This is a genomic window from Curvibacter fontanus, from assembly GCF_054780335.1.
Genome location: NZ_BAAGWN010000004.1, coordinates 1 through 55,221 on the forward strand (window position 1 = coordinate 1; position 55,221 = coordinate 55,221).

General features: G+C 66.7%; 51 protein-coding genes, 1 tRNA gene and 3 pseudogenes (1 of these 55 only partly in view). 32 read left to right on the forward strand and 23 right to left on the reverse strand.

Annotated features, from left to right (window positions below; all coding sequences use genetic code 11):
- Positions 1-197: 197 nt before the first annotated feature.
- Complete coding sequence (locus ACYVH8_RS01635; protein ID WP_460487137.1) at positions 198-1,619, reverse strand: FAD-binding oxidoreductase; 1,422 nt, start codon at positions 1,617-1,619, stop codon at positions 198-200.
- Complete coding sequence (locus ACYVH8_RS01640; RefSeq protein ID WP_460487138.1) at positions 1,616-2,014, reverse strand: DUF2069 domain-containing protein; 399 nt, start codon at positions 2,012-2,014, stop codon at positions 1,616-1,618. Before ACYVH8_RS01640 ends, ACYVH8_RS01635 begins: the two co-directional genes overlap by 4 nt.
- A 20-nt stretch (positions 2,015-2,034) precedes the next feature.
- Here ACYVH8_RS01640 and ACYVH8_RS01645 point away from each other — a divergent pair, with 20 nt between their 5' ends.
- From ACYVH8_RS01645 to pagP, 6 genes are all read left to right on the forward strand, one after another.
- Positions 2,035-3,246: a YhjD/YihY/BrkB family envelope integrity protein gene (locus tag ACYVH8_RS01645; RefSeq protein WP_460487139.1), complete on the forward strand. Its 1,212-nt coding sequence runs from the start codon at positions 2,035-2,037 to the stop codon at positions 3,244-3,246.
- Between the two features lie 240 nt (positions 3,247-3,486).
- Positions 3,487-3,711: a hypothetical protein gene (locus tag ACYVH8_RS01650; protein ID WP_460487140.1), complete on the forward strand. Its 225-nt coding sequence runs from the start codon at positions 3,487-3,489 to the stop codon at positions 3,709-3,711.
- A 64-nt stretch (positions 3,712-3,775) separates the two neighbouring features.
- Positions 3,776-5,806 carry a CHASE2 domain-containing protein gene (locus tag ACYVH8_RS01655; protein WP_460487141.1) on the forward strand — a complete coding sequence of 677 codons (2,031 nt, stop codon included), beginning with the start codon at positions 3,776-3,778 and terminating at the stop codon, positions 5,804-5,806.
- Positions 5,807-5,871: 65 nt separating this feature from the next.
- Positions 5,872-9,669: a tetratricopeptide repeat protein gene (locus ACYVH8_RS01660; protein WP_460487142.1), complete on the forward strand. Its 3,798-nt coding sequence runs from the start codon at positions 5,872-5,874 to the stop codon at positions 9,667-9,669.
- A gap of 134 nt (positions 9,670-9,803) precedes the next feature.
- Positions 9,804-10,205, forward strand: coding sequence for a tetratricopeptide repeat protein (locus ACYVH8_RS01665; RefSeq protein ID WP_460487386.1), 402 nt, complete (start codon positions 9,804-9,806; stop codon positions 10,203-10,205).
- Between the two features lie 126 nt (positions 10,206-10,331).
- Positions 10,332-10,904: a lipid IV(A) palmitoyltransferase PagP gene (pagP, locus tag ACYVH8_RS01670; protein ID WP_460487143.1), complete on the forward strand. Its 573-nt coding sequence runs from the start codon at positions 10,332-10,334 to the stop codon at positions 10,902-10,904.
- Between the two features lie 6 nt (positions 10,905-10,910).
- On the opposite strand, the gene ACYVH8_RS01675 is transcribed toward pagP, so the two are convergent.
- Entirely contained in the window at positions 10,911-11,729 is an 819-nt protein-coding gene (locus tag ACYVH8_RS01675; protein WP_460487144.1) for an alpha/beta fold hydrolase, read from the reverse strand.
- Between the two features lie 138 nt (positions 11,730-11,867).
- A complete protein-coding gene (locus tag ACYVH8_RS01680; RefSeq protein ID WP_460487145.1) occupies positions 11,868-13,163 on the reverse strand; it encodes an O-acetylhomoserine aminocarboxypropyltransferase in 1,296 nt (431 codons plus the stop codon).
- A gap of 122 nt (positions 13,164-13,285) precedes the next feature.
- On the opposite strand from ACYVH8_RS01680, the gene ACYVH8_RS01685 reads away from it, so the two are divergent.
- A complete protein-coding gene (locus ACYVH8_RS01685; protein WP_460487146.1) occupies positions 13,286-13,744 on the forward strand; it encodes a CBS domain-containing protein in 459 nt (152 codons plus the stop codon).
- Between the two features lie 158 nt (positions 13,745-13,902).
- On the opposite strand, the pseudogene ACYVH8_RS01690 reads toward ACYVH8_RS01685, so the two are convergent.
- Positions 13,903-14,118 (reverse strand): annotated as a pseudogene (locus tag ACYVH8_RS01690) (polyhydroxyalkanoate depolymerase); the annotation flags it as partial.
- On the opposite strand from ACYVH8_RS01690, the pseudogene ACYVH8_RS01695 reads away from it, so the two are divergent.
- A pseudogene (locus ACYVH8_RS01695) lies at positions 14,106-14,693 on the forward strand (glutathione S-transferase); the annotation flags it as partial. The pseudogenes ACYVH8_RS01690 and ACYVH8_RS01695 overlap by 13 nt on opposite strands.
- Positions 14,694-14,793: 100 nt before the next feature.
- Here ACYVH8_RS01695 and ACYVH8_RS01700 read toward each other — a convergent pair.
- Positions 14,794-15,216, reverse strand: coding sequence for a cupin domain-containing protein (locus ACYVH8_RS01700; protein ID WP_460487147.1), 423 nt, complete (start codon positions 15,214-15,216; stop codon positions 14,794-14,796).
- A 109-nt stretch (positions 15,217-15,325) separates the two neighbouring features.
- Here ACYVH8_RS01700 and aroC point away from each other — a divergent pair, with 109 nt between their 5' ends.
- From aroC to ACYVH8_RS01720, 4 genes are all read left to right on the forward strand, one after another.
- Positions 15,326-16,420, forward strand: a complete 1,095-nt coding sequence (gene aroC, locus ACYVH8_RS01705) for a chorismate synthase (RefSeq protein ID WP_460487148.1) — start codon at positions 15,326-15,328, stop codon at positions 16,418-16,420.
- Positions 16,421-16,437: 17 nt separating this feature from the next.
- The gene (locus ACYVH8_RS01710) at positions 16,438-17,172 is read left to right on the forward strand and encodes a class II aldolase/adducin family protein (protein WP_460487149.1); all 735 of its coding nucleotides are present in this window, start codon (positions 16,438-16,440) and stop codon (positions 17,170-17,172) included.
- Between the two features lie 23 nt (positions 17,173-17,195).
- Entirely contained in the window at positions 17,196-17,387 is a 192-nt protein-coding gene (locus ACYVH8_RS01715; RefSeq protein WP_460487150.1) for a 4-oxalocrotonate tautomerase, read from the forward strand.
- Between the two features lie 69 nt (positions 17,388-17,456).
- Entirely contained in the window at positions 17,457-18,632 is a 1,176-nt protein-coding gene (locus ACYVH8_RS01720; protein WP_460487151.1) for an MFS transporter, read from the forward strand.
- Here the strand turns inward: ACYVH8_RS01720 and ACYVH8_RS01725 are convergent.
- Complete coding sequence (locus ACYVH8_RS01725; protein WP_460487152.1) at positions 18,615-19,199, reverse strand: nitroreductase family protein; 585 nt, start codon at positions 19,197-19,199, stop codon at positions 18,615-18,617. The two genes, ACYVH8_RS01720 and ACYVH8_RS01725, sit on opposite strands and share 18 nt — an antisense overlap.
- Before the next feature lie 6 nt (positions 19,200-19,205).
- The gene (locus ACYVH8_RS01730; protein WP_460487153.1) at positions 19,206-20,537 is read right to left on the reverse strand and encodes an amidase; all 1,332 of its coding nucleotides are present in this window, start codon (positions 20,535-20,537) and stop codon (positions 19,206-19,208) included.
- 53 nt (positions 20,538-20,590) lie between these two features.
- Here ACYVH8_RS01730 and aroQ point away from each other — a divergent pair, with 53 nt between their 5' ends.
- Together aroQ and arfB are read left to right on the forward strand one after the other, a co-directional pair.
- The gene (aroQ, locus tag ACYVH8_RS01735; RefSeq protein ID WP_460487154.1) at positions 20,591-21,046 is read left to right on the forward strand and encodes a type II 3-dehydroquinate dehydratase; all 456 of its coding nucleotides are present in this window, start codon (positions 20,591-20,593) and stop codon (positions 21,044-21,046) included.
- Between the two features lie 38 nt (positions 21,047-21,084).
- Positions 21,085-21,495 carry an alternative ribosome rescue aminoacyl-tRNA hydrolase ArfB gene (arfB, locus tag ACYVH8_RS01740; RefSeq protein ID WP_460487155.1) on the forward strand — a complete coding sequence of 137 codons (411 nt, stop codon included), beginning with the start codon at positions 21,085-21,087 and terminating at the stop codon, positions 21,493-21,495.
- Between the two features lie 9 nt (positions 21,496-21,504).
- On the opposite strand, the gene ACYVH8_RS01745 is transcribed toward arfB, so the two are convergent.
- Genes ACYVH8_RS01745 through ACYVH8_RS01755 form a run of 3 tightly spaced genes read right to left on the reverse strand, consistent with a single transcriptional unit; the run spans position 21,505 to position 24,304 of the window.
- Positions 21,505-22,488 (reverse strand): Bug family tripartite tricarboxylate transporter substrate binding protein, encoded by a 984-nt coding sequence (locus tag ACYVH8_RS01745; protein WP_460487156.1) that lies wholly within the window; start codon positions 22,486-22,488, stop codon positions 21,505-21,507.
- A complete protein-coding gene (locus tag ACYVH8_RS01750) occupies positions 22,485-23,240 on the reverse strand; it encodes a hypothetical protein (protein ID WP_460487157.1) in 756 nt (251 codons plus the stop codon). Before ACYVH8_RS01750 ends, ACYVH8_RS01745 begins: the two co-directional genes overlap by 4 nt.
- Entirely contained in the window at positions 23,237-24,304 is a 1,068-nt protein-coding gene (locus tag ACYVH8_RS01755) for a zinc-dependent alcohol dehydrogenase (protein WP_460487158.1), read from the reverse strand. The genes ACYVH8_RS01750 and ACYVH8_RS01755 overlap by 4 nt, the downstream gene beginning before the upstream one ends.
- A 115-nt stretch (positions 24,305-24,419) precedes the next feature.
- Here ACYVH8_RS01755 and ACYVH8_RS01760 point away from each other — a divergent pair, with 115 nt between their 5' ends.
- The 4 genes from ACYVH8_RS01760 to ACYVH8_RS01775 all read left to right on the forward strand — a co-directional run bounded on the left by ACYVH8_RS01760 (position 24,420) and on the right by ACYVH8_RS01775 (position 27,808).
- A complete protein-coding gene (locus ACYVH8_RS01760; protein WP_460487159.1) occupies positions 24,420-25,340 on the forward strand; it encodes a LysR substrate-binding domain-containing protein in 921 nt (306 codons plus the stop codon).
- 137 nt (positions 25,341-25,477) lie between these two features.
- On the forward strand, positions 25,478-26,143 hold the full coding sequence (locus tag ACYVH8_RS01765) for a DsbA family oxidoreductase (protein ID WP_460487160.1): 666 nt from the start codon (positions 25,478-25,480) through the stop codon (positions 26,141-26,143).
- A gap of 100 nt (positions 26,144-26,243) precedes the next feature.
- Complete coding sequence (locus ACYVH8_RS01770; RefSeq protein ID WP_460487161.1) at positions 26,244-26,777, forward strand: DUF2937 family protein; 534 nt, start codon at positions 26,244-26,246, stop codon at positions 26,775-26,777.
- Between the two features lie 65 nt (positions 26,778-26,842).
- Positions 26,843-27,808 carry a hypothetical protein gene (locus tag ACYVH8_RS01775; protein WP_460487162.1) on the forward strand — a complete coding sequence of 322 codons (966 nt, stop codon included), beginning with the start codon at positions 26,843-26,845 and terminating at the stop codon, positions 27,806-27,808.
- On the opposite strand, the gene ACYVH8_RS01780 is transcribed toward ACYVH8_RS01775, so the two are convergent.
- Genes ACYVH8_RS01780 through ACYVH8_RS01790 form a run of 3 tightly spaced genes read right to left on the reverse strand, consistent with a single transcriptional unit; the run spans position 27,802 to position 34,763 of the window.
- Positions 27,802-28,713, reverse strand: a complete 912-nt coding sequence (locus ACYVH8_RS01780) for a transglutaminase family protein (RefSeq protein WP_460487163.1) — start codon at positions 28,711-28,713, stop codon at positions 27,802-27,804. The two genes, ACYVH8_RS01775 and ACYVH8_RS01780, sit on opposite strands and share 7 nt — an antisense overlap.
- A gap of 4 nt (positions 28,714-28,717) precedes the next feature.
- Positions 28,718-31,282, reverse strand: a complete 2,565-nt coding sequence (locus ACYVH8_RS01785) for a circularly permuted type 2 ATP-grasp protein (protein WP_460487164.1) — start codon at positions 31,280-31,282, stop codon at positions 28,718-28,720.
- A 46-nt stretch (positions 31,283-31,328) separates the two neighbouring features.
- The gene (locus tag ACYVH8_RS01790; protein WP_460487165.1) at positions 31,329-34,763 is read right to left on the reverse strand and encodes a transglutaminase family protein; all 3,435 of its coding nucleotides are present in this window, start codon (positions 34,761-34,763) and stop codon (positions 31,329-31,331) included.
- A gap of 136 nt (positions 34,764-34,899) precedes the next feature.
- On the opposite strand from ACYVH8_RS01790, the gene ACYVH8_RS01795 reads away from it, so the two are divergent.
- The 3 genes from ACYVH8_RS01795 to ACYVH8_RS01805 all read left to right on the forward strand — a co-directional run bounded on the left by ACYVH8_RS01795 (position 34,900) and on the right by ACYVH8_RS01805 (position 38,185).
- Positions 34,900-36,411 (forward strand): circularly permuted type 2 ATP-grasp protein, encoded by a 1,512-nt coding sequence (locus ACYVH8_RS01795; RefSeq protein WP_460487166.1) that lies wholly within the window; start codon positions 34,900-34,902, stop codon positions 36,409-36,411.
- A gap of 13 nt (positions 36,412-36,424) precedes the next feature.
- The gene (locus tag ACYVH8_RS01800) at positions 36,425-37,384 is read left to right on the forward strand and encodes an alpha-E domain-containing protein (RefSeq protein ID WP_460487167.1); all 960 of its coding nucleotides are present in this window, start codon (positions 36,425-36,427) and stop codon (positions 37,382-37,384) included.
- A 69-nt stretch (positions 37,385-37,453) separates the two neighbouring features.
- The gene (locus tag ACYVH8_RS01805) at positions 37,454-38,185 is read left to right on the forward strand and encodes a peptidase (protein ID WP_460487168.1); all 732 of its coding nucleotides are present in this window, start codon (positions 37,454-37,456) and stop codon (positions 38,183-38,185) included.
- A gap of 383 nt (positions 38,186-38,568) precedes the next feature.
- On the opposite strand, the gene gcvH is transcribed toward ACYVH8_RS01805, so the two are convergent.
- The 4 genes and pseudogenes from gcvH to ACYVH8_RS01825 form a co-directional block, all read right to left on the reverse strand.
- Positions 38,569-38,931, reverse strand: a complete 363-nt coding sequence (gcvH, locus tag ACYVH8_RS01810; protein ID WP_460487169.1) for a glycine cleavage system protein GcvH — start codon at positions 38,929-38,931, stop codon at positions 38,569-38,571.
- Positions 38,932-39,053: 122 nt separating this feature from the next.
- Positions 39,054-39,395: pseudogene (locus ACYVH8_RS01815) on the reverse strand (RNA recognition motif domain-containing protein); the annotation flags it as partial.
- Between the two features lie 78 nt (positions 39,396-39,473).
- Complete coding sequence (infA, locus tag ACYVH8_RS01820) at positions 39,474-39,740, reverse strand: translation initiation factor IF-1 (RefSeq protein WP_057676588.1); 267 nt, start codon at positions 39,738-39,740, stop codon at positions 39,474-39,476.
- A 37-nt stretch (positions 39,741-39,777) separates the two neighbouring features.
- Entirely contained in the window at positions 39,778-40,017 is a 240-nt protein-coding gene (locus tag ACYVH8_RS01825) for a hypothetical protein (protein ID WP_460487170.1), read from the reverse strand.
- Between the two features lie 407 nt (positions 40,018-40,424).
- On the opposite strand from ACYVH8_RS01825, the gene ACYVH8_RS01830 reads away from it, so the two are divergent.
- A complete protein-coding gene (locus ACYVH8_RS01830) occupies positions 40,425-41,636 on the forward strand; it encodes a GGDEF domain-containing protein (protein WP_460487171.1) in 1,212 nt (403 codons plus the stop codon).
- Between the two features lie 7 nt (positions 41,637-41,643).
- On the opposite strand, the gene hppD is transcribed toward ACYVH8_RS01830, so the two are convergent.
- Positions 41,644-42,801 carry a 4-hydroxyphenylpyruvate dioxygenase gene (hppD, locus tag ACYVH8_RS01835; RefSeq protein WP_460487172.1) on the reverse strand — a complete coding sequence of 386 codons (1,158 nt, stop codon included), beginning with the start codon at positions 42,799-42,801 and terminating at the stop codon, positions 41,644-41,646.
- Between hppD and ACYVH8_RS01840 the strand changes: the two genes are divergently transcribed.
- From ACYVH8_RS01840 to ACYVH8_RS01850, 3 genes are all read left to right on the forward strand, one after another.
- Positions 42,800-43,084, forward strand: coding sequence for a hypothetical protein (locus tag ACYVH8_RS01840; RefSeq protein WP_460487173.1), 285 nt, complete (start codon positions 42,800-42,802; stop codon positions 43,082-43,084). The genes hppD and ACYVH8_RS01840 overlap by 2 nt on opposite strands.
- Positions 43,085-43,094: 10 nt before the next feature.
- Positions 43,095-43,532 (forward strand): hypothetical protein, encoded by a 438-nt coding sequence (locus tag ACYVH8_RS01845; RefSeq protein ID WP_460487174.1) that lies wholly within the window; start codon positions 43,095-43,097, stop codon positions 43,530-43,532.
- Positions 43,510-43,586 (forward strand) — tRNA-Arg (locus ACYVH8_RS01850). The genes ACYVH8_RS01845 and ACYVH8_RS01850 overlap by 23 nt, the downstream gene beginning before the upstream one ends.
- A 42-nt stretch (positions 43,587-43,628) precedes the next feature.
- Here ACYVH8_RS01850 and ACYVH8_RS01855 read toward each other — a convergent pair.
- The 3 genes from ACYVH8_RS01855 to ACYVH8_RS01865 all read right to left on the reverse strand — a co-directional run bounded on the left by ACYVH8_RS01855 (position 43,629) and on the right by ACYVH8_RS01865 (position 44,813).
- Positions 43,629-43,868, reverse strand: coding sequence for a hypothetical protein (locus ACYVH8_RS01855; protein ID WP_460487175.1), 240 nt, complete (start codon positions 43,866-43,868; stop codon positions 43,629-43,631).
- A 69-nt stretch (positions 43,869-43,937) separates the two neighbouring features.
- Positions 43,938-44,141, reverse strand: coding sequence for a hypothetical protein (locus ACYVH8_RS01860; RefSeq protein ID WP_460487176.1), 204 nt, complete (start codon positions 44,139-44,141; stop codon positions 43,938-43,940).
- Between the two features lie 126 nt (positions 44,142-44,267).
- Entirely contained in the window at positions 44,268-44,813 is a 546-nt protein-coding gene (locus ACYVH8_RS01865) for an NUDIX hydrolase (protein ID WP_460487177.1), read from the reverse strand.
- A 64-nt stretch (positions 44,814-44,877) separates the two neighbouring features.
- Between ACYVH8_RS01865 and ACYVH8_RS01870 the strand changes: the two genes are divergently transcribed.
- The 7 genes from ACYVH8_RS01870 (at position 44,878) to ACYVH8_RS01900 (ending at position 55,031) form a co-directional block, all read left to right on the forward strand.
- Positions 44,878-45,300, forward strand: coding sequence for a DUF2784 domain-containing protein (locus tag ACYVH8_RS01870; protein ID WP_460487178.1), 423 nt, complete (start codon positions 44,878-44,880; stop codon positions 45,298-45,300).
- Between the two features lie 53 nt (positions 45,301-45,353).
- Complete coding sequence (locus ACYVH8_RS01875; RefSeq protein WP_460487179.1) at positions 45,354-47,318, forward strand: propionate--CoA ligase; 1,965 nt, start codon at positions 45,354-45,356, stop codon at positions 47,316-47,318.
- 177 nt (positions 47,319-47,495) lie between these two features.
- On the forward strand, positions 47,496-50,390 hold the full coding sequence (locus ACYVH8_RS01880; protein ID WP_460487180.1) for a 2-oxoglutarate dehydrogenase E1 component: 2,895 nt from the start codon (positions 47,496-47,498) through the stop codon (positions 50,388-50,390).
- A gap of 111 nt (positions 50,391-50,501) precedes the next feature.
- Positions 50,502-51,734, forward strand: coding sequence for a 2-oxoglutarate dehydrogenase complex dihydrolipoyllysine-residue succinyltransferase (gene odhB / locus ACYVH8_RS01885; protein ID WP_460487181.1), 1,233 nt, complete (start codon positions 50,502-50,504; stop codon positions 51,732-51,734).
- 123 nt (positions 51,735-51,857) lie between these two features.
- Positions 51,858-53,285: a dihydrolipoyl dehydrogenase gene (lpdA, locus tag ACYVH8_RS01890; RefSeq protein WP_460487182.1), complete on the forward strand. Its 1,428-nt coding sequence runs from the start codon at positions 51,858-51,860 to the stop codon at positions 53,283-53,285.
- Between the two features lie 19 nt (positions 53,286-53,304).
- A complete protein-coding gene (gene zapE / locus ACYVH8_RS01895; protein ID WP_460487183.1) occupies positions 53,305-54,405 on the forward strand; it encodes a cell division protein ZapE in 1,101 nt (366 codons plus the stop codon).
- Positions 54,402-55,031, forward strand: a complete 630-nt coding sequence (locus tag ACYVH8_RS01900; RefSeq protein ID WP_460487184.1) for a hypothetical protein — start codon at positions 54,402-54,404, stop codon at positions 55,029-55,031. The genes zapE and ACYVH8_RS01900 overlap by 4 nt, the downstream gene beginning before the upstream one ends.
- An 8-nt stretch (positions 55,032-55,039) precedes the next feature.
- Here the strand turns inward: ACYVH8_RS01900 and ACYVH8_RS01905 are convergent, their stop codons facing one another.
- Positions 55,040-55,221, reverse strand: the 3' end of a protein-coding gene (locus tag ACYVH8_RS01905) for a PP2C family protein-serine/threonine phosphatase (RefSeq protein WP_460487185.1). The gene runs 589 nt beyond the window's last position; only the last 182 of its 771 coding nucleotides appear in the window; its start codon lies beyond the right edge, outside the window — the gene reads right to left on this strand; its stop codon occupies positions 55,040-55,042.

A 55,221-nucleotide genomic window follows, 5' to 3' on the forward strand; every position in this document is an offset into this window, starting at 1 on the left:
GAATTCTTGACGCAGGGACACGGTGCTCTTCTCCATCCAGACCATGGGCTTCCTCCAAGGGCTTGCAACCCTTGAAAGCGTTACCCATGTCCTGGCACACCCGTTACCCATGTCCCCGGTCTATACAGCGAAGCAAAGAAAAGTACCTCGCCCGCCGGGGCGAGACCCGGCCTGCCGCGCCAGCCAGGCACTTAAAGTCAACCGCGGATCATGCGCCCAGGGTTCATCAGGTTCAGCGGATCCAGCGCATGCTTGATGCCCCGCATCAGCCCCAGGGCCACGGGTGATTTGTGATCCGGCAGCTTGTCGACCTTGAGGCTGCCGATGCCGTGCTCGGCCGAAATCGATCCCTGGTAGCGGTCCACCACCTCGTAGACCACGGCGTTCATGGGCGCTTCCTCCTCGGTGAGGAAACGTGCCTGGTCGTCGCCTTCGGGGGCCTGCACGTTGTAGTGCAGATTGCCGTCGCCCAGGTGGCCGTAGGTCACCAGACGCGCGCCCGGGAACTTCTGCAGCAGCAGGGCATTGGTCTCGCGCACGAACTCGGGGATGCGCGAGACGCGGATCGAGATGTCGTGTTTGATGTTCAGGCCTTCCTGGGCCTGGGCCAGCGGAATGCTTTCGCGGATATGCCACAGCGCGTGGGCCTGGGCCATGCTCTCGGCCACCACGGCGTCGGTCACGCAGCCGGCCTCCATGGCGGCTTCGAGCAGGCGCTCGAACTGCTCGCGCGCATGGGTTTCCGATTCGTTGTCGGAGTTCTCCAGCACCACGCACCAGGGCGACTCCTGCCAGAAGGGCACACGTTGCTGCGGGAAATGCTTGACCACCAGGCTCAGCGCGAACTGGCCCATGACCTCGAAGCCGGTCAGGCCCGCGCTGAGATGCTCGTGCGCCAGGCCGAGCAGCTGTACCGCGGCTTCCATCGAAGGCACGGCAGCAAAGGCCGTGAGTTGTGACTTGGGCAGGGGATAGAGTTTCATGGTGGCGCCGGTGATCACGCCCAGCGTGCCTTCGGAACCGATGAAGAGGTGGCGCAGGTCGTAGCCCGTGTTGTCCTTGCGCAGGCCCAACAGCCCGTCCCAGACCTCGCCCTGGGCGGTCACCACTTCCAGGCCCAGGCAGAGTTCACGCGTGTTGCCGTAGCGCACCACCTGCGTGCCGCCGGCGTTGGTGCCCAGGTTGCCGCCGATGGTGCAACTGCCTTCGGACGCCAGGCTCAGCGGGAACAGGAAACCGGCTTTCTCGCATTCTTCCTGCAGGCTTTGCAGCACGCAGCCGGCGTCCACCGTGATGGTCAGGTTGCCGGCGTCGAGCTGGCGTACTTTGTTCATGCGCGTGAGGCTCAGCACCACCTGGGTACCGCTGGCGTCGGGTGTGGAGCCCACCACCATGCCGGTGTTGCCACCCTGCGGCACCATGGACACCCGCGCGACGGCGCAGGCCTTGACCACGGCGGCCACTTCGGCCGTGGAGCCCGGGCGCACCACGGCCAGGGCACGGCCGCGCTCACGCTTGCGCCAGTCGAGCTCCCAGGCGCTGAGGTCGCCTTCGGTCAGGACATTGGAGGCGCCGACGATCTGGCGCAGCTGGGCTAGCAATTCGGTGGGGGTGCTCATGGTGTTGCGGTATCCGTTTGGGTGGGGGCCGCCTTGAGGCGCAGGCGGATGTGCATCACGCAGGCGGCGAACAGGGCCAGGCTCAGCAGCACTTCCAGCGCGGCCAGCCAGGCGCCCGGGGCGCTCTCGCTGGTGGCGCGCACCACGCCTTCGGTGAAGTAGAGCCAGAGCAGCAGGCTGAGCCAGCGGTAGGTGTACATGCGGTTCTTCAGCAAGCCGGCCAGCGGCAGGCACAGGGGCAGGACCTTGAGCGCCAGCCAGGAGCCGCCCGGGCGCAGCGGCGCCAGCCAGAGCTCCCAGGCCAGGCCCAGCAGGATCAGCCCCAGCAGGCTGGCCACGGCCAGGCTGCGGCTGAGCCGGACGGGGGAGGGTGCGGGCGTGTGGGTGGCTTGCATGGAGGTGGCATCATAGCGGGATGAGCTTGTCCCTTCGCCTGCAAGTCTTGCTTGCCGATCTCTCGCGCTTCCCCTGGAAAAACACGGCCCTGACCCTGCGTGAACGTTTTCGCGAGGACCGGCTGGGCCTGTCCGCCAGCAGCCTGACCTTTACCACCACCATCGCCCTGGTGCCGCTGGTCACGGTGGCGCTGGCCCTGTTCACGGCCTTCCCCATGTTCGCCAAGTTCCAGGAGGTGCTGCAGAAGTGGCTGGTGGAAAGCCTGATCCCCGACAACATCGCGCGCCAGGTGCTGGGTTACCTGACGCAGTTCGCCGGCAAGGCCAGCCGCCTGGGCTGGGCCGGCCTGACGGCCCTGTTCTTCACGGCACTGAGCCTGGTCTTCACCATCGACCGCACGCTCAACGCCATCTGGCGCGTGCGCCGGCCGCGGCCGCTGGGCCAGCGTGTGCTGGTCTACTGGGCCGCCATCACCCTGGGGCCGCTGCTGCTGGCGGTCAGCCTGACCATCACCTCCTACATCGTCACGGCCTCGCGTGATGTGGTGGGCGGCATGCCGGGCGGGCTGCGTTTCCTGCTCGACACGCTGGAGTTCTTCATGATTGCCGGCGGCCTGGCCGCCACCTACCATTACGTGCCCAACACCAGCGTCAAATGGGGCCACGCCTGGACCGGCGGCCTGTTTGCCGCGGCCGGCATCGAGATCGCCAAGAAGTTGCTGGCCGTCTACCTCAAGGCCGTACCCACCTATTCGGCGGTCTACGGCGCTTTTGCCACCTTGCCCATTCTGCTGGTCTGGATCTATGTGGCCTGGGCCATCGTGCTGCTGGGCGCGGTGATCGCGGCTTACCTGCCCAGCCTGCTGGCCGGCGTGGCCCGGCGCTCGCCGGGACCGGGCTGGCGTTTCCAGCTCGCGCTGGAACTGCTGCAGGAACTCGAGCACACGCGTCGCGGCCTCACGCTCATGCAACTGGCCGGGCAGTTGCGTGTGGACCCGCTGCAGCTCGAACCCCTGGCCGAAACCCTGGTGAGACTGGACTGGGTGGGCCGGCTGGCCGACGACGAGCCCGGCGCACCGCCGCGCCTGGTGTTGCTGGCCGATCCGGCGCGCACGCCGCTGGCGCCGCTGCTGCAGGCCCTGCTGCTGCCGCGCGAGGGCAGCACCGCGGCCCTGTGGCGCAGCGGCCGGCTGGACGAACTCAGCCTCTGCGATGTGCTATCAAAAAAGTAGCGACCAACGTTCTCGGAAAGAGATTTTGCCGGTCCAGATGTCCTTGTACATGACCCGGTCGCCCATGAAGCTGCAGAGCGGGCCGGGCGGGGCAAGCGCTGCCGGTTATAGTGCCGCGATCATCCCGCCTTGCCAGAGGTCAGCCCGCGATGTCCTGCGCCGTCCTGCGCCAGCTCCACATGCTCACGCGCTACAACGCCCGGGCCAATGCGCGCCTGTTTGAGGCCCCGGGGCGGCTCCGTGCGCGGCTTGCGCCTGTGGTCTTCTCTGATCCTCACGCTGGCGCTGGACGGCGCCGGGCGCTGGGGCCTGGTGCTCTTCCTCTTCACAGTCCATGCCGGCGATGTGCCGGGCAGCCCGCCGCCCGGCGTCGAGGCCATCGCCTGGATCGGTCAGCTGCAGTGGCTGCTGGTGCTCTGGGCCTACCGGGTGGACCGGCGCCGTCGCGCCGTGACACCGAACTGATACACGGCGGGCCGGCAAGCTGCTACGCTAGGCCTGTACCAGCACACAGGGCATAGGAGACGGCATGGATCTGGGTCAGGCATTGCAGGGGCGCGGCTCGCGCGCGGCATCCATCCTGCTGGCCATCGTGTCGGTGCTGCTGGTGACCCTGCTGTACTACAGGCAGAACGCTTTTCTGGAGGGTTTCGAGGCGCGCACCTACGATCTGCGTTTCAAGAGCCTGCGCGGCCCCATCCCGCCGCACCCTGACATCGCCATCATCACCATCGACGACAGGAGCATCGCCGAGCTCGGGCGTTTTCCCTGGAGCCGCCAGCAGTACGTGCGCCTGCTGGAGCGCCTGGAGACCGCCAAGCCCAAGGCCATCCTGTTCGATGTCTTTTTCCCCGAGGTCGAGAACGCCGAGACCGACCAGGACCTGGCCGAGGCCATCCGGCGCGCCGGCAACGTGGTGCTGGCCACCACCTTCGAGTTCGACCGCCAGTTCCGCGTCAGCGGCAGCACCGGCAGCCTGCCCCAGCTGGAACAGGCGGCGGCCGGCATCGGCCACATCAACCTGATCCCCGAGGAGGACGGCGTCAACCGGCGCAACCTGCTGCAGATCGAACGCGACGGCAAGGCCGTGCCCTCGCTGGGCCTGATGGCGGCCATGCTGAGCCTGGGCGAGAAGCAGTTCAGTGCCGAACCCTTCCGGGTGCAGCTGGGCGAGCGCAGCATCCCCGTGGGGCCGGATGGCGCGATGTGGATCAACTACACCGGCGCGCCCGGCAACTACCCGCGTTACGCCTTTGCCGACGTGGTGAGCGGCCGCATCGACCTGACCCCTCTGCGTGGCAAGACCGTCTTCCTGGGTGCCACCGCGCTGGGCATCTACGACATGCGGGTCACACCCTTCCATGCCAATGCGCCCGGGGTCGAGGTGCACGCGGCCGTGGCCGACGACATCCTCAGCGGACGCTACATCCACCGCACCGGCCTGCAGTCCCTGTTCGACCTGATCATGATCCTGCTGATGGGCGCGCTCAGCTTCTGGCTGACGGCGCGCATGCGCCTGCAGCGCGCCATCCCCACCGTGCTGCTGGTGGGGGCGGCCTACGTGGGCCTGAGCTACTGGCTTTTCCTGCAGGGGCAGTGGGTCAGCATGGTCTACCCGCCGCTGGCCGCCGCCGTGGCCCTGCTGGTGGGCGGGGGGTTCCGTTACATGGTGCTGGAGCGCAATGCGCGCGAGATGCGCGCCATGTTCTCCAGCTACCTCTCCAGCAAGCTGGTCACCCAGCTTGAGAAAAACCCGGACGCGGCCCGCATCGGTGGCGACAACCGCGAGGTGACCGTGATGTTCACCGACATCAAGGGTTTTACCGCTTTCAGCGAGCGGCACAAACCCCAGGTCGTGGTGTCCCGCCTCAACGAGTACCTGGCCGCCATGGTGCAGCTGATCTATGCGCACGATGGCACGGTCGACAAGTTCATGGGTGACGGCATCCTGGCCTACTGGGGGGCGCCGCTGGCCCAGCCCGACCATGCCAAGCGCGCCGTGGCCTGCGCCCTGGCCATGAAGCAGGTGATGGCCGAACTGGACGCGCGCTGGCATCAGCAGGGGTTGGAGCCCTTCGTGATCCGCGGCGGCATCCAGAGCGGAGACGTGGTGGCCGGCAACATCGGTTCGCGCGGGCAGAAAATGGAATACACCGTGATCGGCGACACCGTCAACCAGGCCGCGCGCCTGGAGGGCATGGCCAAGTACTTTGGCGTGGATTTCGTGGTGGGGGACGCCACCTACCTCAAGACCTGCGACAGCTTCCGTTTCCGCCGCCTGGACCGCGTGCGTGTGGCAGGCAAGGACATACCCGTGGCCATCCACGAGCTGCGCGGTGCGGTGCAGGCCCAGGAGGATCCGCTGGAAACCCGGTTCGCCACCGCTCTGGTCCAGTTCCGCCAGCGGCATTGGGACGCGGCCGAACAGGCCTTCCTGGCCATCCTCGCCGAGTACCCCAACGACATCCCGAGCCGGCTATATTTGGAGCGTTGCCTGCAGTTCAAGGCGGCGCCCGTCTCCACCGACTGGGATGGCGTGTTCAACCGGCAGGACAAGTAAGGCTGTAGCGAAAAAGAGGACCTGGCCCATGGCGGCCAGGCGCGACATACCAGAGGACAGACACCATGCGTCTCATCACCATCGCCGCCCTGGCCCTGCTGCTGCAGGGCGTCGTGCTGGCGCAGAGCCCGGCGCCCGGCCGGGTCGAGTACGTGCGTTTCCTGCAGGCCACCGAGACCCGCAAGCTGTTGGGCATGGGGGGCAATCGCCTGTTTGTAGCGCGCAAGAACGGCCAGGTCGACGTGCTCGACGCCGGCCAGAACGGCCAGCTGCTGTTCAGCCTGCAGGCCAAGGACGCCGAAGGCCGCGCCCTGCTGGGTCAGCCCGAGGCGGTGGCGGTGTCCGAGGACACCGCCTATGTACTCGACAGCGATGAGAACCGCGTCGTGATGTACGGCCTGGATGGCAAGTACAAGGGCCGTTTCGGCGGCCGCAGCAGTGAGGGCGGCCTGTCCTCGCCGCAGGGTATCGCTTTTGCCGGCGGCATCGTCTACGTGGCCGACACCGGCAACCGTCGCATCCAGATGTACGGCGACAACGGGGTTTTTCTCTCCACCCTGCCCATCGACAGCGCCCCGGCCAACAAGGGGCTGGACGAGCAGAAGGTGCCCTACAGGCTGGACAAGCCGGCGGCGGTGGCGGTGGACCCGCGGGGCCAGATCTACGTGCTCGACGCGTCGGGCGGCTTGTTCAGTGACAAGTCGCAGGTCAAGGTTTATGCGCAGGACGGCAGCCATCTGCGCCTGCTGCCCAAGAACGGCAAGCCGGTGGCCCTGCAGATGGCGCACGACGGGGTCTACGTGGCCGATGCCGAAGGGTATGCCGTGCAGAAATACGACGCCAGCGGGCGTATGGTCAGCTATTTCGGTTCGCGTGGCGACGGGCGCGCCCAGTTCATGAGCCTGGCCGGCCTGGCGCTGGCCGGCGCCGATGTCTATGTGGGGGACCGCGAGCGCGGCCTGGTGCACCACTTCCGCACCGGTGTGGCGCCCGCCATTGCGCTCACGCCCCGGCAGACGGCCGTGCCCTATGTGCGCTGGCAGCAAAGCCTCAACGTGGCGGCAGGGCGCATGGCCTGGGACGGCAAGGACACGCTGTACGCCGTGGCGCGCGACAAGCCGGCCCTGCTGCGCATCAAGGACGGGGTGGCCCAGGACATGCCGCTCAAGGACCTGAGCCCCACGGCCCTGGCCATCGACAAGGCCGGCGCGCTCTGGGTGCTGGAGCGCAACCGCGCGCGCCTGCACAAGCTCGATGCAGCCGGCAACCCGGTGCTCACGGTGGGCAGCGGCGGCAGCCGCAACGGCCAGCTCGACAGCCCGAACGACTTTGTCATCGCCAGCGATGGCAGCCTCTATGTCGCCGACAGCGGCAATGGCCGCATCCAGGGCTTCAGCGCCGACGGTGTGTTCTTCAAGGTGATCGACAAGGGTGTGCGCGAGAAGCTCGGCCGTCCCTCGGCCCTGGCCATCGACGCCCAGGACCAGCTCTACGTGCTCGACAACAATCGCAACGCGATCACGGTGTATTCGGCCGCGGGTGAACCCTTGCGCGAGTTCGGCAACGACCCGGCGAGTCTCGCCGAGAAGCTGGAACGGCCCCAGGCCCTGCTGGTCACGCAGGAGGAGCTGTTCGTGCTGGACAGCGACCGTGTGCGCGTCTACAGCTTCGAGGGCCGCCTGCTGCGCAGCTTCGCGGCGCCCGGCAAGGAGAACGGCGAACTCTCCGAGGCCGACGCCATGGCTCTGCGTGACGCCAGCAGCCTCTACATTGCCGAGCGCGGTGGCCCGCGTCTGCAACTGTTCAGCACCCAGTACAAACCACGCGCACCGCAGCAGTTGGCCGCGCAGCCGGCGGTCCACGCCGTGGCGTTGCGTTGGGCTGCTTCGCCGCTGGCCTATGTGAGCCAGTACCACGTCTACCGCGCGGCCAGCGAGGCCGGGCCCTTTGTGCGCATCGGCAGCAGCCCGAGCGCGCAGTACATCGACGCCCAGCTCAAGCCTGATGAGACGTTCCATTACCGTGTGGCCGCCGCCACGACCAGCGGCCAGGAAGGCCTGCCCGGCCCGGTCGTGACCGGTGCGGCGCTGAAGTACACGCCGCCGCCCCTGCAGGAGATCAAGGCCGAGGCCGCCACGGCGCGGATTCGCATCAGCTGGAAGGCGCTGGACAACAAGCTGGTCACGGCTTATGTGGTCTACCAGAAGGATGGCGAGAAGTTCAGCAAGCTGGCCGAGACCGCCGCGCCCGAGTTCCAGCGCGACAACCTCAATCCCGGCACGGCCTACACTTTCTGGCTGGCTGCGCGCAGCGCGGACGGTGTGGAGTCCGAGAAACAGGCCGTGTCGGCCAGCACACTGGTCGACAACCGCGTGCCGCTGGAGATTGACGCCGGCCAGCTGCACAACGTCTTCTCCAACAGCTACAAGCTCTACGAGAGGGATGGCGTGGGCGCCATCAGGCTGAGCAACAACACGCGTTCGACCATGAACGACATCAAGGTCAGCTTCGTGCTGAACAACTTCATGGACTTCCCGACCGAGCAGCGCATCCCCGTGCTGGAGCCCGGCGCCAGCCGCGAGGTGGTGCTCAAGGCCGTGTTCAACAACAACATCCTCACGCTGACCGAGGACACGCCGGTGCAGGCCAAGCTGGAGGCCAGCTATTTCGAGAACGGCCAGCCCCGGGTCTACAGCCAGATCAAGACCATCAACATCTACGACAAGCACCGCATGGGTTGGGAGGAGCGCAGCCGCTATGCCGCTTTCGTGACGCCCAAGGATCCGCTGCTGATCAATTTCTCGCGCTCGGTGGCCTCCGAGTTCGGCGCCAACAAGGAACCGACCCAGCTGGCCGCGGCCCTGTTCAACACCCTGGGCGCGCTGGGCGTGACCTATGTGCAGGACCCGATCAATCCCTATCAGGTCACCTCCAACAAGGTCGACTACGTGGACTACATCCAGTACCCGCGCGAGACTATCCAGCGCCGCTCGGGTGACTGCGACGACCTGGTGGCCCTGTACGCGGCCGCGCTGGAGAGCCTGGGCATCCCCACCCGCGTGCTGCTGGTGCCGGGCCACATGCTCATGATGTTTGCCACCGGGGTGGAGGCCACTTCCGACGGCTACACCATGAACGAGATGTACGTGGTGCACGAGGGCATGTTGTGGATTCCGGTGGAGGCCACGCTGGTGGGCAAGTCCTTCATCAAGGCCTGGGAAATCGGCGCCGCCACCTACTACCGTGACAAGGGCAAGGAAGGGTTTGCCGTGTTCGACGTGCACGAGGCCTGGGAAAAATTCAAGCCCGCCGGCCTGCCCGAGGACCCCTGGCGCGCGCCGGCGGTGAGCCGCGAAGTCATCGAACGCAACTTCCCCGGTGATCTGCTCTCCGTACTCAAGATCAGCTCGCAGACCCTGACGAGGCGCTACCTGCAGGCCATCCAGAGGAACCCGTCCGATCTGGAGGCGCACCTGCAGGCGGGCATCATCCTGGCGCGCCAGGGCGACCGCGCCGAGGCGCGCAAGTACTTCCGCAAGGTGGTGGACAGCCAGCCGCGCAATGCCGCAGCCCTGAACAATCTGGGCAATCTGCACATGCTGGACAGCCAGTACGCCGACGCGCAGAAGTGGTACACGGACGCGAGCAGGGCCGACCCGAAGGACCCGGAGATCCTGGTCAATCTCGCGCAGGCCTACAAGGCCACGAAGAACGTGGACAAGGCCAAGGAGGCCTTCACGCAGGCCCAGAAGGTGGACCCGGCCATGGCCAACAAGTACAAGGCCCTGAGCCTGGAACTCATGAACGCCCTGTCCTCCCCCACCCGGGCCCGCCCGGCGACAGCCCAGCGTGAGAAAAAGTAGACACTCAGGCGCAGATCGATGGGCGCCCGGTTTGAATTCAGCACACATGCGCTCATACTCTGATCAAAGATGGGCGGGGCGCCAGTTCGGAGCCGGGTTCCGTCGGCCCGCGAGAGCAACCTAGGAGTTATGCCATGAAGAAACTGATCACTGCCCTGCTGGCCCTGAGCCTGTTCGGCGCCCATGCCCAGAGCGCCGACAAGGGCAAGGCCGATTCCTGGAGCGGCTTCTGGGAACGCCTGCGCATGAAGGTCGAGCAGATGACGCCGCAGAAGAAGCTGGCCAGCACCACGGCCGTGGGCGGGGTGCGCGGCGCGGCCGTCGAGGCCGGTGATGTCTACTGGAAAGGTGAAGCCAAGCCCCAGTCGATCGACTCCGACGAGCTGACGGCTTTCCAGAAGGCCATGGCCCTGGTCGAGTCCGACCAGAAGGATCAGGCGCAGGCGGCTTTCACCGAGTTTGCCAAGACCTACCCCAACAGCCCGCTCAAGGCCGATGCCGACCAGGCCATGGCCCGCCTGATGGCCGGCAAGTGAGATCCTGCGCCCGGGTCAACGCTGGCGGCGACCCTTTTTCTTTCTGGAGCGGTGACGGCCCCAGCGATCTGCACGCTTGCCGGTACAGACCCACAGACCCGTTTCGCCCGGTGAGCCGGGTATCCCATGGAGGCTTCCAGCTTGTCTACTCTTCGCACCGGTTTTTTCGCGCTTTTCCTGTCACTGTGCACCCTGGTCCCGGCGCACGCCGCATGCGACGACACGGCTTCCATTTCGGGCCAGATCTGCAAACGCCTGACCGACACCTGGAACGAGGGGGAGCATGATCTTTACCTGCCCTTTCATACCTTCCATCTGCCCTACGCCTATTCGGACGAAGCGATTAACACCTATCGCGAGAACACCTGGGGCCTGGGGTATGGGCGCAGCCGCCACGACGAATCCGGCAGCTGGAACGGCCTTTACGGCATGCTTTTTCTCGACTCGCACAGCAAGCTGCAACCCATCGTGGGCTACGGTCACCAATGGCTTTGGGGCCCGCGCGAGGGGCTGCATGCCGGGCTGGGCTACACCGTTTTCGTGACGGCACGCGCGGACATCAGAAGCTACACCCCGATCCCGGCTGTGTTGCCGATTGCCTCGATCAACTACGGGAAAGTTGCCGTCAACGCGGCCTTCATGCCCGGAGGCATGGGCTTTGGCAACATCCTGTTTCTGTGGGGCCGGGTCGGGTTCTGAAGCCTGTCAGGCGCCGAGAAAACCCTTGATCGCGGCCAGCGTCTCGTCCGGGGTTTCGGTCATCTGGTGGTGACCCACAGCCAGCTCGACCACCTCTACCTTCTTCCCGGTTTCACGCGCCTTGGCGATCAGTCCCTGCGCTGACTTTGCCAGGGTCATCTGGTCCTGGGTGCCCAGCAGGAAGAGCACAGGGCAGCTGATCTGCGCCACGGCCTGTTCGCCATTCGCATAGCGGTCGCAAGCCTGGAAGCCGCGATGGAACACGTTGACGGCCTTGTTGCTGGCCAGCACGCGCCGGCCCAGGGCCAGGCTGCTGCCGTAGACCCAGGTGCCCGGGCCGAGCGAGGAGGGCGGGGCGGCCAGGGTGCTGCGTGAAAATACATTGATCATCTTCAGCGCCTTCTCGGGCTCGTTCAGCGCGGCGTCGAGCAGGGACTGCGAGACCTTCATGGGCCAGGCCGTGCCCACCAGCACCAGATGGCTGATGCGCTCCTTCAGGCGTGAGGCTGTTTCGAGCGCGATCAAGGAGCCCCAACTGTGGCCCACCAGGGCCGCGCGCTGCACACCGGCTGTGTCGAGCAGAGCAGTGATGAAGTCGGCCGCTTCTTCCACCGAAGACGGGGCCTCCCCGGCGCTGCGGCAGTGGCCCGGCAGGTCCACGGCCAGCACGTTCCAGCCGTGGTGGGCCAGGTAGCGGCTCTGCAGGCCCCAGACGCTGTGGTCGTTGAGCACGCCGTGGATCATCACGACGGTGGGTTTGGCCGGGTCGGAGGCCTTGCCGCCGGTGTAGCAGTAGGTCTGGGCGCCGTTGACTGTGATTTCCATGAGTGGGTTTCCAGTTGGAGGTCGGAAAATCCGCAGGTCCGCCGGGTCTTATTCCAGCGGCCACCGCGGAACCGGCTGCGCCGGGCCGCTGGTGGCGTCCCCCTTAGGGGGAAGACGGCCGCAGGCCGGCACAGGGGGTCATACTTTTTCGGCGGCCTTCAAGGCGCGTTTGAGGTCCTCGATCAGATCGTCCGGGTCTTCCAGGCCGATGGACAGGCGTATCGTGCCCTGCGAGATGCCGGCGCCGGCCAGGGCCTCGTCGCTCATGCGGAAGTGGGTGGTGGAGGCGGGGTGGATCACCAGGCTGCGGCAGTCGCCCACATTGGCCAGGTGGCTGAAGAGCTTGAGCGTCTCGATGAACTTCTTGCCCTGCTCGCGGTTGCCCTTGAGGTCGAAGCTGAAGACCGAACCGGCGCCGCGTGGCAGCAGCTTTTTCGCCAGGGCGTGGCTGGGGTGGCTTTCCAGCAGCGGGTGCCCCACGCGCGACACAAAAGGCTGGCTGGCCAGGAAGGCCACCACCTTCTCGGTGTTGCTCATGTGGCGCGCCATGCGCAGCGGCAGCGTTTCGATGCCCTGCAGGATCAGCCAGGCCGTGTGCGGGCTCATGCAGGCGCCGAAGTCGCGCAGGCCCTCGCGCCGCGCGCGCAGCAGGAAGGCGCCGATGGTCGATTCTTCGGTGAAGACCATGTTGTGGAAGCCCTCGTAGGCCTGGCTCAACTCGGGGAAACGACCGGAGGCTTCCCAGTCGAAACTGCCGCCGTCCACCACCACGCCGCCGATCACCGTGCCGTGGCCGCTGAGGAATTTGGTGGCCGAGTGGTAGACCAGGTCGGCGCCGTGCTCGAAGGGTTTGATCAGCCAGGGGGAGGTCAGGGTGGAGTCCACCAGCAGGGGGACCCCGGCCTCGTGGGCTAGGGTCGAGACGGTCGGGATGTCCAGCACGTCCAGGCCCGGGTTGCCCACGGTCTCGCCGAAGAAGAGTCTGGTGTTGGGCCGCACGGCCTTGCGCCAGCCGTCGATGTCCCCCGGCTTGACGAAGGTGGTCGCTATGCCGAAGCGGCGCAGTGTGTAGTGCAGCAGGTTCTGGCTGCCGCCGTAGAGCGCCGTGCTGGCCACGATGTGCGAGCCCGCGCCCATGAGGGTGGCGATGCTCAGGTGCAGGGCGGCCTGGCCGCTGGCCACGGCAATCGCGCCGATGCCGCCCTCCAGCGCCGCCATGCGCTGTTCAAAAACGGCGTTGGTGGGGTTGCTGATGCGGCTGTAGACGTGGCCGGCGCGCTCCAGGTTGAACAACGCCGCGGCGTGGTCGCTCGATTCGAAGACAAAAGAGGTCGTCAGGTGGATAGGCACGGCGCGCGCGCCGGTGGTCGGGTCGGGCGCGGCCCCGGCGTGCAATGCCAGGGTGTCGAAGCCGGGATCGGAATAGCCGGGCATGGGTGTCTCCTGTCTTCTTGTGTCGGGGCGCCACAGCTGTCGCAACCCCTCTTGACCCCTTGCGGGTTTACGTCTTATTGTGGGCTATATTCGACTCCAGACAGAGTCACGAGGAGCACACCATGAAAGTCAGCGACATCCTGCGCGTCAAGGGCAGCACCCTGTACACCGTGACGCCCGAAGAGCCCCTGGCCAAGGCGCTCAATACCATGGCCGAGAAGGACATCGGCTCCTTGGTGGTCATGGAACACGGCGACCTGGTGGGCATGTTGACCTTCCGCGAGGTCATCCAGCAGGTCGTGAGGAACAAGGGCAGCATGGGCACGACCCTGGTCCGCACGGCCATGGACGACGCGCCCCTGACCTGCACCATGGAAACCGAGCTTGACGAGGTGCGCCGCATGATGCTGGATCGCCACGCGCGTTACATGCCCGTGATGGACAAGAAAATGCTCATGGGCGTGATCAGCTTCTACGACGTGGCCAAGGCCGTGGTGGACAGCCAGAACTTCGAGAACAAGATGCTCAAGGCCTACATCCGCGACTGGCCGGAGGACGACGTCCCCGATTCGAAGTTCTGAGAACTTACGAATAAATCTACTGCGCGACCCGATCGCCGCGTTGGGCGGTGCTGGGAATCCTCACGTACCTGAAGTACGTTCCGGTGGCTGCGCTCCGTCCGCCTTGCGCTCGGGCCGCTCGCTACGATTTCTTCGCAAGTTCTACGCTTGAAATCGCACTAACCCAGGCTCGCGTGGATCATCTCGCGCACGCGCGGATAGATCTGCTGGTTCCACTTGCGGCCGCTGAAGACGCCGTAGTGTCCCACCCCGGTCTGGATGTGGTGGGTTTTCATATAGGGGCGGATGCCGCTGCACAGATCGTGCGCCGCCACGGTCTGCCCGATCGAACAGATGTCGTCCCGCTCGCCTTCCACCGTCGGCCAGGCTGGCCGGGCTGGAGTTCAAGGAAAAAGTGATCCCGCCCGACGACCCGGCCATGAAAGCCGAGATGCTGTTGCTGGCACCCAGCATGCTGGTGCCCACGCTGGAACACGAGGGCGTCAAGGTCTGGGACACCCTGGCGATTGCCGAATACCTCCACGAAATCAAGCCCAAGGCCAGGTTGCTGCCCACCGATATCAAGGCCCGGGCCCATTGCCGCGCGGTGTGCGGCGAGATGCATTCGGGCTTCGCTTCCATGCGGGCCGCGCTGCCCATGAACATCAAGGCGCATTTCCCGGGCTTCAAGATCTGGTCACGGGCGCAGGCCGACGTCGAGCGCGTGCTCGCGATCTGGCGCGAGTGCCTGCGGGTCTACAAGGGCCCCTATCTCTTTGGCAAGCAGCCCGGCATGGCCGACGCCATGTACGCGCCGGTGGTGACACGCTTTCTGAGCTATGACGTGCCCCTGGATGCCGCCTGCAGGGCCTATTGCAAACGCATCATGGAACTGCCCGCCATGCAGGAATGGGTGGCCGCAGCCAAGCTCGAAGAGGACGACATCGACGAACTCGATGCGGAGTTTTAAACCCACGCCCAAACCATCCCGTTCGCGTTGAGCTTGTCGAAACGCTTGCTGATGCCTTCGACAGGCTCAGGCCAAACGGAGAGAGATGTTCTGCGAGTGCCTATTTCCAGGGTGTCGGGTCCGGAATCGGGCAGACCGGATCCACATCGATGGACTTGAAGTCTGCGGGGGAGACGATCTCCAGATACTCCATATCGGGCGAGTAGTCGAAGAGGAAGTGGCGGATGCCCGGGCGCTGGTGGACCACGTCGCCGGCTTCGACCAAGGTTTCCTTGTCTTCGTACATGAAGCGGGCCCAGCCCTTGATCATGATGACGATCTGGAAATCCGCCTCATGGCGGTGCCATCCGGTGCCTTTTTCTGGTGCCATGTTCGCCTTGACCAGGTGCGCAATGACCTTGCCGTGAGTGGCGTCGGCGATGCCCAGATTCCGGTACAGGAAGAAATCCCGCAAGCCGCCAGAGACGAAATCGGTGTCGCCCGGTTTCACATGCGAGAACTTGGTCGCGGTACGGTCCAACATGCTGTCCTCCTATGTAGAAGCAGATGGCGCAGTGCAGCAAGCACAATCCGTTCCAGCGCTGTGCCTGGGCGAACCAAGGTGGTCAGCGGCGTCGGGGATAATCGAAGCCATGAGCGGCAATACCTTCGGACATCTTTTCGCTGTCACCAACTTCGGTGAATCCCATGGCCCGGCCATAGGCTGCGTGATCGACGGCTGCCCGCCCGGCATGAGCCTCAGCGAGGCCGACATCCAGCCCGAGCTGGACCGCCGCCGCCCCGGCACCTCCAAGTTCGTGACCCAGCGCAACGAGGCCGACGCGGTGGAGATCATTTCCGGCGTCTACGAGGGCAAGACCACGGGCACACCGATCTGCCTGCTGATCCGCAATACCGACCAGCGCAGCAAGGACTACGGCCAGATCCTGCAGACCTTCCGTCCCGGTCACGCCGACTACACGTACTGGCGCAAGTACGGCATACGTGATCCGCGTGGCGGCGGCCGCTCCTCGGCCCGTCTGACCGCGCCCACGGTGGCGGCCGGTGCCGTGGCCAAGAAGTGGTTGAAGGAGAAATTCGGCACCGAGTTCCGCGGCTGCATGACGCAGATCGGCGAGCTGGCAATTCCCTTCGAGTCCTGGGAGCACGTGCCGAACAACCCCTTCTTCGCCCCGGCGGCCGACGTGTCCGCGCTGGAGAGCTACATGGAAGTGCTGCGCAAGTCCGGCGACTCCTGCGGCGCGCGCCTGCGTGTGACGGCCACGAAAGTGCCTGTGGGCCTGGGCGAGCCGCTTTACGACAAGCTCGATGCCGACATCGCCTACGCCATGATGGGCCTCAACGCCGTCAAGGGCGTGGAGATCGGCGCCGGCTTCGCGGCCGTGGCCGACAAGGGCAGTACCCATGGCGACACGCTCACGCCCCAGGGTTTCGTCGGCAACAAGGCCGGCGGCGTGCTCGGCGGCATCAGCACGGGGCAGGACCTGGAAGTGTCCATCGCGATCAAGCCCACGAGTTCCATCCTGATCCCGCGCGAGTCCATCACCACCGAAGGCCAGGCGACCGAGCTCATCACCAAGGGCCGCCACGACCCCTGCGTGGGCATCCGCGCCACGCCGATAGCCGAGGCCCTGCTGGCCCTGGTCGTCATGGACCACGCGCTGCGTCACCGCGCCCAGTGCGGTGACGTGCAGTTGCCTGTGCCGCCGATCCCCGGCTCTGTGTAAGCATGTCGGCCCGGAAGATGACTGAGGCCGAACGCGCCACGCGCGTCGATCTGGCCGCAGCCTACCGCCTGGCCGCGCTGAGCGGCTGGGACGACACCATCTACACCCACATCTCGGCGGCCGTGCCGGGCGAAGAGGGCGTGTACCTGATCAATCCCTACGGCCTGCTGTTCGACGAGGTCACCGCGTCCAAGCTGGTCAAGGTCAACACGCGCGGCGAGAAGCTGGACGATTCGCCCTACCAGGTCAATCCCACGGGTTTCGCCATCCACGGCGCCATCCATGCGGCGCGCGCCAGCGCGCGCTGCGTGCTGCATCTGCACACCGAATGGGGCCTGGCCCTGGCCATGCTGCCCGGGGGCCTGCAGCCCACGACGCAGCACGCCATGCGCCTGCACGGCCGCCTGGGCCGGCATGCCTATGAAGGCCTGGCCCTCAGTGCGGCCGAGGGGCGGCGCCTGGTGCGCAGCCTGGGCGAGCGTGATGGCCTGATCCTGGAAAACCACGGCACGCTGACCGTGGGCCGCAGCGTGGCCGAGGCCTATATGCTCATGCACCACCTGGAACGCGCCGCGCGCGCCCAGCTGCGCGCCATGGCCGCCACGGGTGGCCGGGTGTGCGTGGCCGACGACGAGGTGGCGGCCAAGACCTATGCCCAGTGGGTCGGCGATGGCAGCGAGCGCGATGGCGATGCCGAATGGCCGGCCCTGCTGCGTCGCCTCGACAGGCTCGATCCCTCATACAAGAACTGAACCACCCACCCAGGAGCAAGACCATGCCCACCATCCGCGTCGAGATGTTCGAAGGCCGCACGCCCGAGCAGAAGAAGGAATTCGTCAAGGCCATCACCGAGGCCACCGTCAAGACCCTGGGCACCTCGCCCGAGGCGGTGGACGTGATCCTGACCGACATCAAGAAGTCCGACTGGGCCACAGGCGGCGTGCTCTGGAGCGAGAAGAAGAAATAGGCTGGGCATGAACGCCGCCCGGCCGCCTGAAGGCGCTCGCGCCGCAGCGCATGGCGTGGAGGCTGTGCGGTGAGTACCTCCCTTCGCCGGCAGATGTTGCCCTTCTCGGCCCTGTCGGCCAGCTACTTCGCGCACATCGGTTTTTTCAACCCCTATCTGCCGCTCTGGCTCAAGGATCTCGGCTACAGCCTGATGACGCTGAGCCTGCTGATGATCGTGCCGCCTGCCACGCGCCTGGTCGGGCCCCTGGCCTGGGGCTGGATCAGCGACCACACGGGCGAACGCGTCAAGCTGCTGCGTTACGCGGCCACGGTGGCGCTGCTGGTCTCGCTGGGCCTGTGGGTGGAGGGCGGCACGGCCTGGCTGGCCGGGGTGCTCTTCATCGTCTTCCTGCACACCAGCGCCATGATGCCCATGAGCGAGGCCGCGCTGGCCCACCTCGTGAGCACGGGCGGCGCCTTTGATGCCAAGCGCTACGGCCGTGTGCGCCTGTGGGGGTCGCTGGGTTTCCTGGTCACGGTCTTTGCGGCCGGAGCCTGGTTCGAGGTCTGGGGCCTGGGGCATTTCCCGGCCTGGACCGTGGGCTCCCTGGCCCTGGTCACGATCAGCGCCTGGTGTCTGCCGGATCTCAAGGAAGAACACACGGAGCACCAACCCAGGCCCTCGCTGCGGCCCGTGCTGCGCCAGCGCGCGGTGCAATGGTTCTTCGCTTCGGCTTTTTTCCATGTGCTGGCGCACATGGGGCTCTACATCTATTTCTCACTGCACCTGGACGCGCTGGGCTACGGCAAGGCCGTGATCGGCCTCATGTGGGGCCTCTCGGTGATCGTGGAGATCGTCTGGTTCTACACCCAGGGCCGCTGGTTGCCGCGCCTGAGCCTCACCGCCTGGCTGCTGCTGTGCGCGCTGCTCACGGCCGTGCGCATGGGGCTCACGGCCGGATGGGCGTCCGTCTGGCCGGTGCTGCTGTTCGCCCAGTGCCTGCACGCCTTCACCTTTGCCGCGCACCACACGACGTGTACCGCGCTGCTTTCGCACCACTTCCCGGGGCGGCTGCGCGGGCGCGGCCAGGCGCTGTATGTCACGCTGGGTTATGGCGTGCCCGGGGTGCTGGGCGGTCTCACGGGCGGCGTGATCAGCAGCCGCCTGGGCCTGCCTGCCGTGTTCTGGGCCTGCACGGTGTGCGCGCTGCTGGCGGCTTTCTGTGCCTGGCGGGTCTGGCGCTTGTTAGCCCGCCCAGCCTGAAAGCCGTGTGGCGGCCTCGTCCTTTTCACGCGGCTCCAGTTCCCGCGTAGGCGTACCGATGCAGGTGAAGCCCACCAACTGCTCGCCCTCCTTGCAGAAGGCGTTGACGAGTGCCGGGTGCTGGCATTTGCGGCCGCTGAGGATCTTGGCGCCGTAGCCCATGATGTGCAGTGCGTTCATGAAGTTGCCCATGGCCGCGCCCACGCAGATCCACTGCTCGTGCGGCGGCACCTTGGCCACGCTGGTGTCGATGCGCACCACCCAGGCCAGCAGCACCGGGCCGTTCCAGGCGCGCTCGCGCTCGGCCGCCACGTCTTCCTCGCTCTTGCCCGCGTCGCGCGCGAACTGCTCAAACAGTGTGGCCAGGGCCGGGCGTTGCGCTGCGCTGATCGTCACTACGCGCCAGGGCTGCAGGCGGCCGTGGTTGGGCGCGCGCAGCGCGGCCTGCACGGCCAGCGCCAGTTCCTCGGGGCCGGGGCCGGGAGTCACCATCCAGCGCGGCCCGAGGGAGTGACGGCCCAGCAGGGCCTCCAGGGCGGCGCGTGGTGTCATATCCGTCTGGCTCATGGGGGCTCAGTACATCAGGCGTTCATGGATGCGCAGCGCGGCGGCCAGCAGCTTGTGGTCTTCGCCCATGCGGCCCACCAGCTGCAGGCCCACGGGCAGGCCTTTGGCGCCGGTGGCAAAGGGCAGGTGCACGGCCGGCAGGCCCAGCAGGGACCAGCTGCGGCAGAACAGCGGGTCGCCGGTGGCTTGCAGACCTTCGGGCGCCGCGCCCGTGGTGCTGGGGGTGAGCAGCACATCGTGCCGCTCGAACAGGGCGTCGATGCGCAGGCGCCATTCGGCCGTGCGCTGCAGGCGGGCCGCGTGCGCGGCGCCGTCCATGGCGCTGCCGGCGTCCAGCAGGGCCAGCAGCGCGGGGCTCAGGGCTTCGCGGTGGCGCAGGCGCTCGAAGCTCAGCGAGCGTGCCATCTCGAAGGTCATCACGTCCTTCTGCAGCTGGATCAGTTCGCCGAAGTCCTGCGGCAAGGCCACGTCCCGGCAGTCATCGCAGTTTTTGGCCAGGGCCTGCGTGGCCCGTTCCCAGGCTTTCTGGGTGTCGGCGTCGGCCTGCGGCCAGGACGGCGAGGGGACCAGGCCGATGCGCAGCGTGCCGTGCTCGTGCGTGCCGAGCAGGCGCAGGTCGCCGGTGAGCACGGCGCCCAGAAGGGCCACGTCGCGCACGCCCTGGCCGAAACCGCCGATCACGTCCATGGTGGGCGAGAGGCTCTTCACCCCGGCGCCCACCACGCGGCCCAGGCTGGGTTTGTAGCCCACCACGCCGCAGTAGGCGGCCGGGCGGATGATGGAGCCGGCCGTCTGCGTGCCCAGGGCCAGCGGCACCATGTGGTCGGCCACGGCGGCGGCCGAGCCGCTGGACGAGCCGCCCGGCGTGTGCAGGGCGTTGCGCGGGTTGACGGTGGGGCCGGGCGTGAAATAGGCGAACTCGGTGGTGACGGTCTTGCCCAGCACCACGGCGCCGGCCTCACGGCACAGGGCCACACTGGCCGCGTCGGCCACCGGGCGGTGGTGGGCATAGACGGCCGAGCCGTAGCCCGTGGGCAGGTCGCTGGTGTCGAAGATGTCCTTCACGCCGATGGGCAGGCCGTGCAGCGGGCCGCGCACGGGGCCGTTGTCCAGCGCGCGGGCCTGGGCCAGGGCCGAGACGGCGTCGAGGTGCACGAAGGCGTGGATGTCGTCGTTGCGTGCGGCCACGCGTTCCAGGCAGGCGCGCACCAGGTCTTCGGCCTTGAGTTCGCGCCGCGCCAGCAGGGCGGCGGCCTGGGTGGCGCCGAGTTCATGCAGCTTGGGGGTGGTCATGCGGTCTTCCTCGTGATTCTTGTCGTCGAATGGTAGCCGAGCCATGAACACCCTCCCCGGTGGCACAATTCAACGATCCAAGACCGGGAAAAATTTCCATGAAAACCGCACTCGTCCTCAACGGCCCCAACCTCAACCTGCTCGGCACACGCGAGCCCGCCGTTTATGGCTCGCAGACCCTGGCCGACGTGCAGGAACTCTGCGAACGCGCCTGCGCCGCCAATGCGCTCCAGCTGGATTTCCGCCAGAGCAACCACGAGGGCGAGCTGATCGACTGGATCCATGAGGCCGGCCGCCAGCAGGCCGCCGGCAAGCTGCTGGGTGTCATCCTCAACGCCGGCGCCTACACCCACACCAGCATTGCCCTGCACGATGCCATCAAGGGTGCGGGCGTGACGCTGATCGAACTGCACATCAGCAATGTGCACGCGCGCGAGGAGTTCCGCCACAAGTCCTGGATCTCGCCGGTGGCCAAGGCGGTGATGGCTGGTTTCGGCATCAATGGTTACGCCCTGGCCATCGCCGGCCTGGTGCAGCTGACCGAGAAGAAGTGAGCCGCCAGGCGCCGGGCTGAGACCGGGCCGTTCCTGCCATGACCATGCCCGCACCGCTGCAGGTGGCCGAAGACGAAGTGCAGATCAGCGCCATCCGCGCCCAGGGGGCCGGCGGCCAGAACGTCAACAAGGTCTCCAGCGCGGTGCACCTGCGCTTCGACATCCCGGCCTCCTCCCTGCCCGAAGACGTGAAGGAACGCCTGCTGGCCCTGCGCGACAGCCGCATCACCCAGGAGGGCGTGCTGGTCCTCAAGGCGCAGCAGCACCGCAGCCAGGACCTGAACCGGCTCGATGCCTTTTCCCGCCTGCACGAGCTGGTCAACAGCGTGGCCCGGCCGCCCAAGACGCGCCGTGCCACCAAGCCGACTTATGGTTCCAAACAACGCCGGCTCGAAGGCAAGAGCCAGCGCTCCGAGACCAAGGCCCTGCGCGGACGTGTGCGGGACTGAGCGCGGGGCTCAGTCGATCTTGATGTTCTTCCTGGCGATCAGCTTGCCATAAAGCGTCGTATCGCTCTTGATGCGCTGGGCCAGCGCGCCGGCCGACGTGTCGCCCACCTTCCAGCCCTGCTGGAACAGCTTCTGGCTGATCTCGGGCGACTGCAGGATCTTGGCCAGTTCGCTGTTGAGCCGGGCCTGGTGCGCGGCCGGCATCTGGGCCGGGGCCATGACGGCATTCCAGACCTCGATGTCGACGCCCTTGGCGTCGAGCTCCTGCATGGAGGGCAGGTCCGGCAGCAGCGTGCTGCGCGTGGCCGAGGTCACGGCGATGGCCTGCAGCTTGCCCGACTGCACCAGCGGCATGACGGTCGAGCCCGGCAGCAGCGTCATCTGCACCTGGTCGCCCAGCATGGCGTTGAGGATGGCGGGACCGCCTGCGAAGGGGACGTGCAGGGGATTGAGCCCCAGGCTTTCCTTGACGAGTTCCATGCCCAGATGGCCGCCCGAGCCGGCGCCGATGGAGCCGTAGGCCAGCTTGTCGCCGCTGGCGCGCGCCTGCGCGATGTAATCGGCCGCCGTCATCGGCTTGGCGGATCGGGTCGCCACCCAGACCAGCGGGGCGCTGCCGATGAGGGCGATCGGCGCCAGATCCTTCTGCGGGTCGTAGGGCAGCTTGGCGTAGAGGAATTTCGCGCTCGTCAGCGGGCCGTTGCCGATCACGCCGATGGTGTGGCCATCGCCGGCCTTGGCGGTCACGTCTGCGCCGATATTGCCGCCGGCGCCGGGCCTGTTGTCCACGATGACCGGCTGCCCCAGGGCACGTGACAGCGGCTCGGCCAGCAGCCGTGCCTGTACGTCGGGCGAGGAGCCGCTGGGGTAACCCACGACGATGCGCAGCGCCTTGCTGGGCCAGGCCTCGGCGTTCTGGGCCTGGGCCCACAGGGGCAGCAGGGCGAGGCCGAGCAGTGCGCTGGCGAGGAAGGGGCGTTTCTGGCGTGTCATGCGTCGTCTCCTGTTTGGAATGTGCTGAATAAATCCATGCGGGCCACGGGGCGGGGGCCGGTCGGCGGGTCCAGCTCGTTCTGGCGCACCAGGCTGAGCAGTTCGAAAAAGGCGGGGGGCGATGCGAGTTGCCACTCGGGAGATGTGGCGCGGGCCATCGCGTCTGCGGCTTGCTGCAGGCTTGCGCGGTCCAGTCCTTCGAGCATCACGACATGGCCATGACCCGGTGTCAGCTCTGCATCGCTGCCGAGCTGGTTTGTCAGGGGAAATTCTGCGCTGTTGCCCACGCTGCCCCAGCTGGCGCGGACGACACGGGCCTGTTGCACCTGCTCCCGCAGCCACCCGGCGGCGGCGGCCGGAAAGTCCGGGGCCCGGCTGCGCAGCTGCAGCGTGGCCAGCTGCGCGGCGCCGGAGGGGCCGTAAGTCCCTTGCAGCGTGCAGGGCAGGCGCAGGAATTCACGCAGCTCGCCACGCATGCGCGCCGACCAGGGTGTGGGGTGCGTGAAGACGTCACGGTACTGTGGTGTCTCCAGCGCGGCCAGGGAGTTCAGCCAGTAGCAGGTGTAGTAGCGCGGTGCATCGCCGGGGCGATCGGCGTGCGCGCGGTAACGCCGCGCTTCCACAAAGCCCGGCAGGCCCACACGCTCGGGCACGTGCTCGAAGGTGTGCCAGACCTCGTACTCCGGCTGCAGCCGGGCACTGCTGACGCTGTTCCACAGGGCCAGGAAGGCCGTGGCGCTGGGCTGTGTCATGCGCTGAGCGGCTCGGTGGCGGTGTCGGGGTGGTGGATCATGACCTTGGTGGCTGTTTTGCTGCGGGCCAGCGCAAAGCCTTCCAGGGCCTGCATGAGCGGCAGGCGGTGGGTGATCATGTGGCGCAGGGTGTCCTGGTGGCTGCGCATGTAGTCCACCACCAGGGGCCAGTTTTTCTCGGGGGCCCGGTAGGAGCCGCGGATCTGCTGGTGCCGGCGGACCAGGGCCGTGAGGTCGATGGGCACCGGTGCGGCGTGGATGCCGGTGATGACCAGGATGCCGTGTGTCCTGAGCGCCTGCAGGGCCGGGGCGATGACGGAGGGCGCCCCCGTGGCTTCGATCACCACGTCGAACTTGCCCTCCCGCAGGTAGGGCGCCAGGCCTTGTTCCATGCCTCCCTGCCCGGCGAAATCGACCAGGTCGTGGAAGCCCATGGCGCGCAGCACGGCCAGCCGCGCCGTGTCGCCATGGCCGGCCACGACCACCTGGCGGGCGCCGGCATGGCGTGCGAGCAGGGCGATGCCCTGGCCGATGTTGCCGGGGCCCAGCACCAGCACGCGGTCGCCGGGCTGCACGTTGCCCGTCCGTACCGCCTCGTGGCTGACCGTCAGGGGTTCGGTCAATGCCGCAATCTCGGCATCCACGCCCGGCGGAATGGTGACGCAGTTGCGTGCCGGCACCAGCACCCAGGGCGCAAAGCCGCCGTCGCGTGTGACACCGATGCCGCGGCGCTGGACGCAGGCGTCAGGGTTCTGCGCCAGGCAGGCCTCGCACTGGCCGCAGACCACCGAGGGGCGCACGGCCACGAGCTGGCGCTGCGTCAGGCCCTGCACACCCGCGCCGCAGGCCATGACCAAGCCGCTGAATTCATGGCCCACCGTCACGGGCAGGGCCGCCGTCACGAAGTGGTAGCTGGGGGTCCATTCGTCGATGTGCAGGTCGGTGCCGCACACGCCGGCGGACTGCACCCGCAGCAGGACCTCACCCGCACCGGGCGTGGGCGGGAGGTCGATGTCCTGGAGGGTCAGGCCGGGGCCGGAGCGGAGCTTGCGCAGGGATTGCATGGGGTGCTTCGAAGGTCGGGGTGGAACTGGTCCGCAGTGTCGATCTCTGAGATCTATACGTCAAAGACTGATTTGGTATAAAAGTCATATGTTTAACATATGAATAGAGGTGGGCATGGAGTTGAGGCATCTGCGCTATTTCGTCACCGTGGCCGAGCAGGGCAGCGTGAGCCGCGCCGCGCAGAAACTGTTCATCGCGCAGCCGCCGCTCTCGGCCCAGATCCGGCAGCTCGAGGAGGAGGTGGGGGCCAGCCTGTTCACGCGCCAGCCCCGCGGGGTGCGGCTGACCCAGGCCGGCGCGTCGTTCCTGGAGGATGCGCGCGCCATCCTGGCGCGTGCCCAGCAGGCCACCGTGCGTGCGCGCGAGCGGCAGGCCGGCCAGCGCGCCATCCTGCGCCTGGGTCTGGTGCCGTCCACCATCCATTCGGTCCTGCCGGGCCTGCTGCAGCGCCTGGCCGACGAGAAGCTGGCGGTGAACGTCGAGGTGCGCGAGATGATCACCTCGCAGCAGGTGCAGGCCCTGCACAACAAGGAAATCGATCTCGGCATCGCCCGCCCCGGTGAGGACAGCCAGCCCGCGGAGATGGCCGCCTGCATCGACGATCCCTACTGCCTGGCCCTGCCCCTGGGCAATCCCCTGGCGCGCAGCCGCAAGCCCCTGTCGCTGCGGCAGGCCGCGCACGAGCGTTTCGTGAGCTTCTCGCGTTACCAGGACGCCGATTACTACGACCGCACGGCGGCGCTGTGCATGGAGGCCGGCTTCACGCCCGACATCCGCCACGAGGCGGGCCAGTTCGTCAATGTGCTGGCCATGGTGGGCTGCGGGCTGGGCGTGGCCATCGTCCCGGCATCCTTTGCCACCCTGCCCCAGGGGCAGGCGGTCTTTCGCCGCCTGGACGGCTCGCGTTTCAAGAGCCGGCTGGGCATCCTGCGCGGGCCGCAGCAGGAGCAGGATGACTGGTCGGCCCGTGTGGTCGCATTGGCCGTGAGCGAACTGGAGAGTCTGAGGAGGCGGCTGGCGCCTCGGCAGAAATGAACCGGCGCGGCCTGTGCCCCCGGGGGCGCTGGCAAGACCCAGCCGTTCCGGGGGCTTGCTCGGGCATTCCGGCCTTGTTTTCCAGGCTGCGTCACAATTCAGACCCATCCCGATTCCCTCCTACTCCAGGACGCGCCATGACCACCACCCTCCAGATCGATTTCGTCTCCGACGTGGCCTGCCCCTGGTGCGCTGTGGGCCTGGGCGGCCTGGAACAGGCGCTGGACCAGCTGCTGGGCCAGGTTGACGCCCATATCCAGTTCCAGCCTTTCGAACTGAACCCCGCCATGGGCCCCGAGGGCCAGGACGTGGCCGAGCACCTCACGCAGAAGTACGGCTCCACGCCCGAGCAGCAATCGCAGATCCGCGAGACCATCCGTGCGCGCGGCGCCGAGGTGGGCTTCAGCTTCAAGCCCGAGGGGCGTGGCCGCATCTGGAACACTTTCGACGCCCACCGCCTGCTGCACTGGGCCGGCGAGCAGGGGCTGGACAAGCAGTACGCGCTCAAGAAGGAGCTGCTCACGGCCTACCACAGCCGCGCCGAAAACGTATCCGACGCCGAGGTGCTGGTGCGCGCCTGCCGTAGCGTGGGCCTGGACGAGGCGCGTGCCCGCGGGATCCTGGGCGGCGAAGAATACGCCCTGGCCGTGCGTGAGAACGAGCTCCAATGGCAGCAGGCCGGCATCAACTCCGTGCCCGCCGTCATCGTCAACCGCCAGTACCTGATCTCGGGCGGCCAGCCCGTGGCCATGTACGTGGACGCCCTGCGCCGCATCGCCGGCGACGTCGCCCAGACGACCTGAGTCAGGGCGGGCGCCGGCCAGACTGCAAGCGTTTGTTTCCGCCGCCCGCCAGCCGGGCCGCTTTGGTTTAATGTCATGGTTACGCCTTCGGAGGAAAGCCATGTCGGTCCTGCTGCGCTATGTGATGATCGTCGTCGCCTGCATCTGCCTGCTGGCGGGCATGCAGCTGCCCCACCTGACGGACCAGTACGCCAAACGTGTCGACGCCACGCTGCGCGAAGTCACCCTCAACTTCCAGCCCTTCCTGATCATTGCCAACCAGCACACGGGCGGCGATGTGGAGGCGCTGATCACCATGCACCGCCAGAGCAACGTCGCCGCCTTCAAGGCCGAGGGTGACGCCATCGAGCGCATGTACCAGCGCAAGCTGCGCTTCGAGGGTGAGGCCAAGGCGCTGCAGACGCACCTGCCGGGCCGCCTCTGGCATCTGCTCTTCAGGGCCGATCACGATCTGCGCGAGCAGACCCTGCTCCAGTACAACGCCACCGTGCCGCTGACGCAGGAGGCCCTGATCGCCGGCGGCGTGGTGGCCCTGCTCATGCTGCTGCTGCTCGAAGCCGCCATGGCCCTGGGTCGCCGTTTGCAGGCCGTGGCCACGCGCTACATCAACCATCGCTGGCGCAGCGCAGACTAGCGTCACGCGCCTGTCACGCGCCGGCGTTAGGGTCGAGCCATCGTTTCGGCTCTCGGGTGCCCGCCTTGCTCTTGCGTCAAATCTCCTGCCTGCTGGCCCTGTGCTGGTGCTGCGCCGCGGCCGCTCAGCCCGTGTCTTTCGGCCTGTTCGGTGATACACCCTACAACCGCGTGGAGCGGGAGCAACTGCCCGCCATGCTGGCGGCCATGGGCCGCGACAATCTGGCCTTTGCCGTGCATGCCGGCGATATCAAGAGCGGCAGCAGCTTGTGCAGCGACGAGGTCTTCCTCGACATGCTGGGCGTGTTCCACGCCGCACCCCTGCCGCTGGTCTATGTGCTGGGTGACAACGAGTGGACCGACTGCCACCGCGCCAATAACGGTCCCTATGACCCGCTGGAGCGTCTGGCCCGCTTGCGCGAGCTCTTCTTTGCCGGTGACGACACGCTGGGCGCGCGGCCACTGCGTCTGGAGCGCCAGAGCGGTGATCCGGCCTACGCGATCTACCGTGAGAACGTCCGCTGGGAGCAGGGCCCGGCGCTTTTCGTTGGCTTGAACCTACCGGGCAGCGAAAATAATTACCACGGCACACGCGCAGGCAGCGGTCCGGTGCCCGAGTTCATCGAGCGCAGCAAGGCCAACCAGGTCTGGCTGGCGCAGTCCTTTGCCCTGGCGCGCAGCCGCCAACTGACCGGCGTGCTGATCGTGGTGCAGGGCAACCCCGACTTCGAAGCCGCCCGCGCTGGCCAGCCGAAACCCGGCTACCGCGACTTCATCGCGCAGCTGCGTCGGGAGACCGAGGCTTTTGCCGGCCAGGTGGTGCTGGTGCACGGGGACACGCACAAGCACCAGATCAACCAGCCGCTGTTTGACGAGGCCGGCCAGAAGGTGCTGGGCAACTTCACGCGCGTAGAGGTCTACGGCTCGCCCTTCACGGGCTGGGTCCGCGGCACGGTGGATGCGCGTGATCCGCGGGTGTTCAGCTTCGAGCCCAGGCCCTGGCGTGCGGAGCCGCCTGCCTCCGGCTACTGAGTCGCTTCGACCGGCTCGACGGTGACGGCCACGGCCAGGGTGTGCTGCCCGCCGCCGTGGATGACCCCACGGATCGGCGAGATGTCGGCGTAGTCGCGCCCTGTGGCCACGGTCACATAGTCCTCACCCGGTGTGCCCCAGCCGTGGCGGTCATTGGTCGGGTCCAGGTCGTACCAGCCCTGTCCCTCCTGGGCGCCTGGCAGGTCCGGCAGGAAGAGGGACACCCAGGCGTGCGAGGCGTCGCTGCCCACCAGCCGGGCCTGGCCGGGGGCGGGTTGGGTCAGCAGATAACCGCTCACATAACGCGCGGCCAGGCCCAGGCTGCGCAGGCAGCCCAGCATGATGTGGGCGAAGTCCTGGCACACGCCCTTGCGCAGGGCCAGGGCTTCGAGCGGTGGTGTGTTGACCTCGGTGCTGGCGGTTTCGTAGATGAAGTCCGTGTGGATACGCTTCATCAGGTCGCGTGCGCCGGTCAGGGCCGACACACCGGGGCCGAAGCTCGGGCGGGCATAGGCCGCGAATTCCTCGTGGCGCGGTGCGCGCGCCGAGGCAAAGCTGAACTCGGCGGCCGCGCTCCAGGCGGCGCCCGAGTGGTAGCGGAAATGTTCGCGCAGCGCCTCCCAGCTGATGCTGCTGCGGGCTATTTCTGGAGCGCGCGTCTGCACTTCGCTGTGCGCGACCACCCGCAACCGGGTGTGCGGCGTCTGCAGGGAAAAGAAGACCCGGTGGTTGCCGTAGATGTCGAGGCTGTCGGTGATCTGCGCCGGTGTGGGCGACACCTGGAGCCGGTGGCCCAGCGCCGTCTGGCACGGTGTGTCCAGGGGCTGCAAATAGGCCACGTGCTGCGCGGTTTCGACCGCCGGCGTGTAGTCGTACAGGGTCTCGTGCGTGATGCGCAGGTGCATCAGCTCAGGCCCCCAGGCTTTGCCCGGATTCACCCGTGTGCGTGAAGTAACGCAGGCTGATCTCGTCGGAGATGCGCCAGGCGGCTTCGTTGCAGTGGCTCAGCAGCTCGGCCAGCCGGGGCAGCGTGCCGTCTTCGGCGGTCTGGCACAGCGCTTCAAGGGCCCAGCGCTCGGGATCGGGCGCCATCAGGGCCAGGGCATCCAGCTCGCCTTGCGGACTGCCGGCCAGCTTGGCCAGGCGGCCGCGCAGGGTCTGGGCCACCCAGCTCAGCGAACGCGGGTTGTCGCGGTCCAGCACCAGCAGGTCCAGCAGGGCGGGCACTTCGCGGCTTTGCTGGTACTGCGCGTGGAAGGTGATGGTGCTGTCGAACAGCGCGATCAGCGCCTCGAAGCCGCCGTCGTCATGCACGGCGCCGCTCTCGAAGCTGCCGGCCAGGGCCGGGGCCAGGAAACACAGGCGCTCGATCTGGCGGCCGATGGACAGCAGGCGCCAGCCATCGTCGCGTGTCATGCGGTCGGTCTGGGCGCCTGTGATGGCGGCCAGGTGCCCGCTGGCCGTCTCCAGCGCGCGCAGGGCCGCCACGGCGGAATAGTCGCCCTGGGCCGCCTGCTCGGCGCAGCACAAGGTCATCTCGGCTTCGGCGCGGGTGATGACGTTCCATTGTTCCTGCGAGAGCCGCTCGCGCACCGCGGCGGCGGCCAGCTTGAGCGCGCGCAGGGTGTAGCCCACGCTGGTGGCCATGTCATGGCTGCCCAGGCTGGCGATCAGCGAGCGCTCGAACACGCGGCGCGCCTGTAGCGCCGTGGGCACGTCGGGCAGCACCAGGGTGTTCTTCACGGCCATGTCGCTGAGCCAGCTCAGCAGCGCGGGTGAGCAGGGGTCCTGCCCGTTCAGGCTGTCCAGCGTCAGGCGGGCCAGGCGGATGTTGTTCTCCGTGCGTTCGGTGTAACGGCCCAGCCAGTAGAGGTTCTCGGCCGCGCGGCTGGTGACCAGGCGCTTGCGCTGCGTGAGCAGCGGCGCGGCGTGGTGGGTGGCCAGCAGGGTGGTGCGGTCCACCTCGCCGTGGGTCATGACCCAGGTGTCTGCGCTGCTGCCGCCGCGCTGCATGGAGGCCATGCCCGCGCTGGCGTTGACCAGGCGTGTCAGGCCGCCGGGCAGCACGCGCCAGGACTGCGGGCCGTCGGCCACTGCAAACACGCGCAGCATGGCCGAGCGCGGCACGATCTTGTCGCCCTGCCAGGTCGGCATCTGCGAAGGGGGCAGGTAACTCTGCACCGTGTGCCGGTCGCCTTCGCGCAGCAGACGGCCAGCCCATTCGTCCAGGCCGCTGCGGCTCAGGTTGCGGCCCAGCACGGCCTCGAAGCTGTTGGCCATGCCGGAATAGGTGGACTTGATCACGGATTCGCCCAGGCGCGGCAGCGCGTCTTCCAGGCCCGCGCGCTCGCCGCACCACCAGGTGGGCAGGGCCGGCAAAGAGAGCTCTTCGCCCAGCAGATGCCTGGCCAGCGCCGGCAGGAAACCCAGCAGCGCGCTGGATTCCAGAAAGGCCGAGCCCGGGGCGTTGGCCACCAGCACATGGCCGGCGCGGATGGCCTGCAACAGGCCGGGCACGCCCAGGGTGGAGTCGGGGCGCAGCTCCAGCGGATCGAGGAACTCGTCGTCCAGGCGCTTGAGCAGGCCATGCACCGGCTCCAGGCCGCGCAGGGTCTTGAGGTAGAGCTTCTGGTCGCGCACGGTCAGGTCGTTGCCCTCGACCAGGGTGAGGCCCAGGTAACGCGCGAGGTAGGCGTGCTCGAAATAGGTTTCGTTGTAGGGGCCGGGCGTGAGCAGGGCGATGTGCGAATCGGCGCCGGCCGGGCTCATCTGCTTGAGCGACTCGATCAGCGCGCGGTAGGTGGCGGCCAGGCGCTGGATGTGCATGCCCTCGAAGGCCGGCGCGAACTGGCGCGAGATCGAGATCCGGTTCTCCAGCAGATAACCCAGGCCCGAAGGCGCCTGCGTGCGCTGCGAGATCACCCACCAGTTGCCGTCGGGTCCGCGCGCCAGGTCGAAGGCGGCGATGTGCAGGTGCGTGCCGCCCACGGGGGCCACACCGTGCATGGAGCGCAGGTAACCGGGATGGCCCTGCACCAGGGCCGGCGGCAGCAGGCCGGCCTTGAGCAGTTCCTGCGGGCCGTAGACATCGGCCATCACGCGTTCGAGCACACGCACGCGCTGCAGCACGCCGGTTTCGATCTGCTGCCAGCTCTCGGGCGTGATGATCAGCGGGAAGAGGTCGAGCGACCAGGGGCGCTGCGGGCCGCTGGCGTCGCTGTAGACGTTGTAGCTGACGCCGTTGTCGCGGATCTGCCGCGCCAGGCTGCTGGCGCGGTGGTTCAGGTCGGCGTAACCTTCGGTGCCCAGGTGTTCGAAGAAGGTGCCCCAGGTCGGGGCCGCCTGCTTGCCGGACAGGCCACCGCGCAGTTCATCGTAATGACCGTCGGCAGAGGGGGAGGCCAGCGCTACCGCCCGCTGTGCAGGCGAGGGCAGGGGTTCGGCGTCGAAGAGATCGGGGTCGGCGTGGTCCACTGTGACGGTATTGTTACATCACTGTCGACGTGCGCCGCCCTTTCCCTCACCTTAAGTCCAGTGTGAAGGGGAATTCGCGGCTTCCAGGCAACGCACTGGTGGCCGCTGGCACCTTGATGGGGCCCTGGGTATGGCCCATGCGGAAGAAACGCGCCAGGCGCCGGCTCTCGGCCTCGTAGGAGTTGACCGGGAAGGTGTCGTAGTTGCGCCCGCCCGGGTGGGTCACGTGGTACTGGCAGCCGCCCATCGAGCGTTTCATCCAGGTGTCCACGATGTCGAAGGTCAGCGGCGCGTGCACGCCGATGGACGGGTGCAAGGAAGACGGCGGGTTCCAGGCCTTGTAGCGCACGCCGGCCACGAACTCGCCCACGGTGCCGGTGGACTGCAGGGGCAGGGCCTGGCCGTTGACGGTGACGGCGTAACGGCTCGGGTTCAGGCCGCTCACGCGCACCTCGATGCGCTCCAGCGAGGAATCGACGTAACGCGCGGTGCCGCCCGAAGTGCCTTCCTCGCCCATCACGTGCCAGGGCTCCAGCGCATTGCGCAGCGTCAACTCCACGCCCATGCTCTGCACCTCGCCCACCAGGGGGAAGCGGAACTCGAAGTGCGGTGCGAACCAGGCGTCGTCGAAGGCGAAGCCGGCCTGCCGCATCTCGGTCATGACGTCGGCGAAGTCCATGTGCACGAAGGCGGGCAGCAGGAAGCGGTCATGCAGTTCGGTGCCCCAGCGCGTGGCGGGGGCCAGGTAGGGCGTGTCCCAGAAGCGGGCCACCAGGGCGCGCAGGAGCAGCTGTTGCACCACGCTCATGCGCGCGTGCGGCGGCATCTCGAAGGCGCGCAGCTCCAGCAGGCCCAGGCGCCCGGTGGCACTGTCGGGCGAGTACATCTTGTCGATGCAGAACTCGCTGCGGTGCGTGTTGCCGGTGATGTCGACCAGGATGTTGCGCAAGGTGCGATCGACGAGCCAGGGTGGCATGTCCGCGCCGTACTTTTCGCGATGGGCCTGGATCTCGCGCAGTGCGATCTCCAGCTCGTAGAGTTGATCGTTGCGCGCCTCGTCCACCCGCGGGGCCTGGCTGGTCGGACCGATGAACATGCCGCTGAAGAGATAACTCAGCGAGGGGTGGTTGTGCCAGTAGAGCAGCAGGCTGGCCAGCAGCTCGGGCCGGCGCAGGAAGGGGCTGTCGGTGGGCGTGGCGCCGCCCAGCACCATGTGGTTGCCGCCACCCGTGCCGGTGTGGCGGCCGTCGGTCATGAACTTCTCGGCCGAGAGCCGGCACTCGAAGGCCGCCTTGTAAAGGAACTCGGTGTGGTCCACCAGCTCCCCCCAGTTGTGCGCGGGGTGGATGTTGACTTCGATCACACCCGGGTCCGGGGTCACCTGCAGCAGCTTGAGGCGCGGATCACGCGGCGGCGGGTAGCCCTCGAGCACGATCTTCACGCCCAGTTCCGCGGCGGTGGCTTCCACGGCGGCGAGCAGGTCCAGGTAGTCTTCCAGCCGCGCCAGTGGCGGCATGAAGACGTAAAGCAGGCTGGACTTGCCGCCGTGCGCGTGCTCGGCCTTGGGGCCGTTGGCGCGCATGGGGTCGCGCGCTTCGACACACAGGGCGGTGCGCGTGATCCAGTGCGCGGACTCGAAGCGTTTCGGTTCCTGGGCTTGCGCGGCAGCGCTGGCAGGGCCGGTGCCCGCCGCCTGTCCCGGGCCTACGGCGCCCGCTGTATTGCCTGGGGCGGCTGCGCCGCTGCGCTGGTGCGGCGCGTACTGCGCGCGCAGCTGTGCCGCCTGCGGCAGCGACGTGCGCGGCGCGTAGGGGTCCTGCTCGATCAGGTAGGGGTAGTCGCCCTGCTTGACCCAGGGCAGGGATTCGAGCGGCAGGCGGTAACCCATGGGCGAGTCCCCGGGCAGCAGGTACATGCGGTCGTCGCGGAAGAACCAGGGGCCGGTGGTCCAGCTCGGGCCCGCCAGCGCGGGTTCTTTCGCCTGCAGGGGCAGCACATAACCCACCACGGCGTCGAGCTTCTGCCCGAAGACACGGCGCAGGCGGATGCGTTCCATCTCGTCGTCGAGTTTGGAGTCGAAGGGGTCCACGTTGACGGGGAGCTTGCGCTCGCGCCAGAGGTAATAGAAAACGTCCTCGTAACCGGGCTGGATGTACTGGTCCGTCATGCCCAGCTTGCGCGCCAGGGTGTGGGTGAAATGGCGGGCGTCCTCGCTGGTGTAAGCGGCCGGTGCGCGTTCGTCGGCAAAGAGTTCAGGCTTGTGCCAGATGGCCTGGCCGTCCTTGCGCCAGTAGATCGACAGGGCCCAGCGCGGCAACTGCTCGCCGGGGTACCACTTGCCCTGGCCGAAATGCAGGAAACCGCCTTGCCCGTATTCAGTGCGCAGCTTGTGCACCAATTCGGTGGCATAGGCGCGTTTGGTCGGGCCCAGCGCATCTGTGTTCCATTCTGGTGCGTCGCGGTCGCTGGCGGCCACATAGGTGGGCTCGCCGCCCATGGTCAGGCGCACGTCGCCGGTCTGCAGGCGTTGTTCCACGGCCTCGCCCAGTTGCATCACGGCGGCCCACTGATCGTCGGTATAGGGCTGGGTCACCCGTGGCGATTCGTAGATGCGCGTGACCTGCATGTGGTGGGCGAACGCCACCTCGCTCTCGTCCACCGCGCCTTCCACGGGGGCGGCGCCCGAAGGCTGGGGCGTGCAGGCCAGGGGGATGTGGCCTTCGCCGGCCATCAGGCCCGAGGTCGGGTCCAGGCCGATCCAGCCGGCGCCGGGCAGGTAGACCTCGCACCAGGCGTGCAGGTCGGTGAAGTCCACCTCGGCGCCGCTGGGGCCGTCCAGCGATTTCACGTCGGGCTTGAGCTGGATCAGGTAACCCGAGACAAAACGCGCCGCCAGCCCGCAATGGCGCAGCAGCTGCACCATGAGCCAGCCCGAGTCGCGGCAGGAGCCGCTGCCCAGCCCCAGGGTCTGTTCGGGCGTCTGCACGCCGGGCTCCATGCGGATCAGGTACTTGATGTCGCCTTGCAGCTGCTGGTTGAGCTTGACCAGGAAATCGATCGTTCGCATCTTCGTGCGGTCGATTCTGGCCATATAGACCTTCAGGTGCGGCGTGAGCGGGCCGGCCGCGAGGTAGGGCGCCAGTTCCTCGCGGGTGGCAGCGCTGTAGCTGAAGGGGAAGTGCTCGGCCTCGGGCTCCAGGAAGAAGTCGAAGGGGTTGTAGACCGCCATCTCCACCACCAGGTCCACCGTGACCTTGAATTCGCGGGTGGGGTCCGGAAACACCAGCCGGGCCTGGTAGTTGGCAAAGGGGTCCTGTTGCCAGTTGATGAAATGGGTGGCAGGCTCGATCTTGAGCGAGTAGGAGATGATCTTGCTGCGGCAATGCGGCGCCGGGCGCAGCCTGATAACCTGAGGTCCGAGGTTCACCAGACGGTCGTACTTGTAATGGGTGACGTGGTTCAGGGCGGCGTGGATGGACATGGCTCGGGCTCGATCAGGTAGAGGGCGTGGTGGCAGTGTAGGCCCCATGTCCAGCCCGCAAGAACCGAGCCAGGACCGGGAGGAGGTCGACCCTGGGCCCGGAAATTGCTGTAGTCCTTGGAGGAGAGATGGCGCCATGCTGAAATTCGACGAGATGTACCCCATGCCGCCCTTTGCCGGGCAAAGCCAGAGCCAAAGTCAGGGCGCTGGACAGAGCCAGTCGCAATCGCAGGGCCTGGTGTCCGGAGCCGATGCGCGGGAGCATTACCGCAGTTATGCCCAGTGGCTGTCGCGTCAGAGCGCCGACGTGATGAAAGCCCGCCGCGAGGAGGCCGAGATGATCTTCCGTCGCGTGGGCATCACCTTCGCGGTCTATGGCGCCAAGGACGAGGACGGCGCGGGCACCGAGCGCCTGATCCCCTTCGACCTGATTCCCCGCATCATCCCCGCGCATGAGTGGACCAGCATGGAAAAAGGCCTGGTGCAGCGTGTCAACGCGCTCAACCGCTTCCTGCACGATGTCTACCACGATCAGGACATCATCAAGGCCGGCCTGATCCCGGCCGAGCAGATCCTGAACAACGCGCAGTTCCGTCCCGAAATGATGGGGGTGAACCTGCCCAACCAGGTCTATTCCAACATCAGCGGCATCGACATCGTGCGCGCGCCCAATGCGAAGGGTGAGGGCGAATACTACGTGCTCGAAGACAACCTGCGCGTGCCCAGCGGCGTGAGCTACATGCTCGAGGACCGCAAGATGATGATGCGGCTCTTCCCCGATCTCTTCAGCGCCCACCGCGTGGCGCCCGTGGCGCACTACCCCGACCTGCTGCTGGAAACCCTGCGCGCCTCCGGCCCCGAGACCTCGGCCGAACCCACCGTGGTGGTGCTCACGCCCGGCATGTACAACAGCGCCTATTTCGAGCACGCCTTCCTGGCCCAGCAGATGGGTGTGGAGCTGGTCGAGGGCCAGGACCTCTTCGTCAAGGACAATTTCGTCTACATGCGCACCACCCGCGGCCCGCGCCGGGTGGACGTGATCTACCGCCGGGTCGACGACGACTTCCTCGACCCCCGGGTCTTCCGCCCCGGCTCCACCCTGGGCTGCCCGGGCCTGATGGACGCCTACCGCGCCGGCCACGTGGCCATCTGCAATGCCGTGGGCACGGGTGTGGCGGACGACAAGTCCATCTACCCCTATGTGCCCAAGATGATCGAGTTCTACCTCGGCGAGAAACCCATCCTCAACAATGTGCCCACGCACATGTGCCGCAATGCCGAGGACCTGAAGTACGTGATGGCCAACCTCAAGGACCTGGTGGTCAAGGAGGTGCACGGCGCCGGGGGCTACGGCATGCTGGTGGGGCCCGCCGCGACCCAGGCCGAGATCGAGGATTTCGGCAAGGCCGTGCTGGCCAACCCGAGCAACTACATCGCCCAGCCCACGCTGAGCCTGTCCACCTGCCCCACCTTTGTGGAGCAGGGCATCGCGCCGCGCCACATCGACCTGCGGCCCTTCGTGCTCACGGGCAAGGAGGTGCAGATGGTGCCGGGCGGCCTCACGCGCGTGGCGCTCAAGGACGGTTCGCTGGTGGTCAACTCCTCCCAGGGCGGTGGCACCAAGGACACCTGGATCCTCGAAATCTGAACTGGAGATCATCATGCTGAGCCGTACCGCTGATCACCTCTACTGGATGAACCGCTACACCGAGCGTGCCGAGAACACCGCGCGCATGCTCAATGTGAACTACGAAACCTCCTTGCTGCCGCAGTCGGCGGCCGTGGCCCAGGTGGGCTGGCAGGGACTGCTGTCCATCAGCGAGCTGCTGCCGTCCTATACGGCGCTGTATGGCGAGGTCACGGCCCAGGGGGTCATGGAGTTCATGGTCAGCGACGAGGACAATCCCTCGTCCATCATCTCCTGCCTGCGTGCCGCGCGCGAGAACGCGCGGGCCGTGCGCGGCACCCTGACCACCGAGGTCTGGGAGACCCAGAACCAGACCTGGCTTTCGGTCATCCGCATGCTCAAGAGCGGCGAGTTCGAGCGCGACCCGGGCCAGTTCTTCGAGTGGGTCAAGTTCCGTTCGCACCTCTCGCGCGGCGTGACCGTGGGCACCATGCTGATGGACGAGTCCCTGCACTTCATGCGCCTGGGCACCTTTCTCGAACGCGCCGACAACACCGCGCGGCTGGTGGACGTGAAGTTCCACGCGGTGCAGAGCGACTTTTTAGGCAACGGCACGCAGAAGGACCAGGAGTACGACTTCTACCACTGGAGCGCCATCCTGCGCAGCGTCAGCGGCTTCGAGATCTACCGCAAGGTCTACCGCGACGTGATCAAGCCCGAGCGCGTGGCCGAGCTGCTGATCCTGCGCCCCGACATGCCGCGCTCCCTGCACGCCAGCATGAACGAGGTGGTGAGCAATCTGCGCCTGGTCAGCAGCGAGGAGGACAGCGAAACCCTGCGCCATGCCGGCAAGCTGCGCGCCGAGTTGCAGTATGGCCGCATCGACGAAATCCTGGCCACCGGCCTGCATGCCTACCTGACCCAGTTCCTGGACCGGGTGAACAATATCGGCCTGCGCATCAGCCAGGATTTCCTCATGCCCGAAGTGGCCTGAGCCCCCGGGTGGGCCAGGCGCCGCTGTCGTTAAGATGGCGGCTTCCCCCAATGATCGAAGTGATTCCGCATGACCTACTGCGTCGCCGTCCGCAACGAAGCCGGGCTGGTCTTTCTTTCCGATTCACGCACCAACGCCGGTGTGGACCAGATCAACACCTTCCGCAAGATGCACATCTACGAAGTGCCGGGCGAGCGTGTGATGGTGCTGCTGACCGCCGGCAACCTGGCCATCAGCCAGTCCGTGGCCAGCGGCCTGCGCGTGCAGATGCAGGCCCAGGGCGAGAAGCACCTGGGCAATGCGCCCAATATGTTTTCTGCCGCCAAGATCGTGGGCGATGCCGTGCGCAAGGTGCATGCGCGGGACGCCGAGTCGCTCAAGGAGTTCGGTATCGAGTTCAACGTCAGCCTGATCTTCGGCGGCCAGATCCGGGGCGAGGAGCCGCGCCTCTTCAACGTCTATTCGGCCGGCAACTTCATCGAGGCCACGCCCGAGACGCCGTATTTCCAGATCGGCGAATCCAAGTACGGCAAGCCTATCCTGGACCGCGTGGTCGGCGGCCAGCTCACACTGGACGAAGTGGCCAAGTGCTGCCTGATCTCCATGGATTCGACCATGAAGTCCAATCTCTCGGTCGGCCTGCCGCTGGACCTGCTCTGTTACGAGAAGGACGCGCTGCGGGTGCAGCGCCACGCCCTGATCGACAGCAAGGAACCCTACTTCGCTTCCCTGCGCGAGCGCTGGGGCGAGCAGCTGCGCAAGGTCTTCAACGAGCTGCCCGCGCCGGGCTACTGGAAGTAGCCAGGACTGCGAACGCGAAGGGTCAGATCAGGGCTCCCCCGGAGCTGGCTTCGCCAGGCGGCTGCTCGGGGTGTTTCAACTCCCGATCAGACTGCCATCGCGCTTGCGGATCACCACCGTGGCCGAGCGCCTGGCTGGCCAGGTTCGTCGGTGCGGCCGCGCCACCCGGGTCGTCGCGCAGCAGCGTGCGCCGTGCCGGAAAGGTCGTGGATGCCGGGGTTGGAGGAGCGGTTGCCGTCCCTCATGGTGGAGTCGTCTCTGGCCATGATCTTGCGGTGACGGGGCGGTGGAAGAAAAGCCGGTCGATGGACCGAGACCGCTCCGGTTTTAAGGCAGCAAGGTGACCGGAAGAAAACACAGCCCGGCCACCCGCCGGGCCCGGATCAGGCGCTGAAGCTGGCGTAGGCCGCTTCGTCCATCAACGCGTCGAGCTCGGCGGGCTTGGACAGCTTGAGCTTGAAGAGCCAGCCGTCGCCCAGCGGTTCGCTGTTGGCCAGTGCGGGGTCGGCGCGCAGCGCCTCGTTGACCTCGGTCACCGTGCCGCTGACCGGGACGTAGACGTCGGCCGCGGCCTTGACGGACTCCACCACACCGGCCACGTCCTTGGCGGCCAGGGTCCTGCCCGGGGCCGGCAGTTCCACGAACACGATGTCGCCGAGCGTGTCCTGCGCGTGCACGGTGATGCCCACCACGCCCGTATCGCCTTCCACCCGCACCCACACGTGTTCGTCGCTGAACCTGATCATGACCATCCCTCCGTTATCGAGGGGCTGATCTTACCCGCCCGGCCCGCATCGCATACAGGCATAAAAAAACCGGCCCAGGGGCCGGTTTTTCAGAGGAAGCCGAGGCTTCAGTAACGGTTGCGGCCACCGCCGGCGCCGCCACCGTAACCGCCGCCACCGCCTTCACGACGGCCGCCGCCACCGCCGCCGAAGCCGCCGCCACCACCGGTGCGGGGTTCCATCGGACGGGCAACGTTTACGACCATGTCGCGGCCGTCCACGTTCTGGCCGTTCATGCCGCGGATCGCAGCTTCGGCTTCGGCCGGGCTGGACATTTCCACGAAGCCGAAGCCCTTGGAGCGGCCGCTGTCGCGGTCCATCATGACCTTGGCGGACTGGACAGAGCCGAATTCGCCGAATTTCTGTTGCAGATCGTCGTCCCGCACCGAGTAGGAGAGGTTACCGACATAAAGTTTGCTGCTCATGAGTGAGCCTTTCAAAAAAAGCGCCGTGGGTCGCAATGCAACTTGTGACGCAGGGGGAATGACCGTCCGGATGGACGGTCAACGGAACGTGCGCCGGGCGGGCGCGGGTGCGCCGCCGGTGCGGGGAGGGAGATGGCGGAAGGTGATGCGGCCCTTGCCCAGGTCGTAGGGCGAGAGCTCGAGCGACACCTTGTCGCCAGCCAGGATGCGGATGTGATGCTTGCGCATCTTGCCGCCGGTGTAGGCGATCAGGCTGTGGCCGTTGTCCAGCGTCACGCGAAAGCGCGAATCGGGCAGCACTTCCTCGACCTTGCCTTCCATTTCAATCAGTTCTTCCTTGGCCATGGGGGTGTTCCTCGTGGGTAAGTGACAGTGCAGGGGGTCAGGCAGCGCAGGCCTGGCGCTGTTGCAGCCAGCTGTGGCCTTCGGCCACGGCGTACTGAAGGGCGCTTTCGCGGGTGGCGAATTCGGGGACGAAACGGTACACACGGTCGGAGGTGCCGCGGCCGCTGCCGCTACGGATGGACACGGACGCCGTGTACTTGCCCGAGTCGGTCGTTCGGGTCAGGGGTGAGACAAGGTACTTGCCCACCGAGAATGCTTTTTCTAGGGTGGTATTCATCAAAACTAAAGGCGCGCGTATCGGTACGCGTCGCAGGAAACAGGGAAAACCGTCAGCCCTGGGGCTCGACGTTGCGGCACACGCCGCTTCGGGTGTCCGGTCCAGGGAAGGAAATACAGACCGGGGATAGGGCTCGCCGCTGAAGGGGGAGTTTGACGACCGGGGCCGGTGAGCGCGGCCAGAAGGTGAGGTGGACGGCTTGTAGGTGCCGCGAACCAAGTCAGACAACAGCTGATGCAAAGGTAAGCAAGTTGCATCGGCTGTCGGATTGTACCCGGTATTGGGAAATTGTTCCGATAAATCTTTGCGGAGCTGGCCTAGGGGCTGTACTGCGGCCCTTCGGCCCTGCAGAATAGTCTCTGCGCTTTTCGGGAGGCTCTCCCCCTGGACTCGCCAACAAGTCGAACATGAGGTACCTGGGCAGCACTTACATCGCGGTGGCCATCCTGGTCCTGACCTTTGTGCTGGGGGCCTATGTGGACGTGCGCAACGAAGACATGCACGTGCGCCATCTGGGCATCAACACCCGGCTGGAGCGCATCGTACGCCTGGAGCAGGAGCTCACCAGCCTGCTCAGCGGCGCCGTGCTGGAGCAGAAGATCATGCGCGTGAGCCGCTACGACAGCGTCAACGAAAACCTCATGGCCACCGTCAGCGCCGTGGCCGAGCTCAGCCGGGAGCTCCATCTCTCGGGCGACATCTCGGTGCTGCACGATCTGCAAAAGGGCCTGCGCACCATCGAGGCCCGCTGCCTGCGCCACATGCACGCCGGCAACTGGCCGCGCGCGCGCGCCGTGCTCTTCGAGGAAGACTACGTGCTGGCCAAGAAGATCTACGAGATCACCACCGAGTCCGTCATCACGGCACTCACCGAGGAACTGACCGACAAGGCACGGCGCCTGGCGCTGATGCGCAACGCCGCCTACGCCCTGCGCGTGGGCGCGTTGGGCCTGCTGATCTGGGTGGGCCTCATGTTTTCGCGCCGCCTGCGCAGCGAAGTGGTCGAACAGGCCCGCCTGCAGCAGACCATTGAAACCGCCAACGAGCAGCTCGAAGTCAGCGTGCGCCAGCGCACCGCCGAACTGGAGGCTGCCAACCACCAGCTCGCCGCGCTCAGCAGCACCGACGCGCTCACCAGCCTGGCCAACCGCCGGCGTTTCGACGAAGTCTGGGAGATCGAGTGGCAGCGCGCCGCACGTCTGTCCCTGCCGCTGGCCCTGGTGCTGATCGACGTCGACGAGTTCAAGGCCTACAACGACCACTACGGCCACCCGGCCGGCGATGATTGCCTGCGCCGCGTTGCCGCCACCCTGGCGGCCGAGGCGCGCCGCGCCGGCGAGCTGGTCGCGCGTTACGGCGGCGAGGAGTTCGTGCTCGTGCTGCCCGGCGCCACCGCCCGGGAGGCGCGCGCCTTCGCGGAAAGGATCCGCGCCGCCGTCGAGGCCGTGGCCATGCCCCACGCCCATTCGAAGGCCTGCGACGTGGTCACCATCAGCCTGGGCGTGGCTTCGGCCACGCCGCGCCATGGGGCCGACGCCGAAGCCCTGCTCAAGGAGGCCGATGTGGCCCTCTACCTGGCCAAGCACCAGGGACGCAATCGCGCCATGGCGGCGGCCTGAGCCGGGTTCAGTTCCCCACTTTCAGCGCACCGCGGCGGATCTGGTCGCGCTCCAGGCTCTCGAACAGGGCCTTGAAGTTGCCCTCGCCAAAGCCCTCGTCGGCCTTGCGCTGGATGAATTCGAAAAACACCGGGCCCAGCAGTGTCTGGCTGAAGATCTGCAGCAGCAGACGGGGCTTGCCGTCTGAGGCACGGGCTCCCCCCGAGGCGCCTCCGGCGCTTGCCCCCTGGGAGGGGGCACCGGCTTGGGACGGCCCGGCGCCGGTGCTGCCATCCAGCAGGATGCCGCGCGCCTGCAGCTCGGGCACGGGTTCGCCGTGGCCGGGCAGGCGCTCGGCCAGCATCTCGTAATAAATATCGTTAGGCGCAGTCATCAGCGGCACGCCAGCCATCTGCAACGCGTCGACGGTGGCGATCAGGTCGTCGCTGAGCAGGGCGATGTGCTGGATGCCTTCGCCGTTGAACTGCATCAGGAACTCCTCGATCTGCCCGCTGCCGCCCTTGCCCGACTCCTCGTTGAGCGGGATGCGGATCTGCCCGTCGGGCGCCGTCATGGCTCGGCTGCTCAGACCCGTGTGCTCGCCCTGGATGTCGAAGTAACGGATCTCGCGGAAGTTGAACAGCCGCTCGTAGAACTGGCTCCAGAAGCTCATGCGTCCGCGGTACACGTTGTGCGTGAGGTGGTCGATGATCTTCAGGCCGTGCCCACGCGGGTGCCGGTCCACGCCCTCGATGAACTCGAAGTCGATGTCGTAGATGCTCCTGCCGTCTTCATACCGGTCGATCAGGTACAGCGGCGCCCCGCCGATGCCCTTGATCGCCGGCAGGCGCAGCTCCATGGGGCCCGTGGGCACGTCCACGGGCTGCGCGCCCAGCTCCAGCGCGCGGGCATAGGCCTTGTGGGAGTCGCGCACGCGGAAGGCCATGGCGCACGCGCTGGGCCCGTGCTCGGCCGCGAAGTAACCCGCCAGGCTCTTGGGCTCGCGGTTCACGATGAAGTTGATGTGACCCTGGCGGTAGAGCAGCACGTCCTTGCTGCGGTGGCGCGCCACCAGCGAGAAGCCCATTTTCTCGAACAGGGGTTCCAGGGTGCGAGGGGCGGGCGAGGCGAATTCCACGAACTCGAAGCCGCACAGGCCCATGGGGTTGTCGAACAGCTCAGCCATGAGAAACCTCCAGAAGAAGAGTCGGGATGTGCCTGAGCCGGCGCGTCGCTTGCGTGCCGGCGGTGCGCAGGGCCGGCCAGGCGTGCTGCGCGCCAGATGCTGGCCGATGATCGGATACTGGATGGACAGGGGGTGCTGTGCTGCACCTGTCGATGTTTTCTTTATGCATGACAACTTGCCGTTCAGCCTGAACGGATGTGAGGCGCTCGCCATGACTCATGAAGGTTTCAACAGTGTAGTGTTTCATTCTGTCTGGAACTCAAGTGGCGATTGGCACGAATGACCTTTGCAGGATGTCGCGCGCGCTTCTGGTCCAGATCCTCGAACGGCTGCACGAACTGCGGCTCGCGCGAGAGCTTGAAGCCTCCAACGACGTGCGGCTTCAGGCCGTGCGCTTGCCAATGCCGCATGACGGTGCTGGCGCTGACGCTGACGCTCAGGGCCTAGCCCATCATGCGCGGGCTCATTCGAGCGTGATCGCGCTGGTGATGAGCGAGCGCCACTCCGACGAGCCCGATCTGCGCAAGATCGGCATGCGGCACAAGGAAGCCCCGATCATGACGGCGCGGCCGCTGGCCATTGCCAATTCGGCGCGCTTCAAGCTGAGCTGCGGCGTGACCGGCGTGGCCGAGGCCCTGCCCCCGTTTTGTCCCCGCGCGGTGTTTTGCGGGGCCGGGCGGTATGATCCGCCACCTGTTTCATTCTCGTCAGCCCGTAGCTCAGTTGGATAGAGCAACAGCCTTCTAAGCTGTGGGTCGGGGGTTCGATCCCCTCCGGGCTGACCAACTCCTCAGGCTTCTTTTTGGAGCGTGCCTTGCCCGTCGTTCTCAGCTGCGCTGCAGGACCATGCGGGTGGGGGCGACTTGCAGCCTGTCGGCGTCCACCGAGCTGCCCAGTTCCTGCAGGTAGACCAGCAACTGGCTGCGGGTGACGACGACGTGGCCCACGGTGTATTCGCGGCCCTGGTAGCCCACGCGCGAGCCGGCGCGGTAAAGGGGCAGGTGGACGATGGCGGGGCCGGTGGGGAGGTCCTGCGTGGCGTGCAGGAAGTCAGACTCGTTTTTCACTTGGGGCGCTTTTGCACGGACAAGGCGCGGGCCGCCGTGCAAGTGTCAGGGCGCCACCGCCTCAGGTGGTTACCAGGAGATGCGTGGGAAGCCCGCAAGATACCACAGCACGAAGATGGAGATCAGCACGGGCAGGCCGATGCCGATGAAAGTCAGCAAAGTCAGGAAAAAAGTCCAGAGCTGGGAGAGCCATTCCCTGAAGACTTCCCGTAGGTCGACATTCCAAAAATGCTCTTGCCGTTTCATGTCTCTGGTCTTTGGGTGGCGCAGCATGGGGCGTGAAGTAGTTCACGCTTTTCGCATGCCGCAAGTCAATGTACTCCCATTTCCGGGCTTCTGAAAGCCGGAAAAACGGGCAGATGTAAGGGTTTATGTCGCCGCCGGCCGGAGGGCAGGGGCTCAGACCAGATCCACGTCGTGCACCTGGTAGCGGCCGGCCTTGCGGTCGGCAAAGTAGCGCTCCAGCGTCTCCTTGACGGTGCGAAAGGCGATCTCGTCCCAGGGGATCTCGTGCTCGGCGTAGAGCTGGGTTTCCATGGTTTCCTGCCCCGGCAGGAACTGGTCGCTCAGCAGGCGGGCGCGGTAGAACAGGTGCACCTGGCCCACACGGGCCAGGCTGATGATGGTGAACAGGTCTTCCATCTCGATCTGGGCGCCGGCTTCTTCATGCGTCTCGCGGGCCGCGCCCTGGGCCGTGCTTTCGCCCAGTTCCAGGAAGCCCGCGGGCAGGGTCCATTTGCCCTTGCGCGGCTCGATATTGCGCTTGCACAGCAGCACCTTGTCGCCCCAATGGGGCACGGTGCCCACCACATTGAGCGGGTTTTCGTAGTGGATGGTGCTGCAGGCGGGGCAGACGGCGCGTTCACGCGTGTCGCCATCGTCGGGGATGCGGTAGACCACGGCCACGCCGCAGTTCTTGCAGTGTTTGATGGGGCTGTGCAGCATGCCAGGGAGTGTAGGGGAAACCGGCTGGCGGCCGCGCCGCATGCGGCCCTATCATGCGGCCATCATGGACACCCTGCAGCTCTGGCGTTTGCTGGCCGACGCGGTGCTCACCCTGCATGCCGCAGTGGTGGTTTTCGTGCTGGGCGGGGCCTTGGCGGTGCTGCTGGGCGGCGCGCTGGGCTGGCGCTGGGTGAGGGCACCGCTGTTCCGCTGGGCGCATCTGGGGGCCATCGCCTTCGTGGTGCTGCAGGCCTGGCTGGGCGCGACCTGTCCCCTGACCCAGCTGGAAAACCATTTGCGCCACCAGGCGCGGCTGGCTGGTTACGAGCGCAGCTTCATCGAAGACTGGGTGCAGCGCCTGCTGTACTACGACTTGCCGCCCTGGGTCTTCGTGCTGGCCTACACCCTGTTCGGCCTGCTGGTGCTGTGGCTCTGGCGACGCTGGCCGCCGCGTCCCTGGTGGCGGCCTACAAGACGGAAAGCTTGACTTGAATCATTTTGGGGGCAAGAGATGCGCCCAAAGCGTCAGTTTGCCGAAAGATGCATGTCCATAATTATGAATTCAGTTCCAAGACAGATAAACCGAGGAGAGCCTGGATGAGTTCTTACGCCGCGTTCCACCGACGTTCCATCACCGAGCGCGAGGCCTTCTGGGCCGAACAGGCCCGGTTGGTGGACTGGCAGACCCAGCCCCAGCAGATCTGCGACGACAGCCAGCCGCCCTTTGCGCGCTGGTACGCGGGCGGCACCACCAACCTGTGCCACAACGCGGTGGACCGGCACCTGAAGGACCGCGCCGACCAGGCCGCGCTGATCTACGTGAGCACCGAGACCGATCAGGAAAGGACCTACAGCTTTGCCGAGCTGCACGCCGAGGTGCAGCGCATGGCGGCCAGCCTGCGTGCCCTGGGGGTGGAGCAGGGCGACCGCGTGCTGATCTACATGCCCATGATGGCCGAGGCGGCCTTTGCCATGCTGGCCTGCGCGCGCATCGGGGCCATCCATTCGGTGGTGTTCGGTGGTTTTGCCTCGGGCTCGCTGGCCTCGCGCATCGAAGACGCCGAGCCCAAGGTGGTGGTCAGCGCCGACGCGGGCTCGCGCGGCGGCAAGGTGGTGGCCTACAAGCCCCTGCTGGACGAAGCGATACGCCTCTCGAAGCACAAGCCCTCGGCTGTGCTGCTGGCGGACCGCCAGCTGGCCCCCATGGCGTTGACGGCAGGGCGCGACCACTTGTGGGCCAAGTTGCGTGAGTCGCATCTGAACACGCAAGTGCCCTGCGTGTGGGTGGATGCCACCCACATCAGCTACACGCTCTACACCAGCGGCACCACGGGCAAGCCGAAGGGCGTGCAGCGTGACACAGGCGGCTATGCCGTAGCGCTGGCGGCCAGCATGGAGTACATCTTCGAGGGCCGGGCCGGTGAGACCTATTTCTCCACCAGCGACATCGGCTGGGTGGTGGGGCACAGCTACATCGTCTACGGCCCGCTGATCGCCGGCATGGCCACGCTGATGTACGAGGGCCTGCCGATCCGGCCCGATGCCGGCATCTGGTGGCGGCTGGTGGAAAAGTACAGGGTCACGCGCATGTTCTCGGCGCCCACGGCGGTGCGCGTGCTCAAGAAGCAGGACCCGGCCTTCCTCAAGAAGTACGACCTCTCCAGCCTCAAGGCGCTCTACCTGGCCGGCGAGCCGCTGGACGAGCCCACGGCGCAGTGGATCAGCCAGGGCCTGGGCGTGCCCATCATCGACAACTACTGGCAGACCGAGACGGGCTGGCCCGTCCTGACCATCGCCAACGGCGTGGAGAAGGCGCCCAGCAAGTTCGGCAGTCCCGGCGTGCCCATGTACGGCTTTGATGTGAAGCTCATCAGCGAGAGCACGGGTGAAGAGCTCTCGGGGCCGGACCAGAAAGGTGTGGTGGCCATCGAAGGCCCGCTGCCGCCGGGCTGCATGCAGACGGTGTGGCGCGACGACGCGCGTTTTGTGAACACCTACTGGAAGAGCATCCCGGGCAGGCTGATCTACAACACCTTCGACTGGGGCATCCGCGACAAGGATGGTTATTTCTTCATCCTGGGCCGCACCGACGACGTCATCAACGTGGCCGGCCACCGCCTGGGCACGCGCGAGATCGAGGAGTGCATCGCCAGCCACCCCAATGTGGCCGAGGTGGCCGTGGTGGGCGTGGCCGATGCGCTCAAGGGCCAGGTGGCCATGGCTTTTGCCGTGGCGCGTGATGCCGGCGCCCTGGGCGACCCGGCCGCGCGCCTGAGGCTCGAAGGCGAGGTGATGAAGGTGGTGGACAGCCAGCTGGGCGCGGTGGCGCGGCCCTCGCGCGTGTTCTTCGTCAATCTGCTGCCCAAGACGCGCAGTGGCAAGCTGCTGCGCCGCGCCCTGCAGGCCGTGGCCGAGGGGCGCGACCCGGGCGACCTGACCACGCTGGACGACCCGACGGCCCTGCAGCAGGTGCGTGAGCTGGTGGGTGCGGTGGCGAAATCATAAGAAGCAGCGACTAAATTCATAAGCCGCCATGCGCCGCCGTTCATTCGGTGGCACAATCGCCCCCTGTACTAAGGCTCCTTCCTGCCACAGTCGCATCCGCCAACCGGTCCAGCCGTGCCGCGGAAGGTTTTTCCAACCAGCTAAAAGTTTCCTTCAGGGAAACGGAGGTCAGCGCATATGAGCGAATCCCAATCTCAGGGATCCAGGTTCGCGTCCGTCTACCAGGCGTACAGCGACAACACCTATCTGTTCGGGGGCAATGCTCCGTACGTCGAAGAGATGTACGAGAACTACCTCGCCAACCCCGGCAGCGTTCCCGACAACTGGCGCGATTACTTCGACGCCCTGCAGCACGTGCCCGCCGTCGACGGCACGAACGCCAAGGACATTCCCCATCTGCCGGTCGTCAACGCTTTTGCCGAGCGTGCCAAGCAGGGCGTGACCCAGGTCGTCATGGCCACCGGCGCCGACTCCGAGATGGGTCGCAAGCGCACGGCCGTGCAGCAGCTGATTGCCGCCTACCGCAACGTGGGCCAGCGCTGGGCCGATCTGGACCCGCTCAAGCGCACCGAGCGCCCCGCGATTCCCGAGCTCGAGCCCTCCTTCTACGGCTTTGCCGACGCCGACCAGGAAACGGTGTTCAACACCAGCAACACCTTCTTCGGCAAGGACAGCATGTCCCTGCGCGAGCTGCTCAATGCGCTGCGCGAGACCTACTGCGGCACCCTGGGCGCCGAGTTCATGCACACCACCGACCAGACCCAGAAGCGCTGGTGGCAGCAGAAGCTGGAGAGCATCCGCAGCAAGCCGAACTACGGCGCTGAAAAGAAAAAGCTGATTCTGGACCGTCTGACCGCAGCCGAGGGCCTGGAGCGTTTCCTGCATACCAAGTACGTCGGCCAGAAGCGTTTCTCGCTCGAAGGCGGCGAGAGCTTCATCGCCGCCATGGACGAGCTGATCCAGCTCGCCGGCGTCAAGGGCGTGCAGGAGATCGTGATCGGCATGGCCCACCGCGGCCGCCTCAACGTGCTGGTGAACTCCATGGGCAAGATGCCCGCGGACCTGTTCGCCGAGTTCGACCATACCGCCCCGGAAGAGCTGCCGGCCGGTGACGTGAAATACCACCAGGGCTTCAGCTCCGACGTCACCACCCCCGGTGGCCCGGTGCACCTGAGCCTGGCCTTCAATCCCTCGCACCTGGAGATCGTGAACCCGGTGGTCGAGGGCTCGGTGCGCGCCCGCATGGACCGTCGTGGTGACCCGCAGGGCAAGCAGGTGCTGCCGGTGCTGGTGCACGGCGACGCCGCTTTCGGTGGCCAGGGCGTGAACCAGGAAACCCTGGCGCTGGCCCAGACCCGTGGGTACTCCACGGGCGGCACGGTGCACATCATCATCAACAACCAGATCGGTTTCACCACCTCCGACCCGCGCGACATGCGCTCCACCGTGTACTGCACCGACATCGTCAAGATGGTCGAGGCCCCGGTGCTGCACGTCAACGGCGACGATCCCGAGGCCGTGGTGCTGGCCACGCAGCTGGCGCTGGAGTTCCGCATGGAGTTCCGCCAGGACGTGGTGGTGGACATCACCTGCTTCCGCAAGCTGGGCCACAACGAGCAGGACACGCCCAGCCTGACCCAGCCGCTGATGTACAAGAAGATCGCCGCCCATCCCGGCACGCGCAAGCTCTACGGCGACAAGCTCGTCACCCAGGGCGTGCTCACGGGCGAGGGCCCGGACGAGATGGTCAAGGCCTACCGCGCCGCCATGGACGCCGGCCGTCACACGGTGGACCCGGTGCTGACGAACTTCAAGAGCAAGTTTGCGGTGGACTGGTCGCCCTACCTGAGCAAGAAGTGGACGGACGCCGCCGAGACCGCCATTCCGCTGACCGAGTGGAAACGCCTGGCTGACAAGATCACCACCATTCCCCAGACGGTCACGCCGCACCAGCTGGTGAAAAAAGTCTATGACGACCGCGCCGCCATGGGCCGCGGCGAGATTCCGGTGGACTGGGGCATGGGCGAGCACATGGCCCTGGCTTCGCTGGTGGCCAGCGGCTACCCGGTGCGCCTGTCGGGCGAGGACTGCGGTCGTGGCACCTTCACGCACCGCCACGCCGTCATCCATGACCAGAACCGTGAGAAGTGGGACGTGGGCACCTATGTGCCGCTGGAGAACGTGAGCGAGGGCCAGGCGCCCTTTGTCGTGATCGACTCCATCCTGTCCGAAGAGGCGGTGCTGGGCTTCGAGTACGGCTACGCTTCCAACGACCCCAACACCCTGGTGGTCTGGGAAGCCCAGTTCGGCGACTTCGCCAACGGCGCGCAGGTGGTCATCGACCAGTTCATCGCCTCGGGCGAGGTGAAGTGGGGCCGTGTCAACGGCATCACGCTGATGCTGCCGCACGGTTATGAAGGCCAGGGCCCCGAGCACAGCTCGGCCCGCCTCGAGCGCTTCATGCAGCTGGCTGCCGACACGAACATGCAGATCGTGCAGCCGACCACGGCCAGCCAGATCTTCCACGTGCTGCGCCGCCAGATGATCCGCAACCTGCGCAAGCCGCTGATCATCATGACGCCCAAGTCCTTGCTGCGCAACAAGGACGCGACGTCGCCGCTGTCGGAGTTCACCAAGGGCGGTTTCCAGACCGTGCTGGGCGAACAGAAGGTCATCAAGGACGAGAAGGTCAAGCGCGTGATCGCCTGCTCCGGCAAGGTCTATTACGACCTGGTCAAGAAGCGCGAGGAGAAGGGCCTGGACGACACCGCCATCCTGCGCGTCGAGCAGCTCTATCCCTTCCCGCACAAGGTCTTCGCCGCCGAGCTCAGGAAGTACCCGAACGCCACCGACATCGTGTGGTGCCAGGACGAGCCGCAGAACCAGGGCGCCTGGTTCTTCGTGCAGCACTACATCCACGAGAACATGCTCGAAGGCCAGAAGCTGGGCTATGCCGGACGCGCGGCCTCGGCCTCGCCGGCGGTGGGTTATGCCCATCTGCACCAGGAGCAGCAGAAGGCCCTGGTGGAAGCGGCCTTCGCCAAGCTCAAGGGATTCGTGCTGACCAAGTAACCCAAGCAATGACGAAAAGACGGAATGACGGAATGAAATGTCATTCCGTCATCAGCGCATAGCGCGGTCATTTCGTCATTCGACTGAACAACGCAAAACAAGGAATACCCAATGGCTATCGTAGAAGTCAAGGTCCCGCAGCTGTCCGAATCGGTGGCGGAGGCCACCATGCTGCAATGGAAGAAGAAGCCCGGCGAGCTGGTGGCCGCCGACGAGATCCTGATCGACATCGAGACCGACAAGGTCGTGCTGGAAGTGCCGGCCCCGTCGGCCGGCGTGCTGGCCGAGATCGTGGTCGGTGACGGCGGCACCGTGGTGGCCGGCCAGGTCATCGCCCGTATCGACACCGATGGCAAGGCCAGTGCGGCGGCTCCGGCGGCTGCCGCTGCGCCTGCAGTTGTGACGGCGCCCGCTGCCGCCGTGTCGGCCTCCAGGGCCGGCGTGGCCATGCCCGCCGCCGCCAAGCTCATGGCCGACAACAGCCTGGCCGCCGGTTCCGTGCCGGGCACCGGCAAGGACGGCCGCGTGACCAAGGGTGATGTGCTGGCCGCCGTGGCCAAGCCGGCACCCGCTGCCATTCCCACCGGCGCGCCGACCAAGGCTCTGCCGCAGGTGGCTGCCCCGAGCGCGCCGCACCTGGGCGAGCGCCCCGAGCAGCGCGTGCCCATGACGCGCCTGCGCGCCCGTGTGGCCGAGCGTCTGCTGCAGTCGCAGTCGACCAACGCCATCCTGACCACTTTCAACGAGGTCAACATGGCCCCGGTGATGGAGATGCGCAAGCGCTTCCAGGAGAAGTTCGAGAAGGAACACGGCGTCAAGATCGGCTTCATGTCCTTCTTCGTGAAGGCGGCCGTGCACGCCTTGAAGAAGTACCCGGTGCTCAATGCCTCGGTGGACGGCAACGACATCGTCTACCACGGCTACTTCGACATCGGTATCGCCGTGGGTTCGCCGCGCGGCCTGGTGGTGCCCATCCTGCGCAACGCCGACCAGATGAGCTTTGCCGACATCGAGAAGAAGATCGCCGAGTACGGCGCCAAGGCGCGTGACGGCAAGCTGGGCATCGAGGAGATGACCGGCGGCACCTTCTCGATCTCCAACGGCGGCGTGTTCGGCTCCATGCTGTCCACCCCCATCATCAACCCGCCGCAGTCGGCCATCCTGGGCGTGCACGCCACCAAGGACCGCGCCGTGGTCGAGAACGGGCAGATCGTGGTCCGCCCGATCAACTACCTGGCCATGAGCTACGACCACCGCATCATCGACGGCCGTGAAGCCGTGCTGGGCCTGGTGGCCATGAAGGAAGCGCTGGAAGACCCCGCTCGTCTGCTGTTTGATATTTGACGTCTAACTCCCTCCCCCGCTGGGGGAGGGCAGGGGTGGGGGCATCGCCAGCTATGTGGCCGGTGCACGAGCCCCCACCCTACCCCTCCCCCAGCGGGGGAGGGAACAAAAGAGAGGAACACTATGAGCAAACAATTCGACGTGGTCGTCATCGGCGGCGGCCCTGGTGGCTACATCGCCGCCATCCGCGCGGCCCAGCTGGGCATGAACGTGGCGTGCATCGACGCCTGGAAGAACGAGAAGGGTGGCCCCGCGCCCGGCGGCACCTGCACCAACGTGGGCTGCATCCCGTCCAAGGCGCTGCTGCAGTCGTCCGAGCACTTCGAGCACGCCAACAAGCACTTTGCCGATCACGGCATCACGGCCAGCGACGTCAAGATGGACGTGAGCAAGATGCTGGGCCGCAAGGACACCGTGGTCAAGCAGAACAACGATGGCATCCTCTACCTGTTCAAGAAGAACAAGGTGGCCTTCTTCCACGGTCTGGCTTCCTTTGTGAAGGCGGTGGATGGCGGTTATGAACTGAAGGTCAGCGGCGCGGCCGAGGAGACCCTGGTGGCCAGGCAGGTCATCGTGGCCACGGGCTCCAACGCCCGCGCGCTGCCGGGTACGCCTTTCGATGAGGTCAATGTCCTGTCCAACGACGGTGCGCTGCGCATCGGCGCGGTCCCGAAGAAGCTGGGCCTGATCGGCTCGGGCGTGATCGGCCTGGAGATGGGCTCGGTCTGGCGCCGTCTGGGGGCTGAAGTCACCATCCTCGAAGGCCTGCCGACTTTCCTGGGCGCGGTGGACGAGCAGATCGCCAAGGAGGCCAAGAAGGCTTTCGACAAGCAGGGCCTGAAGATCGAGCTGGGCGTGAAGGTCGGCGAGATCAAGAACGGCAAGAAGGGCGTGAGCATCGCCTACGCCAATGCCAAGGGCGAGGCCCAGGCGCTGGACGTGGACAAACTCATCGTCTCCATCGGCCGTGTGCCCAACACCATCGGCCTGAACGCCGAGGCCGTGGGCCTGAAGCTGGACGAACGTGGCGCCATCGTGGTGGACGACAACTGCCGCACCAGCCTGCCGGGCGTGTGGGCCGTGGGTGACGTGGTGCGCGGCCCGATGCTGGCGCACAAGGCGGAGGAAGAGGGGGTGGCCGTGGCCGAGCGCATCGCCGGCCAGCACGGGCACGTGAACTTCAACACCATCCCCTGGGTCATCTACACCAGCCCCGAGATCGCCTGGGTGGGCCGTACCGAGCAGCAGCTCAAGGCCGACGGTGTGGCCTACAAGGCCGGCACCTTCCCCTTCCTGGCCAACGGCCGCGCACGCGCGCTGGGCGACACGACGGGCATGGTCAAGTTCCTGGCCGACGCCAAGACCGACGAGATCCTGGGTGTGCACATCGTGGGCCCCATGGCCAGCGAGCTGATCTCCGAGGCCGTGGTGGCCATGGAGTTCAAGGCCAGTGCCGAGGACATCGCGCGCATCTGCCATGCGCACCCGTCCCTCAGCGAGGCGACCAAGGAAGCCGCGCTGGCCGTGGACAAGCGCACGCTGAATTTCTGAAGCGTACAGGTACCACGGCTTGGCATCGGTACGCGCGGCTTACGAAGCGGAACTGAAAGCGCGGGGTTACGCGAGTGACCCTGCGCAGTTGCGCGCCGTGGAGGCGCTGGAGCATTGCGCTGTCGAGTGGGCCGAGTACAAGGTCAAGCGCTCCAACGCGATCAAGAAGCTGCTCAACCATCCTGACATCCCCAAGGGGGTGTACCTGTACGGCGGGGTGGGGCGGGGCAAGAGCTTCCTGATGGACTGTTTTTTCAACGCCGTGCCCCTGGTGCGCAAGACGCGCCTGCACTTTCACGAGTTCATGCGCGAGGTGCACCGCGAGCTGGCCGATCTGCAGGGCACGGTCAACCCGCTGGACGCGCTGGCCGAGCGCATGGCCGACAAGTACAAGCTGATCTGCTTCGACGAGTTCCATGTCGCCGACATCACCGACGCCATGATCCTGCACCGCCTGCTGGCGGCACTGGCCAGGAACGGCGTGGGCCTGGTGGCCACGTCCAACTTCAAGCCGGACGATCTCTACCCCAATGGCCTGCATCGCGAGCGCATCCTGCCGGCCATCGCCCTGCTGAACCAGCAGATGGAGCTGGTCAATGTGGACAACGGCACCGACTACCGCCGCCGCACCATGGAGCAGGTGCGGATGTACCACACCCCCCTGGGGCCGGAGGCCGATGCCGCCATGTCGCAGGCTTTCGACCGCCTGGCAGAAGCGCATGACGAAGACCCGGTGCTGCACATCGAGGCGCGCCAGATCCATGCCCGGCGCAAGGCCGGTGGTGTGGTGTGGTTCGACTTCCGCAGCCTGTGCGGCGGCCCGCGCTCGCAGAACGACTACCTGGAAATCGCCACCCAGTTCCACACCGTGTTCCTGAGCGACGTGCCCTATATGCCGGTGCGCATGGCCTCCGAAGCGCGGCGTTTCACCTGGCTGGTGGACGTGCTGTACGACCGGCGCGTCAAGCTCATCCTGTCGGCCGCCGTGTCGCCCGAGGCGCTCTACACCGAAGGGCCCCTGGTGCACGAATTTCCGCGTACAGTGTCACGACTCAATGAAATGCAGTCGCGCGAGTTCCTCGAATCGGAACGTCGTGTGGTCGACACCCGCCTGACATGAAACGTTTCCTGATCCTGCTGGCCGGTCTGGGCGCCGTGGTCCTGGCCTGCGCCCAGCAGTCGGCTTCTTACGACCCGGAGATGGCCGCGCGTGAACGCGTGCGCATCGAGACCGAGCGTCGCCAGGCCCTGGAGCGTTATGGCCAGGAAGAGGCGGACTGCTACCAGCGCTTTGCCGTGAACGACTGCCTGAGCGAGGTGCGCAAGCGCCGCCGCGTCAGCCTGGAGGAACTGCGCCGCCAGGATATCATCCTCAACGACGAGCGCCGTGCCGCGGTGGCTGCCGAGCAGCTGCGCCGCACCGACGAGCGGGCCGCCCAGCGCGCCAGCGAGCAGGCCGCCGAGGAGCGGGCGGCCGCGCAGAAGGAATTCGAGGAGCGGCAACGCCGCGCGCGGCAGAAGCAGGCGGCCCAGGCCACGGCTCCCGGCCCCGCGGCTTCTGCTTCCGCGCCCGCTCGCCCGGCCTCGGCCCCAGGCAGTGCCGCCGCAGCGGCGGCCGAGCGCGCACGCTTGCAACAGGCCTACGAGGAAAAGCAGCAGCGCGCCAGGGAACGCCAGCAGGAGCGCGAACGCGCCCAGTCGGAAAAAGCGTCGCGCACCAGCCGGCCGCTGCCGGTGCCGCCCTGAGCGTACGCTCAGCGCTTGTTGTCGCTCAACGGTTCGATCTTGACGATGACCAGCGACAGGTTGTCGCCGCCGCCGCCGGCGCGTGAGCGCGCCTTCTCGATCAGGAACTCCGAGGCTTCACGCGCAGAGAGGCTGGAGAGCACCGAGCCCAGCTCATCGTTGCTGAAGTAGTGCCAGACACCGTCGCTGC

What these genes read in the sequence shown, in the direction of transcription:
- ACYVH8_RS01635 (WP_460487137.1), bottom strand. Translation starts at nt 1,619, where the DNA reads ATGAGCACCCCCACCGAATTGCTAGCCCAGCTGCGCCAGATCGTCGGC.
- ACYVH8_RS01640 (WP_460487138.1), bottom strand. Translation starts at nt 2,014, where the DNA reads ATGCAAGCCACCCACACGCCCGCACCCTCCCCCGTCCGGCTCAGCCGC.
- ACYVH8_RS01645 (WP_460487139.1), top strand. Translation starts at nt 2,035, where the DNA reads ATGAGCTTGTCCCTTCGCCTGCAAGTCTTGCTTGCCGATCTCTCGCGC.
- ACYVH8_RS01655 (WP_460487141.1), top strand. Translation starts at nt 3,776, where the DNA reads ATGGATCTGGGTCAGGCATTGCAGGGGCGCGGCTCGCGCGCGGCATCC.
- ACYVH8_RS01660 (WP_460487142.1), top strand. Translation starts at nt 5,872, where the DNA reads ATGCGTCTCATCACCATCGCCGCCCTGGCCCTGCTGCTGCAGGGCGTC.
- ACYVH8_RS01665 (WP_460487386.1), top strand. Translation starts at nt 9,804, where the DNA reads ATGAAGAAACTGATCACTGCCCTGCTGGCCCTGAGCCTGTTCGGCGCC.
- pagP (WP_460487143.1), top strand. Translation starts at nt 10,332, where the DNA reads ATGGAGGCTTCCAGCTTGTCTACTCTTCGCACCGGTTTTTTCGCGCTT.
- ACYVH8_RS01675 (WP_460487144.1), bottom strand. Translation starts at nt 11,729, where the DNA reads ATGGAAATCACAGTCAACGGCGCCCAGACCTACTGCTACACCGGCGGC.
- ACYVH8_RS01680 (WP_460487145.1), bottom strand. Translation starts at nt 13,163, where the DNA reads ATGCCCGGCTATTCCGATCCCGGCTTCGACACCCTGGCATTGCACGCC.
- ACYVH8_RS01685 (WP_460487146.1), top strand. Translation starts at nt 13,286, where the DNA reads ATGAAAGTCAGCGACATCCTGCGCGTCAAGGGCAGCACCCTGTACACC.
- ACYVH8_RS01700 (WP_460487147.1), bottom strand. Translation starts at nt 15,216, where the DNA reads ATGTTGGACCGTACCGCGACCAAGTTCTCGCATGTGAAACCGGGCGAC.
- aroC (WP_460487148.1), top strand. Translation starts at nt 15,326, where the DNA reads ATGAGCGGCAATACCTTCGGACATCTTTTCGCTGTCACCAACTTCGGT.
- ACYVH8_RS01710 (WP_460487149.1), top strand. Translation starts at nt 16,438, where the DNA reads ATGACTGAGGCCGAACGCGCCACGCGCGTCGATCTGGCCGCAGCCTAC.
- ACYVH8_RS01715 (WP_460487150.1), top strand. Translation starts at nt 17,196, where the DNA reads ATGCCCACCATCCGCGTCGAGATGTTCGAAGGCCGCACGCCCGAGCAG.
- ACYVH8_RS01725 (WP_460487152.1), bottom strand. Translation starts at nt 19,199, where the DNA reads ATGAGCCAGACGGATATGACACCACGCGCCGCCCTGGAGGCCCTGCTG.
- ACYVH8_RS01730 (WP_460487153.1), bottom strand. Translation starts at nt 20,537, where the DNA reads ATGGCTCGGCTACCATTCGACGACAAGAATCACGAGGAAGACCGCATG.
- aroQ (WP_460487154.1), top strand. Translation starts at nt 20,591, where the DNA reads ATGAAAACCGCACTCGTCCTCAACGGCCCCAACCTCAACCTGCTCGGC.
- arfB (WP_460487155.1), top strand. Translation starts at nt 21,085, where the DNA reads ATGACCATGCCCGCACCGCTGCAGGTGGCCGAAGACGAAGTGCAGATC.
- ACYVH8_RS01745 (WP_460487156.1), bottom strand. Translation starts at nt 22,488, where the DNA reads ATGACACGCCAGAAACGCCCCTTCCTCGCCAGCGCACTGCTCGGCCTC.
- ACYVH8_RS01750 (WP_460487157.1), bottom strand. Translation starts at nt 23,240, where the DNA reads ATGACACAGCCCAGCGCCACGGCCTTCCTGGCCCTGTGGAACAGCGTC.
- ACYVH8_RS01755 (WP_460487158.1), bottom strand. Translation starts at nt 24,304, where the DNA reads ATGCAATCCCTGCGCAAGCTCCGCTCCGGCCCCGGCCTGACCCTCCAG.
- ACYVH8_RS01760 (WP_460487159.1), top strand. Translation starts at nt 24,420, where the DNA reads ATGGAGTTGAGGCATCTGCGCTATTTCGTCACCGTGGCCGAGCAGGGC.
- ACYVH8_RS01765 (WP_460487160.1), top strand. Translation starts at nt 25,478, where the DNA reads ATGACCACCACCCTCCAGATCGATTTCGTCTCCGACGTGGCCTGCCCC.
- ACYVH8_RS01770 (WP_460487161.1), top strand. Translation starts at nt 26,244, where the DNA reads ATGTCGGTCCTGCTGCGCTATGTGATGATCGTCGTCGCCTGCATCTGC.
- ACYVH8_RS01780 (WP_460487163.1), bottom strand. Translation starts at nt 28,713, where the DNA reads ATGCACCTGCGCATCACGCACGAGACCCTGTACGACTACACGCCGGCG.
- ACYVH8_RS01790 (WP_460487165.1), bottom strand. Translation starts at nt 34,763, where the DNA reads ATGTCCATCCACGCCGCCCTGAACCACGTCACCCATTACAAGTACGAC.
- ACYVH8_RS01795 (WP_460487166.1), top strand. Translation starts at nt 34,900, where the DNA reads ATGCTGAAATTCGACGAGATGTACCCCATGCCGCCCTTTGCCGGGCAA.
- ACYVH8_RS01800 (WP_460487167.1), top strand. Translation starts at nt 36,425, where the DNA reads ATGCTGAGCCGTACCGCTGATCACCTCTACTGGATGAACCGCTACACC.
- ACYVH8_RS01805 (WP_460487168.1), top strand. Translation starts at nt 37,454, where the DNA reads ATGACCTACTGCGTCGCCGTCCGCAACGAAGCCGGGCTGGTCTTTCTT.
- gcvH (WP_460487169.1), bottom strand. Translation starts at nt 38,931, where the DNA reads ATGATCAGGTTCAGCGACGAACACGTGTGGGTGCGGGTGGAAGGCGAT.
- infA (WP_057676588.1), bottom strand. Translation starts at nt 39,740, where the DNA reads ATGGCCAAGGAAGAACTGATTGAAATGGAAGGCAAGGTCGAGGAAGTG.
- ACYVH8_RS01825 (WP_460487170.1), bottom strand. Translation starts at nt 40,017, where the DNA reads ATGAATACCACCCTAGAAAAAGCATTCTCGGTGGGCAAGTACCTTGTC.
- ACYVH8_RS01830 (WP_460487171.1), top strand. Translation starts at nt 40,425, where the DNA reads ATGAGGTACCTGGGCAGCACTTACATCGCGGTGGCCATCCTGGTCCTG.
- ACYVH8_RS01840 (WP_460487173.1), top strand. Translation starts at nt 42,800, where the DNA reads ATGAGAAACCTCCAGAAGAAGAGTCGGGATGTGCCTGAGCCGGCGCGT.
- hppD (WP_460487172.1), bottom strand. Translation starts at nt 42,801, where the DNA reads ATGGCTGAGCTGTTCGACAACCCCATGGGCCTGTGCGGCTTCGAGTTC.
- ACYVH8_RS01845 (WP_460487174.1), top strand. Translation starts at nt 43,095, where the DNA reads ATGTCGCGCGCGCTTCTGGTCCAGATCCTCGAACGGCTGCACGAACTG.
- ACYVH8_RS01860 (WP_460487176.1), bottom strand. Translation starts at nt 44,141, where the DNA reads ATGCTGCGCCACCCAAAGACCAGAGACATGAAACGGCAAGAGCATTTT.
- ACYVH8_RS01865 (WP_460487177.1), bottom strand. Translation starts at nt 44,813, where the DNA reads ATGCTGCACAGCCCCATCAAACACTGCAAGAACTGCGGCGTGGCCGTG.
- ACYVH8_RS01870 (WP_460487178.1), top strand. Translation starts at nt 44,878, where the DNA reads ATGGACACCCTGCAGCTCTGGCGTTTGCTGGCCGACGCGGTGCTCACC.
- ACYVH8_RS01875 (WP_460487179.1), top strand. Translation starts at nt 45,354, where the DNA reads ATGCATGTCCATAATTATGAATTCAGTTCCAAGACAGATAAACCGAGG.
- ACYVH8_RS01880 (WP_460487180.1), top strand. Translation starts at nt 47,496, where the DNA reads ATGAGCGAATCCCAATCTCAGGGATCCAGGTTCGCGTCCGTCTACCAG.
- odhB (WP_460487181.1), top strand. Translation starts at nt 50,502, where the DNA reads ATGGCTATCGTAGAAGTCAAGGTCCCGCAGCTGTCCGAATCGGTGGCG.
- lpdA (WP_460487182.1), top strand. Translation starts at nt 51,858, where the DNA reads ATGAGCAAACAATTCGACGTGGTCGTCATCGGCGGCGGCCCTGGTGGC.
- ACYVH8_RS01900 (WP_460487184.1), top strand. Translation starts at nt 54,402, where the DNA reads ATGAAACGTTTCCTGATCCTGCTGGCCGGTCTGGGCGCCGTGGTCCTG.